This window comes from Pseudomonas sp. BF-R-26 (assembly GCF_019947395.1).
Lineage (GTDB): Bacteria > Pseudomonadota > Gammaproteobacteria > Pseudomonadales > Pseudomonadaceae > Aquipseudomonas > Aquipseudomonas farris.
Window position 1 is genome coordinate 57,672 of sequence record NZ_JAGYGK010000002.1, and the last position, 56,217, is coordinate 113,888.

General features: G+C 58.5%; 54 protein-coding genes (2 of these 54 running past the window's edge). 28 read left to right on the forward strand and 26 right to left on the reverse strand.

The genetic code is table 11. The features are described 5' to 3' along the window. The 8 genes from KGB18_RS02440 to KGB18_RS02475 all read left to right on the forward strand — a co-directional run. Positions 1–140 carry the end of a copper resistance protein B gene (locus KGB18_RS02440; RefSeq protein WP_123720958.1) on the forward strand. It extends 751 nt beyond the left edge of the window, so only the last 140 of its 891 coding nucleotides appear in the window; the start codon falls outside the window, past its left edge; the stop codon is at positions 138–140. Between the two features lie 55 nt (positions 141–195). Further along, a complete protein-coding gene (gene copC, locus KGB18_RS02445; protein WP_123720957.1) occupies positions 196–579 on the forward strand; it encodes a copper homeostasis periplasmic binding protein CopC in 384 nt (127 codons plus the stop codon). Positions 580–582: 3 nt separating this feature from the next. After that, a complete protein-coding gene (copD, locus tag KGB18_RS02450; RefSeq protein ID WP_123720956.1) occupies positions 583–1,506 on the forward strand; it encodes a copper homeostasis membrane protein CopD in 924 nt (307 codons plus the stop codon). Between the two features lie 173 nt (positions 1,507–1,679). Further along, entirely contained in the window at positions 1,680–2,021 is a 342-nt protein-coding gene (locus KGB18_RS02455) for a hypothetical protein (RefSeq protein WP_123720955.1), read from the forward strand. Positions 2,022–2,387: 366 nt separating this feature from the next. Then, positions 2,388–2,810 (forward strand): hypothetical protein, encoded by a 423-nt coding sequence (locus KGB18_RS02460; RefSeq protein WP_123720954.1) that lies wholly within the window; start codon positions 2,388–2,390, stop codon positions 2,808–2,810. Between the two features lie 74 nt (positions 2,811–2,884). After that, positions 2,885–3,091, forward strand: coding sequence for a DUF2933 domain-containing protein (locus KGB18_RS02465; RefSeq protein ID WP_223569339.1), 207 nt, complete (start codon positions 2,885–2,887; stop codon positions 3,089–3,091). 141 nt (positions 3,092–3,232) lie between these two features. Then, the gene (locus KGB18_RS02470) at positions 3,233–3,502 is read left to right on the forward strand and encodes a heavy-metal-associated domain-containing protein (protein ID WP_123720952.1); all 270 of its coding nucleotides are present in this window, start codon (positions 3,233–3,235) and stop codon (positions 3,500–3,502) included. 143 nt (positions 3,503–3,645) lie between these two features. Next, positions 3,646–4,437, forward strand: a complete 792-nt coding sequence (locus KGB18_RS02475; protein WP_123720951.1) for a transporter substrate-binding domain-containing protein — start codon at positions 3,646–3,648, stop codon at positions 4,435–4,437. A gap of 132 nt (positions 4,438–4,569) precedes the next feature. On the opposite strand, the gene KGB18_RS02480 is transcribed toward KGB18_RS02475, so the two are convergent. Further along, the gene (locus KGB18_RS02480; RefSeq protein ID WP_048395179.1) at positions 4,570–4,767 is read right to left on the reverse strand and encodes a hypothetical protein; all 198 of its coding nucleotides are present in this window, start codon (positions 4,765–4,767) and stop codon (positions 4,570–4,572) included. 155 nt (positions 4,768–4,922) lie between these two features. Next, positions 4,923–5,414, reverse strand: coding sequence for a type VI secretion system amidase immunity protein Tai4 (locus tag KGB18_RS02485; protein ID WP_123720950.1), 492 nt, complete (start codon positions 5,412–5,414; stop codon positions 4,923–4,925). Between the two features lie 884 nt (positions 5,415–6,298). Between KGB18_RS02485 and KGB18_RS02490 the strand changes: the two genes are divergently transcribed. The 4 genes from KGB18_RS02490 (at position 6,299) to tal (ending at position 9,949) form a co-directional block, all read left to right on the forward strand. Further along, positions 6,299–6,661 (forward strand): DUF6124 family protein, encoded by a 363-nt coding sequence (locus tag KGB18_RS02490; protein ID WP_123720948.1) that lies wholly within the window; start codon positions 6,299–6,301, stop codon positions 6,659–6,661. Positions 6,662–7,019: 358 nt separating this feature from the next. Further along, positions 7,020–7,478, forward strand: coding sequence for a hemerythrin domain-containing protein (locus tag KGB18_RS02495; RefSeq protein ID WP_123720947.1), 459 nt, complete (start codon positions 7,020–7,022; stop codon positions 7,476–7,478). Positions 7,479–7,848: 370 nt separating this feature from the next. Continuing rightward, positions 7,849–8,844, forward strand: coding sequence for a tRNA dihydrouridine(20/20a) synthase DusA (gene dusA, locus KGB18_RS02500; protein ID WP_223569340.1), 996 nt, complete (start codon positions 7,849–7,851; stop codon positions 8,842–8,844). Positions 8,845–9,022: 178 nt separating this feature from the next. Continuing rightward, positions 9,023–9,949 (forward strand): transaldolase, encoded by a 927-nt coding sequence (gene tal / locus KGB18_RS02505; RefSeq protein ID WP_123720897.1) that lies wholly within the window; start codon positions 9,023–9,025, stop codon positions 9,947–9,949. 226 nt (positions 9,950–10,175) lie between these two features. Here tal and rssC read toward each other — a convergent pair whose 3' ends face one another. Together rssC and rssB are read right to left on the reverse strand one after the other, a co-directional pair. Beyond that, a complete protein-coding gene (gene rssC, locus KGB18_RS02510) occupies positions 10,176–10,658 on the reverse strand; it encodes an anti-sigma factor antagonist RssC (protein ID WP_007935262.1) in 483 nt (160 codons plus the stop codon). Next, the gene (gene rssB / locus KGB18_RS02515) at positions 10,658–11,839 is read right to left on the reverse strand and encodes a two-component system response regulator RssB (RefSeq protein ID WP_038979995.1); all 1,182 of its coding nucleotides are present in this window, start codon (positions 11,837–11,839) and stop codon (positions 10,658–10,660) included. The genes rssC and rssB overlap by 1 nt, the downstream gene beginning before the upstream one ends. 277 nt (positions 11,840–12,116) lie before the next feature. Between rssB and KGB18_RS02520 the strand changes: the two genes are divergently transcribed. Next, on the forward strand, positions 12,117–12,416 hold the full coding sequence (locus tag KGB18_RS02520; RefSeq protein ID WP_123720896.1) for a PilZ domain-containing protein: 300 nt from the start codon (positions 12,117–12,119) through the stop codon (positions 12,414–12,416). A gap of 68 nt (positions 12,417–12,484) precedes the next feature. Here the strand turns inward: KGB18_RS02520 and KGB18_RS02525 are convergent, their stop codons facing one another. Continuing rightward, positions 12,485–13,174, reverse strand: a complete 690-nt coding sequence (locus KGB18_RS02525; protein WP_123720895.1) for a VacJ family lipoprotein — start codon at positions 13,172–13,174, stop codon at positions 12,485–12,487. A 200-nt stretch (positions 13,175–13,374) separates the two neighbouring features. Between KGB18_RS02525 and KGB18_RS02530 the strand changes: the two genes are divergently transcribed. Continuing rightward, positions 13,375–13,995 (forward strand): HAD family phosphatase, encoded by a 621-nt coding sequence (locus KGB18_RS02530; RefSeq protein WP_123720894.1) that lies wholly within the window; start codon positions 13,375–13,377, stop codon positions 13,993–13,995. A 126-nt stretch (positions 13,996–14,121) separates the two neighbouring features. Beyond that, on the forward strand, positions 14,122–14,385 hold the full coding sequence (locus KGB18_RS02535; RefSeq protein ID WP_123720893.1) for a DUF4404 family protein: 264 nt from the start codon (positions 14,122–14,124) through the stop codon (positions 14,383–14,385). 83 nt (positions 14,386–14,468) lie between these two features. On the opposite strand, the gene queF is transcribed toward KGB18_RS02535, so the two are convergent. Both queF and KGB18_RS02545 read right to left on the reverse strand, forming a co-directional pair. Then, a complete protein-coding gene (gene queF, locus KGB18_RS02540) occupies positions 14,469–15,299 on the reverse strand; it encodes an NADPH-dependent 7-cyano-7-deazaguanine reductase QueF (RefSeq protein ID WP_052965477.1) in 831 nt (276 codons plus the stop codon). 61 nt (positions 15,300–15,360) lie between these two features. Next, positions 15,361–15,888, reverse strand: coding sequence for a plastocyanin/azurin family copper-binding protein (locus tag KGB18_RS02545; protein WP_123720891.1), 528 nt, complete (start codon positions 15,886–15,888; stop codon positions 15,361–15,363). A 154-nt stretch (positions 15,889–16,042) separates the two neighbouring features. On the opposite strand from KGB18_RS02545, the gene KGB18_RS02550 reads away from it, so the two are divergent. Further along, the gene (locus KGB18_RS02550; protein WP_123720890.1) at positions 16,043–16,723 is read left to right on the forward strand and encodes a heavy metal response regulator transcription factor; all 681 of its coding nucleotides are present in this window, start codon (positions 16,043–16,045) and stop codon (positions 16,721–16,723) included. Beyond that, the gene (locus KGB18_RS02555; protein WP_123720889.1) at positions 16,723–18,072 is read left to right on the forward strand and encodes a heavy metal sensor histidine kinase; all 1,350 of its coding nucleotides are present in this window, start codon (positions 16,723–16,725) and stop codon (positions 18,070–18,072) included. Before KGB18_RS02550 ends, KGB18_RS02555 begins: the two co-directional genes overlap by 1 nt. A gap of 119 nt (positions 18,073–18,191) precedes the next feature. Here KGB18_RS02555 and KGB18_RS02560 read toward each other — a convergent pair whose 3' ends face one another. The 3 genes from KGB18_RS02560 to KGB18_RS02570 form a co-directional block, all read right to left on the reverse strand. Further along, on the reverse strand, positions 18,192–19,436 hold the full coding sequence (locus KGB18_RS02560; protein WP_123720888.1) for a lipoprotein-releasing ABC transporter permease subunit: 1,245 nt from the start codon (positions 19,434–19,436) through the stop codon (positions 18,192–18,194). 65 nt (positions 19,437–19,501) lie between these two features. Further along, the gene (gene lolD / locus KGB18_RS02565) at positions 19,502–20,185 is read right to left on the reverse strand and encodes a lipoprotein-releasing ABC transporter ATP-binding protein LolD (protein ID WP_020700644.1); all 684 of its coding nucleotides are present in this window, start codon (positions 20,183–20,185) and stop codon (positions 19,502–19,504) included. A 7-nt stretch (positions 20,186–20,192) separates the two neighbouring features. Further along, complete coding sequence (locus KGB18_RS02570) at positions 20,193–21,443, reverse strand: lipoprotein-releasing ABC transporter permease subunit (protein WP_223569341.1); 1,251 nt, start codon at positions 21,441–21,443, stop codon at positions 20,193–20,195. A 94-nt stretch (positions 21,444–21,537) separates the two neighbouring features. Between KGB18_RS02570 and KGB18_RS02575 the strand changes: the two genes are divergently transcribed. Beyond that, complete coding sequence (locus tag KGB18_RS02575) at positions 21,538–22,119, forward strand: PilZ domain-containing protein (protein WP_123720886.1); 582 nt, start codon at positions 21,538–21,540, stop codon at positions 22,117–22,119. A gap of 14 nt (positions 22,120–22,133) precedes the next feature. Then, positions 22,134–22,856, forward strand: a complete 723-nt coding sequence (locus KGB18_RS02580) for a glycerophosphodiester phosphodiesterase (RefSeq protein WP_223569342.1) — start codon at positions 22,134–22,136, stop codon at positions 22,854–22,856. Positions 22,857–22,898: 42 nt separating this feature from the next. Here the strand turns inward: KGB18_RS02580 and sthA are convergent, their stop codons facing one another. Together sthA and KGB18_RS02590 are read right to left on the reverse strand one after the other, a co-directional pair. Next, positions 22,899–24,293: a Si-specific NAD(P)(+) transhydrogenase gene (gene sthA, locus KGB18_RS02585; protein ID WP_030128406.1), complete on the reverse strand. Its 1,395-nt coding sequence runs from the start codon at positions 24,291–24,293 to the stop codon at positions 22,899–22,901. Positions 24,294–24,499: 206 nt separating this feature from the next. Beyond that, on the reverse strand, positions 24,500–25,549 hold the full coding sequence (locus KGB18_RS02590) for an FAD:protein FMN transferase (protein WP_223569436.1): 1,050 nt from the start codon (positions 25,547–25,549) through the stop codon (positions 24,500–24,502). Between the two features lie 134 nt (positions 25,550–25,683). Here KGB18_RS02590 and KGB18_RS02595 point away from each other — a divergent pair, with 134 nt between their 5' ends. Then, positions 25,684–26,982, forward strand: coding sequence for an MFS transporter (locus KGB18_RS02595; RefSeq protein WP_223569343.1), 1,299 nt, complete (start codon positions 25,684–25,686; stop codon positions 26,980–26,982). A 195-nt stretch (positions 26,983–27,177) separates the two neighbouring features. On the opposite strand, the gene KGB18_RS02600 is transcribed toward KGB18_RS02595, so the two are convergent. Continuing rightward, on the reverse strand, positions 27,178–28,641 hold the full coding sequence (locus KGB18_RS02600; protein ID WP_223569344.1) for a glyceraldehyde-3-phosphate dehydrogenase: 1,464 nt from the start codon (positions 28,639–28,641) through the stop codon (positions 27,178–27,180). A 362-nt stretch (positions 28,642–29,003) separates the two neighbouring features. Here KGB18_RS02600 and mfd point away from each other — a divergent pair, with 362 nt between their 5' ends. The 3 genes from mfd to KGB18_RS02615 are packed head-to-tail and all read left to right on the forward strand — an operon-like array spanning position 29,004 to position 35,742. Next, positions 29,004–32,453: a transcription-repair coupling factor gene (gene mfd, locus KGB18_RS02605; protein WP_123720882.1), complete on the forward strand. Its 3,450-nt coding sequence runs from the start codon at positions 29,004–29,006 to the stop codon at positions 32,451–32,453. A 9-nt stretch (positions 32,454–32,462) separates the two neighbouring features. Then, positions 32,463–33,041: a CsiV family protein gene (locus KGB18_RS02610; RefSeq protein WP_123720881.1), complete on the forward strand. Its 579-nt coding sequence runs from the start codon at positions 32,463–32,465 to the stop codon at positions 33,039–33,041. Between the two features lie 10 nt (positions 33,042–33,051). Further along, entirely contained in the window at positions 33,052–35,742 is a 2,691-nt protein-coding gene (locus tag KGB18_RS02615; protein ID WP_223569345.1) for a DEAD/DEAH box helicase, read from the forward strand. A gap of 109 nt (positions 35,743–35,851) precedes the next feature. Here the strand turns inward: KGB18_RS02615 and KGB18_RS02620 are convergent, their stop codons facing one another. The 3 genes from KGB18_RS02620 to KGB18_RS02630 all read right to left on the reverse strand — a co-directional run bounded on the left by KGB18_RS02620 (position 35,852) and on the right by KGB18_RS02630 (position 38,476). Continuing rightward, entirely contained in the window at positions 35,852–36,589 is a 738-nt protein-coding gene (locus KGB18_RS02620) for an S-methyl-5'-thioinosine phosphorylase (protein WP_223569346.1), read from the reverse strand. Positions 36,590–36,600: 11 nt separating this feature from the next. Next, complete coding sequence (nagZ, locus tag KGB18_RS02625; RefSeq protein ID WP_177318835.1) at positions 36,601–37,599, reverse strand: beta-N-acetylhexosaminidase; 999 nt, start codon at positions 37,597–37,599, stop codon at positions 36,601–36,603. A gap of 169 nt (positions 37,600–37,768) precedes the next feature. Then, a complete protein-coding gene (locus KGB18_RS02630; protein ID WP_007933170.1) occupies positions 37,769–38,476 on the reverse strand; it encodes a TetR/AcrR family transcriptional regulator in 708 nt (235 codons plus the stop codon). 229 nt (positions 38,477–38,705) lie between these two features. Between KGB18_RS02630 and lexA the strand changes: the two genes are divergently transcribed. Together lexA and sulA are read left to right on the forward strand one after the other, a co-directional pair. Next, the gene (gene lexA / locus KGB18_RS02635) at positions 38,706–39,314 is read left to right on the forward strand and encodes a transcriptional repressor LexA (RefSeq protein WP_007907770.1); all 609 of its coding nucleotides are present in this window, start codon (positions 38,706–38,708) and stop codon (positions 39,312–39,314) included. A 10-nt stretch (positions 39,315–39,324) separates the two neighbouring features. Further along, positions 39,325–39,798 carry an SOS-induced cell division inhibitor SulA gene (gene sulA / locus KGB18_RS02640; RefSeq protein ID WP_123720878.1) on the forward strand — a complete coding sequence of 158 codons (474 nt, stop codon included), beginning with the start codon at positions 39,325–39,327 and terminating at the stop codon, positions 39,796–39,798. A 93-nt stretch (positions 39,799–39,891) separates the two neighbouring features. Here the strand turns inward: sulA and KGB18_RS02645 are convergent, their stop codons facing one another. The 7 genes from KGB18_RS02645 to KGB18_RS02675 form a co-directional block, all read right to left on the reverse strand. Beyond that, on the reverse strand, positions 39,892–40,125 hold the full coding sequence (locus KGB18_RS02645; RefSeq protein WP_007907774.1) for a hypothetical protein: 234 nt from the start codon (positions 40,123–40,125) through the stop codon (positions 39,892–39,894). A gap of 141 nt (positions 40,126–40,266) precedes the next feature. Further along, a complete protein-coding gene (locus KGB18_RS02650) occupies positions 40,267–40,791 on the reverse strand; it encodes a DUF6586 family protein (RefSeq protein ID WP_123720877.1) in 525 nt (174 codons plus the stop codon). A gap of 138 nt (positions 40,792–40,929) precedes the next feature. Further along, positions 40,930–43,557: a type I DNA topoisomerase gene (gene topA, locus KGB18_RS02655; RefSeq protein WP_052965460.1), complete on the reverse strand. Its 2,628-nt coding sequence runs from the start codon at positions 43,555–43,557 to the stop codon at positions 40,930–40,932. A 114-nt stretch (positions 43,558–43,671) separates the two neighbouring features. Then, complete coding sequence (locus KGB18_RS02660) at positions 43,672–43,908, reverse strand: DUF1653 domain-containing protein (RefSeq protein ID WP_008007078.1); 237 nt, start codon at positions 43,906–43,908, stop codon at positions 43,672–43,674. A 98-nt stretch (positions 43,909–44,006) separates the two neighbouring features. Then, on the reverse strand, positions 44,007–45,182 hold the full coding sequence (gene fadA / locus KGB18_RS02665) for an acetyl-CoA C-acyltransferase FadA (RefSeq protein ID WP_123720876.1): 1,176 nt from the start codon (positions 45,180–45,182) through the stop codon (positions 44,007–44,009). Between the two features lie 30 nt (positions 45,183–45,212). Continuing rightward, a complete protein-coding gene (gene fadB / locus KGB18_RS02670) occupies positions 45,213–47,360 on the reverse strand; it encodes a fatty acid oxidation complex subunit alpha FadB (protein WP_123720875.1) in 2,148 nt (715 codons plus the stop codon). A gap of 528 nt (positions 47,361–47,888) precedes the next feature. Further along, positions 47,889–48,326, reverse strand: coding sequence for a hypothetical protein (locus tag KGB18_RS02675; protein WP_008007072.1), 438 nt, complete (start codon positions 48,324–48,326; stop codon positions 47,889–47,891). 104 nt (positions 48,327–48,430) lie between these two features. On the opposite strand from KGB18_RS02675, the gene KGB18_RS02680 reads away from it, so the two are divergent. Next, on the forward strand, positions 48,431–48,868 hold the full coding sequence (locus KGB18_RS02680; protein ID WP_030128421.1) for a universal stress protein: 438 nt from the start codon (positions 48,431–48,433) through the stop codon (positions 48,866–48,868). Positions 48,869–48,942: 74 nt separating this feature from the next. Here KGB18_RS02680 and KGB18_RS02685 read toward each other — a convergent pair whose 3' ends face one another. Beyond that, a complete protein-coding gene (locus tag KGB18_RS02685; RefSeq protein ID WP_223569347.1) occupies positions 48,943–50,862 on the reverse strand; it encodes an ATP-binding cassette domain-containing protein in 1,920 nt (639 codons plus the stop codon). Between the two features lie 212 nt (positions 50,863–51,074). Between KGB18_RS02685 and KGB18_RS02690 the strand changes: the two genes are divergently transcribed. Next, positions 51,075–53,003 carry a transglycosylase SLT domain-containing protein gene (locus tag KGB18_RS02690; protein ID WP_201059252.1) on the forward strand — a complete coding sequence of 643 codons (1,929 nt, stop codon included), beginning with the start codon at positions 51,075–51,077 and terminating at the stop codon, positions 53,001–53,003. A gap of 79 nt (positions 53,004–53,082) precedes the next feature. Here the strand turns inward: KGB18_RS02690 and KGB18_RS02695 are convergent, their stop codons facing one another. Continuing rightward, positions 53,083–54,867 carry an ABC transporter transmembrane domain-containing protein gene (locus tag KGB18_RS02695; protein ID WP_411736810.1) on the reverse strand — a complete coding sequence of 595 codons (1,785 nt, stop codon included), beginning with the start codon at positions 54,865–54,867 and terminating at the stop codon, positions 53,083–53,085. A 265-nt stretch (positions 54,868–55,132) separates the two neighbouring features. Here KGB18_RS02695 and KGB18_RS02700 point away from each other — a divergent pair, with 265 nt between their 5' ends. Then, a complete protein-coding gene (locus KGB18_RS02700; RefSeq protein ID WP_007907798.1) occupies positions 55,133–55,312 on the forward strand; it encodes a PA1571 family protein in 180 nt (59 codons plus the stop codon). Positions 55,313–55,486: 174 nt separating this feature from the next. Here the strand turns inward: KGB18_RS02700 and pdxB are convergent, their stop codons facing one another. Then, positions 55,487–56,217 carry the 3' portion of a 4-phosphoerythronate dehydrogenase PdxB gene (gene pdxB, locus KGB18_RS02705; RefSeq protein WP_123720872.1) on the reverse strand. 412 nt of this gene lie beyond the right edge of the window, so only the last 731 of its 1,143 coding nucleotides appear in the window; the start codon falls outside the window, past its right edge — the gene reads right to left on this strand; it ends in the stop codon at positions 55,487–55,489.

The window sequence follows — 56,217 nt, forward strand, 5'->3', positions numbered from 1 at the left end:
ATGAAATCCGCCGGGAATTCGCGCCCTATATCGGCGTGACCTGGAACCGCACCTACGGCAAAACCGCCGACTACGCCAGGGACGAAGGCGAGGACCGCAGCGAAGCCCGCCTCGTGCTTGGCGTTCGGTTGTGGTTCTAAATGTATTAACTCAAAAACCTAAAAACCAACCGCTTAAAGCGGTAAGAGGCCTTGCATGCGCACAATCAAAACCACCGCTGTTGCCATCGCACTTTCCACCGGGCTGCTCATGAGCGCACTGGCTCAAGCCCACCCGAAACTGCTCTCCTCCACTCCGGCGGAAGGCGCGGACGGTGCCGCACCCAGCAACATCGAACTGCGCTTCTCCGAGAACCTCATGACCCAATTCTCCGGCGCCAAACTGGTCATGACCGCCATGCCCGGCATGGCCCACTCGCCCATGCCGATGAAGGCCAAAGTTTCCGGCGGCAGCGACCCGAAAACCATGGTCATCACCCCGCTCTCGCCATTGCCCACCGGCAGCTACAAAGTCGAATGGCGCGCCGTGTCTTCGGACACTCACCCGATCACCGGCAACGTTACGTTCAAAGTGAAGTGATGGATGAGCGACTCAATCAGCATTGCCCTGCGCTTTGCGTTGTATGTGGATTTGATGCTGTTGTTTGGCGTGGCGCTTTTTGGGCTGTACAGCCTTAAAGGGCGGGAGCGGATGTCGGGCGCAGTGTTGCCGTTCCGGTCGATGTTGGCGGGGACGGCAGTGCTGGGTGCGGTGTTGTCCGCTGCCAGCATGTTGATGATGGCGAGTGCAATGAGCGGGGAATCGGACTTCGCCGAACTTCGTCCACACATCGAGATGATGGTGTTTGAGACGGACGTGGGTCTGGCTTGGGTGGTTCGCATCGTTGCGCTACTGACTGCCGGTTTGGCGGTGATGCTCCGTGCGCCTGGTTTCAGCTTGTTAATCGCAGCTTTTGCCGGCGGTATCGCCCTCTCCAGCCTGGCCTGGAACGGACATGGGGCGATGGATGAAGGCAGTCGTCGTGATTGGCATTTCGCGGTAGACATTCTGCATCTGCTAGTGGCGGGGGCATGGCTGGGCGCGTTGGTGGCGTTTGCGCTAATGGCGAAAATCAATGCTCTGCAAACCGAAGCGCGCATCCGGTTGTTGGCCCGCGCGGTTAATCGATTTGAGGTGATTGGCGCAGTCATCGTGGTGGTCATCACGATAACGGGGGTTGTGAATTATCTGTTCATCGTCGGGCCAAAACTGGATGAAGTTTTTCTCAGTACTTATGGAATTTTGCTGTTCATCAAAGTGGCGCTGTTTGCCGGGATGCTCGTGCTCGCCGCATTGAACCGGTTTCACCTTGGGCCGTTTCTGGAGCGTTCATTGCGGGACGGCCAGCATCGGGAGGCGGCCAATGCATTGCGGCGCAGCGTGGTAGTGGAATTGGTGGCGGCGGTGTTGATTGTGGGGTTGGTGGCTTGGTTGGGGACGTTGAGTCCGGAGATGGACGCTCTGTAGAGCATGTAAGCAGGGAAACACGCTTTACAGCATCCGATGACCGGCCATAGCAGTCAGTGGACAGGATCAGGAGCCTTTACTAGCGTCTAACCACACCAGATTTCAAGCCAGAGGGTTCAACACCCAAGCGCCAAGGTGAAAAAGCGGCGCACTTATCGAAAAGGAGATCGAAAATGGCTGAAGTAATGAAGGTAGTGGATGTCGACTTAAAAATACTTAAATCAAACCCACCGCAGCTACACATATCGGCAATTGGCCTCGTGAGTTCCGCTGGATGGACAAACCCGAGACTGGAGCCACGGGTTTATATTCAGTTCCCACCTGACGGCATTCAAGACTTCGATTTTGTCGCTGATCCGCCCCAAGGAACTGTTATACAGGTCGTCCTTCCCATCGACGCATCAAAGCTTTGGAAAGAGCCGCCACTCGATAAACTCAAGGGCGTAAGAGTCCACTCTGCCAGCAACTCGATTGAAGCGCATCTTAAGAGTTCGAAGTCCTTGGCTTGTGGATAAACAACTAATGTGAAGGGATACGTGTCGGGCCTGCCTGGCACGTATCACGCATTGGAATGAATGGGGTATTGGGACACTGGAGGACAGTCGAGAAGCGCTTTCACTACACTGACTCCCGCTTGAACCCCACTCCATCACAAAAGCCCGATAACAATGAAAACCATAAAAAGCACAATGATGCTCTGTGGCCCGCTGGATCTATCCTGCGCAGCACAATAAGCCTCTGTGGACGTAGTTTGATATGGATCAACAACGCCCTCCGGTCGTAGCGTAAGTTCGGGATTATTCCCTTCTATCGGGAACACGACATGCTCTGATCCGCAGCTGCTTAGCGCTGCCGATCCCCCTAATATTGTGGAGATTGTCATGCACACCTACGTCAAATCGCTCATAGCCGCTCTGCTCATCAGCAGCCCATTGCTGGTGCTGGCCGCCGACGAACATCACCCCGAAACAGCGCCTGCCGCCCCCACAACCGACTCCACCCAAACCACGCCCATGCAAGACAAGGCCATGAGCGAACAGATGCAGAAAATGCAGGCGGCCCACGACAAAATGATCGCCGCCAAAACCCCGGCCGAACGCCAGGCGGCGATGCAGGAAGCCATGACCACGATGAAAAACAGCATGGGCATGATGCACGACCAATGCCCAGGCATGGGCAGGGGGATGGGGATGGGTAAAGGCATGTCCGGCGGCAAGGACGGTCAAGGCACGGCGATGATGGACATGATGATGAAAATGATGGATCAGCAATCCAGCATGATGAAGATGCCGATGGGCCAATAGCCCCCGTCGCTGAGGTTCGCATTAGCTGGCATGGCAGCCCCCCAGGACACTTTCGTCAGAACGGAGTTCGCCACATGAACCACTCACCTCCCTCGACGCCTCCAGCCCCCTCCTTCTGGCGCAGCAAACCCGGCATCGCGCTGGGCATGCTGCTGGTGATCGGTCTGTTTTACCTGGCCCGCGAGCATTACGGCCACATCTCCCCGATTCTGCCCTACCTGATTCTATTGCTGTGCCCGCTGATGCACCTGTTTGGCCATCACCACGGCGGCAGGCGCTGACCCATGCATCGCATAACGAACTATCTGGATGACCTCGACCGCAAAAGAGGAGCACGAAACAAGCGCTTGACCTTGCCATCGTGACAAGGTCAACGATGACTTCAAGCGCTGATGGGCGCCGCCACCAAAAGAGGTTTACTGATGAACAGCATTGAACTGCAAGTCGAAGGCATGAGCTGCAGCAGCTGCGTCAAACATGTCAACGCGGCGCTGCAACCGCTGGCGGGGGTTGGCGAGGTGACGGTCGATCTGGCGCATGGCCGGGTCAAGGTGACGGGCGATGTACAAAGCAACACTCTAATCTCTGCGCTGACGGAGGCTGGTTATCCGGCCAGCCTGCTGGCCGCAGACAGTCACGAGCAGGTCAGGAAAACGTCCGGGTGTGGGGGCTCCAGTTGTTGCTGTCATTGAGCCGGGCCATCGGTGGATGTCGTGGCATCGTCACCCAGCGGGTGGCCGCTGCGACATCTTTATTGTGATGGATGACAGTCAAGAAGTGGTTTCACTACACTGAGCCCACCTTGCCCCTACTCCATCACAAAAGCCCAATAACAATGAAAACCATAAAAAGCACAATGATGCTCTGTGGCCTGCTGGCTCTATCTTACGGCGCTCAAGCACAGGAAAACCCTTCGCATCTGGACACCGTCCTGCAACAAGGACAACTGCGCGTTTGCACGACCGGCGACTACAAACCCTATACCTTCAAAGGTGAAGACGGCGAATACTCGGGGATCGACATCGCCATGGCCCGCTCACTGGCCGACAGCCTGGGCGTGAAGGTTGAGTGGGTCCAGACCACCTGGAAAACCCTGATGCCCGACATGCTCGCGGGCAAATGCGACATCGGCGTCGGCGGCATCTCCGTCACGCTGGAACGCCAGAAAAAAGCCTTCTTCAGCACCACGCTGGACGTCGACGGCAAAATCCCGCTGGTGCGCTGCGAAAATCAGGCGCAATACCAGACCATCGACCAAATCAACCAACCTTCGGTTCGCCTGGTCGAACCGGCCGGCGGCACCAACGAAGCCTTCGTCCACGCCTTCCTGCCCAAGGCGCAATTGCGGCTGCACGACAACGTGACCATCTTCCAGGAACTGCTGGATAAGAAGGCTGACGTGATGATTACCGATGCGTCGGAAGCGCTGTATCAGCAGAAACTTAAACCGGGGTTGTGTGCGGTTAACCCGACGCAATTTATGCAGTATGGGGAGAAGGCTTATCTGCTGCCGCGGGATGATATTAGTTGGAAGTTGTATGTCGATCAGTGGCTGCACCTGGCCAAGGTGACGGGGAACTACCAGAAAATTCTGGGGCAGTGGATCGCGGTGCCGGAGGCGAAATAGCCCGCTAGTCGCCGCTGCCATGTAGCAGCTGGCGAAGCCTGCGTTCGATTGCGCAGCACTCGCAAAAACAGAACTCGCGATGCATCAGGCAGATCACGCAACGGCGGAAGCATTTCAGCCGTTGCGTCACCTTTAATCGTGCAGCAAGCCTGAGCTGTATTCATTGAAGCTGTTCCCGATCGCGCTCCCACCAAAGTTCACCTTGTTGGGGCTATGGCCATCAAACTGTTGGCAGGCTTCTGAGAAGCACGTGCTGGTGCTCATACCCGAACAGGCGCTCAACAGTAATGCGCCGGCGATCATCACGACTTTGAACAGGTTCGAGATCATTTTCAGTTTCCTGTGGGCTAAAAGCGTGGCAACACCATCTTAGGTGTTCATCCTATGCCGCAAGCCCGTCAAACTTGATGAAACATTGCTGAGCGACAGCGTTGGTTCAGCTGCCATCATTGTTACGGCTGCTCATCGTCAATCTCGGTGCAGGGTCAATCCTTTTTGGGTCGTGACGGGTTGTCCTGACGATAGGTATGCTGGGGATTGATGACCAATTGTTTGACCTGGCTGTCCAACTCTTTGCTGTGATACAGGTCCAGGCATTTGAGCAGCTCAAAGCGAACGCCTTGACGCTCTGATTCGACCAGTGGATTGTGATAATCACGAGCCAGAAACTGGTCAACCAGAGGTCTACCGGCTTGAGGTGCTTGCTCCAGATCGAAATAGGTCCAGTCCATAAGCGCACTGGCACTGCTTCCGGCGTCCTGGGCGGCTTCAGGTTCGCTCTTGTAGGCTGTAGCGATGCAGTCTGCCAGCACCATATCCTTGTAATTTTGCGCGTAGGAGCGCTCGCCTGCCTGTGGGGAGTTGGTCGAATCATCCTTGGACCAACTGTTGGAAGGTGCGGCTGCCAAAGCCAGTACCAAGACCGCAGTCAAATTGTTGACCCACCTTAGGGCCGGATAACGGCTGTTAATGTTCATTGCAACATTGCCGCCGATGACTGCCGCAACTTTTCCAGATGGATTGAGGGTGTCGTAAATCCGTTGAGAAGCCGCCCACGCGCTAGAAAATGAGGGTCGAATCATGTTTCATCCTTGATTTTAGGAAGCAGAAAACCGCAGCAGTTTAATCCTTCATGCTTGGTGTGACATAGACGACGGGTTCATGAAGGTGTGTTGCCCGGAAAGCTCCAGAAGATGAAGCAAATGGGCGACCTCTTCAGGTCGCCTATCTTCATTAGGGCGACTACACCTGCGCCTGCAAGCGCCGCCCACCACATCCATCAAATCGCAGCCATCGCGCAGCGGAATCGCCAACACCTGCGCGAAGTCCCTTAACAGCAACGCATCACGACTGATGCCCTCGCCCACAGAAAGGATGTCTAGCAGCTCCGTCACGGAGCTGATGCGATAACGCCCTGCAGCTTATTCGGTACATCAACGCCACATTCACGACGACTCACCATAAAAAAGACGTCAGATATTTCCTTGTTTTCTTCGGAGAAACCCGCTCGTTTAAATGGGTGTTTAAAGACACTCGCGGTTACTTCACAAAGGCTACAACGCCTTGCGTCGTTGCCTACGACTACGCCAGAATCCACCGGCTTGTGCGCTTAAGGTCTGGGCTTTATCGTTTTCCCGTCGCTGAAAAAACAGCGATCGGGTTTGGTAGCCCGTACATGAGATTTGCACAGCATCACCATTCGCGGCGTTTTTCGTCTCGGCTTTATGGTGGTCATGCACAGGGCACCTTCGGGTGCGCCGGCTTCCTCATGTCCCGGTCTACCAACCTGCGCATGGCCGCCACCTTCGTTTGGTAGCGAGGTTGGATGGCTCCTTTATTTACGGCATGAGGAGTTTTATCTATGTTCAAACCAACACCCAATCCGCCGATCACAGACCCGGCATCCCCATACGAATCACTTGATTCCAAAAAACTCAACGAAGCCGCCGAACGCGCCCTCGACTACCATCTCAAACCGGCCGCTCAAATCATGGCCACGACCAACGAATCCGAGCGCATGTTCCTAGCCAACCCGGCATACAACACCGAATCCTTGCTGGCCAACGCCTGCGAGTCACTGGGATCGGCCACGGTTATGCTCAGTGATTTTGCAGCGCTGCTGGAGGGGACACACCGCAAAACCCTGCTGGGCATCGCCCAAGTCGTCATGCTGGGTGAGCTGGCGGTGAACCAGGCGCTGGATAACGTCGAGCCATCCAAGTAATCAATGCTGCACATCGGCGTGGGGAGGCGTAAGCCCCTCGCGCCACAGAACACCACTCCAAATGCGAGTGCATAGCCGTGAGTCACCTTTCAAAGCAAGCCTGATACAGTCGTCCCCGATCCGACAGATCAAATAGTGTATATAAACATACACTTAATATTTCAATTTCTTCCAAGGTCGGAAAATCTTCTGAGGTGAGAGCTTTGTGCTCGCCTATACTAAAAAAGTAAAATAGTGCTAACGAGTGCGTTTGGCAAAATATTGAAAATATTGAAATTTAAAAGTGCAGGCACCCTTGGAGGTTGCTGGTTAAAAAAATATTTTCCGTGATGATTTGGTGTCGTGACGAGGATTTGATATGAACGTTTTGTTGAAAGAACTTCAGACCTATCATCATGAAGTGGCTATGAAAATTACTCAGATCAAAGAGTTGCTGAGGAAGATTAGGCATGAACCCGATGGGGCTGATGACTGCAAGCTGTTGTTCAAGATGCTGGAAGCCTTGCATGGTGATGCAGAGCGACACCACCATGAAAATGAAGAACTTATTCGGCTGGCCTTGCTAGAGACTGAGGCGCCGATCCACCAACGGGTCAAGGATATCGAGCGAGATCATCAGGCATTTGGGCGCATTGCTGGACAGCTGAAGATGTTGGAGGACACAACTCAGGAAACGAGAGTAATTGCTGACACTATCGATGACTTCATCAAAAAATATTACGACCATATGGACGCTGAGGAAAATATTTTCTTTCCGGCGTCAGATAAGTGGCTGTCAGACGACCAGTGGCAGGAAATCAAACGTCAATGGCATTAATTGGAACTCGCCGTATACCTTCAAAATTTAGCTACTACTTAGTACTGACCTCACTAAGTAATTACGCGGACACCACGTATTAACTTACAGGGGTGTCCGTATATCGACGGCTCCTCGTTGCAAGTCCCTTCGCTTTGGCGCCTGTGCCGACTATACAAAGATCCAAAGCTATTTACCAATGACCATACGGGGAAAGAGGAATGGAAAGAAAAATCGGGGCACACAGTTAGCCGGTCTCGTGCCAAGTCGCTCAATCCCTCCCGTTCCTGTGCTCACTCTCTCAACTACCTCAGCAAGACTCACCTGAGCTCCGCAAGCCCAATCCTGATAAACTCCCCACCTCCCAGCCTCACCCATTCCAGAAACGCCAATGCCCTTAATCACCGCCACACCCGCCCCGCTCTCCCGCCGCTTCTCCGTCGCCCCGATGATGGATTGGACAGACCGCCACTGCCGTTTCTTCCTACGCCTACTATCCAAGCACGCCCTCCTCTACACCGAAATGGTCACCACCGGCGCGCTCCTTAACGGCGACCACGACCGCTTCCTGCGTCACAACGAAGCCGAGCACCCAATCGCCCTGCAACTCGGCGGCAGTGTCCCGCTGGACCTGGCCGCCTGCGCACGCATGGCCCAGGAGCACGGTTACGACGAGGTGAATTTGAATGTCGGCTGCCCGAGTGATCGGGTGCAGAACAATATGATCGGCGCGTGCCTGATGGGGCATCCGCAGTTGGTGGCTGATTGTGTGAAGGCGATGCGAGACGCGGTGTCGATTCCGGTGACAGTGAAGCATCGGATCGGGATTAATGGGCGGGACAGTTACGAGCAGTTGTGTGATTTCGTCGGAACGGTTCGGGATGCCGGGTGCACGAGTTTTACGGTGCATGCGCGGATTGCGATTCTGGAGGGGTTGTCGCCGAAGGAGAACCGCGACATTCCGCCTCTGCGCTATGACGTGGCGGCGCGGTTGAAGACGGATTTTCCGGAGCTGGAGATTATTCTCAACGGCGGGATAAAGACGTTGGAGGCTTGTCACGAGCATTTGCAGACGTTCGACGGCGTGATGCTGGGCCGTGAGGCGTATCACAATCCTTATGTGATGGCTGAGGTGGATCAGCAGCTGTTCGGCAGCAAGGCACCGGTGATCAGCCGGGCCGAGGCGCTGGCGCAGTTGCGGCCTTATATTGCCGAGCATCTGCTGGCGGGTGGATCGATGCACCATATCACCCGGCATGTGCTGGGGCTGGGCACCGGGTTTCCGGGGGCGCGGAAATTTCGGCAGTTATTGTCGGTGGATATTCATAAGGCCAAAGAGCCTTTGGCGTTGCTGGATCAGGCCGCGGAGTTGTTGGAGGGGCGTTAACGGTCACCTGCGTTGAACCTGTCCCCCATTTCAGCATCGTATCTACCGATACCACGCCCCGCCTTTCAAACATCCGTTTTCAGGTTGTTGCCGCTGGGGCCATCGATACACGTACGCGCCCTTGAGTGGCTGCAAGCGCTCGGGTAATGTCATTAGACCCATAGGACAGAGCACGCCCATGACTTCCAAGCTGGAACAACTCAAACAAATGACCACCGTGGTTGCCGACACCGGCGACTTCGAAGCAATCGCTCGCGTTAAACCCGTGGACGCTACCACCAACCCTTCCCTGCTGCTCAAAGCGGCGGCCATTCCCGCTTATGCCGAGTTGCTGAACGCTTGCGTTCACGACTGCAAGGGCGATGTGGGCCTGGCCAGCGATCGTTTCGGCGTTGCGGTAGGGCAAGAAATTCTGAAGGTTGTACCGGGTCGTATTTCCACCGAAGTGGATGCGCGCCTGTCGTTCGACACTGACGCCGTATTGAAGCGTGCGCACCGTCTGATCGACCTGTACGACAAGGCCGGCGTTGGCCGTGATCGTGTGCTGATCAAGATCGCTTCGACCTGGGAAGGCATTCGCGCTGCCGAGAAGCTGGAAAAGGAAGGCATTCAGTGCAACCTGACACTGCTGTTCTCCTTCGCTCAGGCTGCCGCTTGTGCCGATGCCGGGGTGTTTCTGATTTCGCCGTTCGTGGGCCGCATCTACGACTGGTACAAGAAAGCCACCGGTAACGACTACACCGGCGCGGATGATCCGGGCGTGCAGTCGGTGACGCGTATCTACAACTACTACAAGGCCAATGACTACAAGACTGTGGTGATGGGCGCGAGCTTCCGTAATCTGAATCAGATTGAGCAGTTGGCTGGGTGTGATCGTCTGACCATCAGCCCGGATCTGCTGGAGAAGCTGGCGGTGGACACTGGCAAGCTGGAGCGCAAATTGGCGCCCGGGCATGCTGGTGAAGCGCGCCTGAGCTTGAATGAAGCGCAGTTCCGTTGGTTGTCCAACGAGGATGCGATGGCGACCGAGAAGCTGGCTGAGGGGATTCGGCAGTTTGCTCGGGATCAGGAGAAGCTTGAGGCGTTGTTGCAGGCCAAGCTGTGATCTAGCTCGCAGCGATGCAAAAAGGGCGAACCTTAGCGGGTTCGCCCTTTTTTGTGTGCGTTTGGTAGTGGGGATTGGGTTGGCTTCGCGCTGGTGCCCGCGGTGGATGTGCGGACGCCTTCGCGGGCAAGCCCGCTCCCAAAGGGATTTATGGTATGGCTGAGATCAGTGTGGGAGCGAGCCTGCTCGCGATGGGGCCAGAGCGGCCCTCCATCACTTCAAAGGATCAATGCCGCTCCAGCGCATTCACCAGGTCATGGAACGCTTCACGGTTGGAGTCGTTCAGACCCATGAGGATTTTGTGCGCTTCGAGGACTTTGATTCGTACCACTTCTTCGGACTGGTCCTGGTCTGGCAGGTCGGTCAGGCATTCAGGGCATGGGATCGGGCGGTCAACGATGTTGAACACTTGCTCGAAGCCCATGGACTGCAGCAGACGGGTGATGTCTTCGTGGGTGGTGACGACGGTCGGCAGCAGGCCGACCTTTTGCCGAGACAGGATCGACAGTTTGGCCAGCAGGCCCAAGGTGGTGCTGTCGATGCTGCGGGTTTCGGTCAGGTCGATCACGATGGCGTTGAAATTCAACGCAGTGAAGATCCGCTCAATAGTCGCATCCAACGCCGAACACAGGGTCAGGCGAACTTCACCGACGAACTTCAGGACGAAGGTGCCGTCCTGCTCGGCGAACTGGATTCTACCGGTACTCATTAAAGATTCCTGCTCAACACCAACAGGGCGATATCATCCGGCATCTCCCCTAGCGTGGCCAATCCAAAAACCTGGCGCAGACCATCCAGGCTGCCGCCCGCTGCCTTCACCCGTTGAGGCAAAGCAGCTTCTTTATCTTTGAGTGTGGGTTCTGGCAAAAGGTCCAAAATGCCATCAGACATCAGCGTCAAGCTGAACACTGGCGGCAATTCCAGTACGTGGTCTTCGTAGGTGGCTTCATTGAAGAGGCCCACCGGCAGACCGCGCCCTTCCAGGTAACGAACACTGTCTGGCGTGTACAACACAGGCAACGGCAGATGACCGCCGATGCTATAGGTCAACAAACCGGTCTCCTCGTCGATGACTCCACCGACCATTGTGACGTGTTTACCCAGCTTACAACTGATCAGGCCCCGGTTGATATGACCAAGAACCTCTGAAGGCTTGAACTCCGGCAATGTGCCGTTGCGCTTGGATTCGAACAGCAAGCGCGTGGTCATGAACTTCAGCAACACGGTAACGAAGGCTGAAGAGGCGCCATGACCGGAAACGTCCGCCAGGTAAAACGCTACCCGACGCTCATCGACCCGAAAGTAATCGACGAAATCGCCCGAAAGGTACAGCGACGGAATGATCTGGTGCGCAAACTGGAACTCGTCGATGCTCCAGGGGCTGACCGGCAGCATGTTCATCTGCACCTGGCGACCGGCGTTCTGGTCTTCCTGGAGCAGGTTCAGGCTGGCTTCGAGCTCGCGGTTGGCCTTTTCCAGCTTCTCGCGGTAGCGCTGGTTTTCCAGCAGCAGGCGCGCACGATCCAGGGCCCGGCGCACGGAGTGCTCGAGCACGGCCAGATCTTCGAGAGGCTTGATCAGGTAGTCCGCCGCGCCCAGGCGCAGGGCCTCGACCGCGTCGTTCATCACGCCGGCGCCCGACACCACGATTACCGGTGTTTGCGGCGACAGCTCGGTGACCTGGCGAATGAGTTCGAGTCCGCCCATCTGCGGCATGCGCAGATCGCAGATGACCAAATCGGGCTTGTCTTGCTCGAATACCTGAAGACCCTGCTGGCCATTGCTGGCCTGCAGGACACTGAAACCACTGTCTTCCAAGTAGGCCGCGAGGCTCGCGCGCACTACTTCGTCATCATCGATTATCAGCAGCGTGGCACTGGTTTTTGGCATGTGGGCAAACGGCGCCAGAATTAGGTTGGCGTAGCAGGCTGGGCATTTGGCCCTGCTCACACTACTGGATTCGCTTTCTAGCCTCTCTGGCTGCACTGTTTTCGAGCGTTTGCCCTACTCACAAGTCCACCAAAGGTGCCCTTCTAAGGCGCAGACGGTACTCCCATCCGCGAGGCGTTTCAAGCTCACGCCGATGGTCGCTTGACGTCTTTACTTGTCAAATCACCGAGAGTTATAAGAACAGGCAAAACCGTAACCCAAAGGAAGGATCGAGCCCATGAGCCAAACTGATCGGGACTACAGCGAAAAGCGCGATTTCATCCGCATGCGGGTCGATGCCGATGTGGCGCTGATTCATGAGGGCGATGAGGTGCCAGCCGTCTGCATCGACCTTTCCAGCAGCGGTATGCAGGTTGAGGCGCCCCGCTTATTCAAGGTCGGTGACCGGCTCAGTGTGCGGATTGATTCCGATCACGCGGCGCTAAAAGGCCTTGAGGCCGATACCGAAGTGGTGTGGGTGAAAGCACAGGACGGTGGCAGTCAGAAACTCGGGCTTACAATCCTGAAGATGAAATAACCCGATTTAACCCGTAAGCCAAACGAAAGAAGGCGGCCAAATGGCCGCCTTCGTTTTACCGGTCGAGATTAAAAATCGTCTTCGACCTGGCCGTCCTTGACCTTGAATTCGCGGTTCTGCAGGTATGCATTGCGAATGAAGGTGTATTTGTCGCCGCTGATCAACTTCTCGGCCGACAACAGGCTGGCGCGGGCGTCGACGATGTTCAGGCCAAAGATCGAGTTACGCACCGGCACGTCGTGAATGTAGCGGTATGGGCCGGTATAGCCGTCGACATATTTGGAAGGCGCATCACGCAAGGTGCTTGGGCCCAGGAACGGCAGCATTACGTATGGACCGCTGCCCACGCCCCAGTAACCGAGGGTCTGGCCGAAGTCTTCATCGTTGCGATGCAGGCCCATCTGAGTGCCCACGTCGAAGAAGCCCAGCAGGCCGAAGGTGGTGTTGAAGATCAAGCGCGCGGTGTCGACGCCTGCCGCGGCGGGTTTGACCTGCAACACGTCGTTGGCGAGGTTGGTCACGTCGCCGACATTGCGGAACATGTTGTGGATGCCATCTTCCAGAAACTGCGGCGTGACGAATTGATAGCCCTGAGCCAATGGCTTCAGTGCGTAAGTGTCGACAAAATCGTTGAACTTGTAGATCGGGCGGTTAATGCTTTCCCAAGGATCTTCTTCCGTGGCAGCCTGAGCCGCAAACGGAACCAGCAATACACTGGCACACATACAAAGCTGAGCGAGTCGATTGCTCCAGCGCATAGAGAAACTCCTTGGATTGTACTGACGCGGGCGCTTGGCCCAGTCGCAAAGACCGCTAGTATATGATGGATAACACGGTTTAGGCAGCATCGTGCGCGATGGCCTGCGACTGACTGTTCCTGGCTGGGAGCGATTCACATCAGTGTCACTCAACTGTCACCGTCCACGAATAGCCTTGTTACTATTTCAAGGATGTTGACATGCCACGCGCCGAAACCTCGCCTCTCATCGCACCCAGCCTGACCGCTGTACTGTTCGGCCTCAGTGGATGTCTGGTGGATTTCGGCGCACGCACTCGCCAAGCCGGCACACTGACTGCCGAGCATGCCGAAGTCACGCTCGGCGCTCTGGATAGCCTGTCCAGCTTGCAGCGCCAACAGATTCCTTGCGCCTGGCTCGATGAACTGTCCCCCGCCCTCAGCCACTCTCTGGCCGCGGCACTCCCGGACTGGATCAAACCTTCGCAACACCCGGCAACAATCAATCCATGGCCGGCCCCGAACGCCTGCTGGCAAGCGTTGATGGCGTTGAATGTCGAACGTCTGGACGGTTGCGTGCTGGTCAGCGGCGAACCGCGTCTTCTGCAATCGGGCCTGAATGCCGGTTTGTGGACCATTGGCCTGGCGTCCTGCGGCTCGCTGTGCGGGCTGGCCCCCAGCGAATGGCAGGCCTTGAGTCAAAAGGAACGGGAACACTTGCGCGGCAAGGCGACAATGCAGTTGTTCGGCCTGGGCGTGCATTCGGTGATCGATCATCTGGGCGAACTCGACACCTGCCTGGCCGATATCAGCCTGCGCCGGCTCAAGGGCGAAAAGCCCTGATCGCCGCCTCACACCTATGAAGGCATGCAGGTTGCGCGCGAGTGGATTAATCTAAAGGTCAAGCCATAGACCTTTGGCATGCTGCTGCGGTCTATGCCAGTGCCTATCGATAAAAGGAAGAACGCCATGCCTGCCCGCGAACTGCAAGAACAGCTCAACAAACTGCGCGAGCAATTGGAACAGAATCCACCGCTGACCGAAGCCGAGCGCGAAGACCTGCACACGCTGATGCAACAGATCGAACTTGAGCTTGAACTCGAAACCAAAACCCAGGACACCAACCTCGCCGACAATGTGAACCTGGCCGTCGAGCGCTTCGAACTTGAACACCCAACCCTTGCTGGCACCTTGCGCAACATCGTGCAAGCCTTGGGCAACATGGGGATCTGAACCCGCCAGATGCAAAAAGCCCCGCTATCGATAGCGGGGCTTTTTAATGTCTGCGACCTGAAATGCAATCCCTTGTGGAAGCTTTACTGACGGACCAAGCGATGGTTCGGCAGTTGCACGTCTTCGGTGCTGCGATACGGGTTGATGTCCAACCCGCCGCGACGCACATACCGTGCATACACCGTCAGTTTCTCTGGTTTCAGCAACCGTTGCAGGTCGAGGAAAATCCGCTCCACACACTGCTCATGGAAGTCCGAGTGCTGGCGGAAGCTCACGATGTATTCCAGCAAACTCGCATGGTCCAGCGCCGCGCCACGATATTCCACCGCTACGCTGCCCCAATCCGGCTGGCTGGTGACCGGGCAGTTGGATTTGAGCAAATGGCTGTGCACGCTCTCTTCAATAATGAGCGACTCATCGCACCGCAGCAGTTCCGGGCGCGGGTGCTCATAGTTGCTGACGCTGATGTCCAGGTCATCGATGCACACACCCGGCAACGCCACGACGCCTTCTGCCTCAACATCTTTCAAGCTGCGAATCCGCACGCCCACCGGTTTGCCGGCAGCGGCCGAGAGGTCTTTCGCCAGTGTCGCCTCAAGGCTTGCGGTATCGGCAAACGCTGTTTGGTTCAGCGAGTTGAGGTACAGCTTGAACGACTTCGATTCGATGATATTCGGCGAATCCGCCGGAATGCTGAATTCGCCAATCGCCACCACAGGCTTGCCGGATGGCAACAGCCACGACAGTTCGAAGCAGTTCCAGAAGTCCACGCCCTTGTACGGCAAGGTTTCAGCCGTCAGGCCCAGCTCCGCCCATTTCGCGGTACGCGGGATCGGGAACAGCAAGGACGGAGTGTAGGTGGCGATGTATTCGCTGGATTTGCCCAGCGGCGAATGTTCGGCTGCGGGATGCATGGCGGAAACCTGACTAAAGAATCAGCGGATTCTACCAGCCTTTGCTCCCGCCTTTGAGTGCTTACTGACTGACTGTCAGTTTGCCGACCATACCGGCCTGATAGTGGCCGGGGATATTGCAGGCAAATTCCAGATTGGTGGCCTTGGTGAAGGTCCAGGTCAGCTCGGCGGTTTTACCCGGTTCCACCAGCACGCTGTTCGGGTCATCGTGTTTCATCCCATGCCCTTCGGAAGAATGGCCCATGGAGCCGTGGTCCATTGCCTTCAGCCCTGTAGGCATCAGCATGCCGCTTTGCTGCATCTGGAGCATTTCCTGCTGGTGCCGGGCATGCATCGCCATGTCGCCGAGGTTGAATTCGTGCAGCAACTGGCCTTTATTCACCAGTACAAAACGCACGGTTTCCCCGGCCTTGATATCGATTGCCTTGGAAGTGAAGGACATGTCGCCCATCACCACTTCAATGCTGCGGGTAGCCTTGGTCGCCGCCGCCGGTTGACCGAAGTCATAGGAATGCGCGGGTGAAGCCTCAAGCCCCAGGCTCAGAGTCAGCAAGCAAGCAGCCAGTACCAGACGATTTTGCAAAAACATAGTCGCGCTCCAACAAGATAAGGTTCAGCTTGTGGGAAACTCTAAGCTGCGGGTACTGCCAACCACCTGACAGACAAATTACAACTTTGTCAGGTTGGCCTGCATCGCCGCCGCCCACGGTATAACGCACCCGTTCCAACTGCCCGAGTCGCCCATGAAACTGCTGATTGTCGAAGACCAACCGAAAACTGGCCATTACCTGCGTCAGGGCCTGACCGAGGCCGGGTTCACCACCGAACTGGCGGCAGACGGCAACACCGGCCAGCAACTGGCGTTGAGCGGCGATTACGCCTTGTTGATTCTCGATGTGATGCTGCCTGGTCGCGATGGCTGGCAGATTCTGCAAGCGGTGCGCGGCGCTGGCCTGGACACTCCGGTACTGTTTCTTACAGCCCGAGACGCAGTGGAGGACAGAGTGCACGGCCTGGAGCTGGGTGCCGACGACTATCTGGTCAAACCGTTCGCCTTCTCCGAACTGCTGGCGCGGGTTCGCAGTCTGCTGCGTCGCGGCAACGCCACGCCTCAGGAAACCAGCCTGCAACTTGCCGATTTGCGCCTGGATCTGATCCGCCGCCGGGTCGAGCGCAACGGTCAGCGCATCGACCTGACCGCCAAGGAGTTCGCCCTGCTGGAAATGCTCCTGCGGCGACAAGGCGAAGTTCTGCCCAAGTCGCTGATCGCTTCCCAGGTGTGGGACATGAATTTCGACAGCGACACCAATGTTATCGAAGTGGCGATCCGCCGCTTGCGCCTGAAGATCGACGATGACTTCCCGAACAAGTTGATCCACACCGTGCGCGGCATGGGTTATGTCCTTGAAGAGCGCCCTGCCTGATGCGCCGACTCTCACTAAGCAATCGTCTGGCGCTGCTGTTCGCAGCTTGCACTGCCGTGGTGTCGTTGTTCGCCGGGGTGTTGTTCAGCCGCGCCAGCGAGGCGCACTTTATCGAGTTGGACCAGCAGTTGCTGGATGGCAAACTGATTGGTTTGCGCCGGGCGCTGGATGACATTCAGTCCAGCGAAAGCGAGACCAGGCTGGCCGATGAATTGAGCCGACAAGCCGATCTTTCGCTGCGCATCATCGGCAGTGACGGCCAACGGTTGTACGACAGCTCGGAGCGTTTACCCAAAGACTTGCCGCGCCAGTTGGGCCTATCGACGGTAAGCGATGACGGCACCGACTATCGCGTCCTGAATGCACCGCTGTTCCTCGACAAACCCGATTCACCGCAACTGACCCTGCTGCTGGACATCACCCATCACCAGCACTTTCTGCAGCGCATGCAGCACCTGATTTGGCTGACGGTCGGTTTGTCGGCGCTGGCCACCGCCCTACTCGGTGCCTGGGCCGCGCGCAGTGGTTTGCGCCCGCTGCGACGCATGAGTGCGGTCGCCAGCGGTGTTTCGGCGCAATCGCTCAACGCGCGCCTGCCGGAAGCAGACATGCCGCCAGAACTCGCGGAAATGGCCCACAGTTTCAACGCCATGCTCGGACGCCTCGACGACTCTTTTCAGCGGCTTTCGGCGTTCTCCGCCGACATCGCCCATGAACTGCGCACACCGCTGTCGAACCTGCTGACCCACACCCAGGTCACCCTCACCCGCCCTCGCCCAATCGAGGATTACCGCGAAGCGCTGCACAGCAACCTCGAAGAACTGCAATGGATGGCGCAACTGGTCAACGACATGTTGTACCTGGCCAAGGCTGACCACGGCTTGCTGATGCCCAAGCGCGAAGCGCTGGAACTGGCGGAAGAAGCCGATGTGCTGCTGGAGTTTTTTGCGCCGCTGGCCGAGGACGCTCAGGTGAAGTTGAGTCGTGACGGCAGCGCGAGCATGCAGGGCGACCGCAGCATGTTGCGTCGGGCGCTGTCCAATTTGCTGGACAATGCGTTGCGGTTTACCCCGGTCGGTGGCCAGGTGCGGGTGAAGATTGTCGAGCAGCCGACAGGCTTGAGCCTGACTGTCGAAAACAGTGGTGAAGGGATTTCTGAAGATTTGTTGCCGCGTTTGTTTGACCGCTTCTACCGGGCAGACCCGGCGCGTCGTGAAGGCAGCAGCGAGCATGCGGGGTTGGGATTGGCGATTACCCAGTCAATCATCCGCGCCCATGGCGGGCAGATTCGTTGCGAATCGGATAAGGGGTGGACGCGGTTTGTGATTGAGTTGCCAAAGGGGGATTGAGGGCAGCAGGTCTGGCCCCATCGCGGGCAAGCCCGCTCCCACAGTGACCGAGTTGAATCACAATGATGTGAACGACTCGAAACCCAGTGGGGGCTTGCCCGCGATAGCGATCTACAGGCTTACGAATACCGCAACGCAGTAGCTGGCTCGACTTTCGCCGCCCGCCACGCCGGATACACCGTCGCCAAAAAGCTCATGATGAAACCGGCGGAACAGATCAACAACACATCCGCGCCCTGCAGCTCCGACGGCAAGTTACTGACAAAGTACACATCGGAACTGAAGATGTGCTGCCCACTGACCCGCTCCATCCAGCCCACCAGTTCACTGACGTTCAGCGCTGCGATCACGCCCAGCACGCCGCCAATCAAGGTGCCGACAACCCCGATCACCGTGCCCTGCACCATGAAGATCGCCATGATCTGCCGAGGCGTCGCGCCGATGGTGCGCAGGATCGCGATGTCCGCGCCCTTGTCGTTCACCACCATGATCAGGGTGGCGATGATGTTGAACGCCGCCACCGCGACGATCATCAGCAATAGCAAGCCGATCATGGTTTTTTCCATCTTCATCGCGCTGAACAGACTGCCTTGGGTGTGGGTCCAGTCGTCAGCCTTGTAGGCGGCGCCCAAGCCGGTCGCGATGTCGCTCGACACTTGCGGCGCTGCGTACAGATCCTTCACCGCCAGGCGCACGCTCTGCACCTGATTCGGCTGCCAGTGCTGCATCTGCGCGGCATCGGCGAGGTGGATCAGCGCCATCGAGCCGTCCAGCTCGGCGCCAACCTTGAACACACCGACCACGTTCAGGCGCTGCATGCGCGGGGTAATCCCACCCGGTGCGCTGCTGATTTCCGGCACGATCAGGGTGATCTTGTCGCCGACATTCAAGCGAAAACGTCGCGCGGTGATCTCACCGACCACTACGCCGAACTCGCCCGGCTTCAAGGCATCGAGACGTCCCTGAACAATGTGCTTGGCAACGATCGAGACCTTGCCTTCCAGCGCCGGGTCGACACCGCTGACCTGGATCGGCTGCATCGTGCCCTTGTAGGACAGCATGCCTTCCATCTCGGTGAACGGCACCGCCGCCGTCACTTCAGGATTCTTCATCGCGGCGGCGGCCACCGGCTGCCAATCGTCGATAGGGTTCACGCCGACGATGGTCGCGTGGGGCACCATGCCGAGGATGCGCGAGCTCATTTCGCGCTGGAAGCCGTTCATCACCGACAACACCACGATCATCGCCAGCACGCCCAGGGCGAGGCCGATCATCGAGGTCATCGAGATGAAGGAAACAAAGCGATTGCGGCGCTTGGCGCGGGTATAGCGCGTGCCGATAAAGATCGATAACGGTCTGAACATTCGCTGGGGCACCGTATAAAAATAAAAGACCCGACGCACTGTTCAGTACGCCGGGTTTCGGTCAATCAGATGGGTGTCAGGTAACCTTCCTGCAAATGCAGGACGCGATCCATCTGGCGAGCCAGGTTCATATCGTGGGTCACCACCAGGAACGCGGTGCGCATCGAGGTGCTGAGTTCCAGCATCAAATCCTGAATGCCTTGGGCAGTATGGGAGTCGAGGTTGCCGGTCGGCTCGTCGAGCATCACCAGGCCTGGCTTGTTCACCAGGGCGCGGGCGATGGCCACACGCTGGCGTTCGCCACCGGACAATTCCGCCGGTTTGTGCTCCAGACGATGGCCCAGCCCTACCCGCTCCAGCAACGCCGTCGCACGCTGACGCGCTTCCGGGATCGCGGTTTTACCGATCAGCAACGGCATGCAGACGTTTTCCAGCGCGGTGAACTCAGGCAGCAAGTGGTGGAACTGGTAAACGAAACCCAGCGACCGATTGCGCAGCAGGCCACGGGCCTTTTCGTTCAGTGCCGAGAGCTCTTCACCGGCCAGCCAGACGCTGCCCTTGGTCGGCGTATCGAGGCCGCCCAGCAGGTTGAGCAAGGTACTTTTGCCCGAACCCGAGGTACCGACGATCGCCACGCGCTCACCTGGGTGCAACTCCAGTTGCAGTCCCGCCAGAACCTCTACCGATTCCGGGCCTTCCACGTAGGATTTGCCCAGGTTGCGGCAGCTCAAGATTGCTTTATCACTCATGCCCGACTCACTCATAACGTAGCGCCTCCGCAGGCTGGGTGCGCGCGGCACGCCAGGCTGGATACAGGGTGGCGAGGAAACTCAGAACCAACGCGGCGGCGCAGACCATCAATACGTCCTGACTCTGCACTTGCGACGGCAGGTAATCGATGAAATACACGTCGGCGTTCAGGAATTTATGGCCGATCAGCCCTTCAAGGGCCGAAATCGCGGCGCTGACGTTCAGCGCGGCGAAGATACCGACCACAGCGCCGATCAACGTACCGACCACGCCAATGACCGTGCCCTGGACCATGAAGATCGCCATGATTGAACCCGGCGTGGCGCCAAGGGTGCGCAGGATCGCGATGTCGCCCTTCTTGTCGTTCACCACCATCACCAGCGTGGAGATGATGTTGAACGCTGCAACAGCGACGATCAGCAGCAAGAGCAGGCCGATCATGGCTTTTTCCATGCGGATCGCTTGATACAGATTGCCGTGGGTGCGGGTCCAGTCGCGGGCGTAATACTTGTCTTCGCCAAGTTGCTGAGCGATGGTCCACGCCATGCGCGGTGCCTGGAACAGATCGTCGAACTTCAAGCGCAAGCCCTGGACCTGATCCGGCTTCCAGCGGTGCAGCTTCGCCAGATCCTGCAGATTGGTGATGCCCAGGTACCCGTCGATCTCACCGGCACCGACGTGGAAGATGCCGACCACGGTAAAGCGTTTCATCCGTGGGAACATCCCGGCCGGAGTCACGGTGACTTCCGGCGCAACAAATGTCAGCTTGTCGCCGACCGCCACGCCGAGTTTGGCCGCGGCCTTGTCGCCGATGACGATGCCGAAACTGCCCGGCGCCAGGTCGTCGAGTTTGCCCTGCTGCATGAAGTTATCAATGATCGACACCTGCCGTTCCTGCACAGGGTCGATGGCATTGAGCAGCACTTTGGAGACCTTGCCGTTGTTGGTCAGCAGGCCCTGCATCTGGACGAAGGGCGCAACCGCCGCCACCTGCGGGTTCTGCTTGACCTTGGCGGCCAGGCTTTGCCAGTCGCTGATCGGCTCACCGGACTCGATGGTCGCGTGGGGCACCATGCCCAGCACGCGGGTGCGCATCTCATGATCGAAGCCGTTCATGACCGACAGCACGACGATCATCACGACCACGCCAAGGGCAAGTCCGATCATCGAGGTCAGGGAAATGAACGACACAAAATGATTGCGACGCTTTGCACGGGTATAACGCGTGCCAATAAATACGAAGAGAGGTCTGAACATGTCGGGGCTTGTTCGGAGGGAAAAGGAACGTCCTTGTGGCGGGGGTCGATAACCAGCTTTACACTCAGACCACCGCCGCTACCATGGGTTCGCCATGTCGACATTAGATGAAGAAGATCGCCGCGAATACTACCGTATCGAGGACACGATCGCACTGGAAATTCGGCCCCTGTCTGCTCCCGAAGCCGCAGGCCAGGAAGTGTTGCAGGATGCTTCCCCTCTATTCAACCTGCTCAGCGAACTGCACCTGAGCGAATTCGAGTCGCAACACCTGCTGCGACAGATCAGCGAACGCGACCGGACCATCGCCGCGTTCCTGAAATCCCAGAACAAACGCATCGATCTGCTGAGCCAGGTGGTCGCCCTGACCGTGCTCGGACAGATCGGCGAACCGCAGCCGGTGATTATCTCCGAAGGGGGCATCGACTTTCAGTATCCGACGTCCATCGCCACCGGCGCGCACCTGTCGGTGAAACTGGTGCTGATGCCGCAAGCCCTTGGCCTGTTGCTGCGGGCTCGTGTCACCCATTGCGACCGCAAGGGCGACGGCTATGACATCGGCACCGAGTTCGAATACCTGTCCGATGCCCAGCGGCAATTGCTGGCCCGTTACATCTTGCAGCGACAGGCACAAGAACGACGCCTGGCCCGCGAACAAAACGAATCAGGCATTTAATTTAAGGAAGAACCGTGACTCTCATCTACGGCCATCGCGGCGCCAAGGGCGAAGCACCGGAAAACACCCTGACCAGCTTTCAGGAATGCCTCAAGCACGGCGTACGCCGCTGCGAACTGGACTTGCACCTGTCCAAGGATGGCGAGTTGATGGTGATCCACGACCCGACCCTCAAACGCACCACCGAGCGTCGCGGCAAAGTAGTCGAACATACCGCCGCGGAGCTGGTGACCTACGACGCGCGCAAGGGTGGCCCGGGCTGGATCAAACCCTGCCCGATTCCAACGCTGGAAGAATTGTTCGAGAAATGCGATTTCGAGCACTGGCAGCTGGAAGTCAAAAGCGCTTCTCGCACCCGTGCCGCGAGCACCGTGCTGGCGATTCGGGAAATGGCGCAGCGTTTCGATATACGGGACAAGATCACAATTACGTCGAGTTCACGCGAAGTATTGAAAGCCGCGCTGGACCTGGTGCCGGACGTGTCTCGCGGATTGGTGGCCGAGTACGCTTGGCTCGACCCGTTGAAGGTCGCGCAAAACTATGGCTGTGAGATGCTGGCGCTGAACTGGACCCTGTGTACGCCGGAACGCCTGCAGAAGGCGCAGCGTCAGGGGCTGCATGTGTCGGTGTGGACAGTCAACGAGCCCGCGCTGATGCGCAGACTCGCCGACTTCGGCGTTGACAGCCTGATTACAGACTTTCCCGGTTTGGCCACTGCCACGCTCGAGAATTGCTGAAATCGGTCTCCCCGGCCGGCTCAGGCCACCGGCCGGAGCCGCTCAAAAAAGCCGGTTGAGGCCATCGTACGCCGCTACCCGATAGGCTTCAGCCATGGTCGGGTAGTTGAACGTCGTGTTGACGAAGTACTTCAGGGTGTTCAGTTCACCCGGCTGGCTCATGATCGCCTGACCGATGTGCACGATCTCCGACGCCTGATAACCGAAGCAGTGAACGCCCAGCACTTCCAGGGTATCGCGATGGAACAGGATCTTCAGCATGCCTTGCGGCTCGCCGGCGATTTGCGCACGCGCCATGCCCTTGAAGAACGCCTTGCCCACTTCGTACGGCACTTTGGCCTGAGTCAGCTCCTGCTCGTTCTTGCCGATCGAGCTGATCTCCGGAATGGTGTAGATGCCGGTTGGCACGTCGTTGACGAAGCGCCAGCTGCCATTGTCGACAATGCTGCCAGCGGCCGAACGACCCTGGTCGTGGGCGGCACTGGCCAGGCTCGGCCAGCCGATCACGTCACCGGCACCGTAAATATTCGGCACGCAGGTGCGGTAGTTTTCATCGACTTCGATCTGGCCACGGCTGTTGACCTTCACGCCGATATTTTCCAGACCCAGCTGATCAGTGTTGCCGGTACGGCCGTTGCACCAGAGCAAGGCATCAGCCTTGATCTTCTTGCCGGACTTCAGGTGCAGGATCACGCCGTTGTCCACGCCTTCGACGCGGTCGTAGTCTTCGTTGTGGCGAACCGTGATGTTGTTGTTGCTAAAGTGGTAGCTCAGCGCCTGGGAAATTTCCGAGTCGAGGAAGCTCAGCAACTGGCCGCGGTTATCCACCAGCTCCACCAGCACACCCAGACCACTGAAGATCGAGGCGTATTCGCAACCGATCACGCCAGCGCCGTAAACGATGAGTTTGCGCGGGGTGTGGCCGAGGCTGAGGATGGTGTCGCTATCGTAGATACGCGGGTGATGGAAATCGATGTCCGCCGGGCGATAAGGACGCGAGCCGGTGGCGATGATGATGTGCTTGGCCACCAGTTTTTCAACCACGCCGTTAGCGCAGACCACTTCGATGGTTTGCTCGTCAGCGAAGCTGCCGGTGCCGAAGAACACGTCGACGCGGTTACGGGCGTAGTAGCCGGTGCGCGAGGCGACTTGTTTGGAGATGACTTTTTCGGCGCTTTTCAAAACGTCCGGGAACGAGAACCAGCGCGGCTCACCAATCGCCCGGAACATCGGGTTGGTGTTGAACTGCATGATCTGCCGGACCGAGTGACGCAAGGCCTTGGACGGGATGGTGCCCAGATGGGTGCAGTTGCCGCCGACCTGGCGACGACTATCGACCATCGCCACCTTGCGTCCTGCTTTGGCGGCATTCATTGCCGCGCCTTCTCCCGCCGGGCCGGAACCCAACACCACCACGTCGTAGTTGTAGACAGCCATGCATACTCCTCAGAACAGGCCGCGGCGCCCTCGGCACCTGCGGCTAAATCACGCCGATCTGCGGCGTGAAGGAACAATTTGGGGCCAGTGCAGAACCCGGACACAGTCTATAGAAGCGTCAACGCCGGGCACATTAACCCTTGGTCGCGTCGTAGGCTAGTTTTGCCTGCACTACAACGCCATCAAAAATGCTTTTGAGACCGCAATCACTTGGTTTTCTCACCCGCCAGGCGCTCAAAAGCCTGATTGGTGCGTGTGACGAAACCTGTATCAGCACGAATTACAAAGAATGCACCAATGTCATGGGTTTCGGCATAGTCCCAACCCCGTTCAGGACCGAGAATCAGCAACAGCGTCGATAGGCCATCGGCCATTAACGCTGAAGGATGAATCACTGTGACTGACGCCAGGGTGTGTAGGACCGGCGCGCCGGTGCGGGCATCGAAGGTGTGGGAATAGCGCTGACCGTTCTGCTGAAAATAATTGCGGTAGTCGCCGGACGTGGACACAGCGTAGCCGTCGACGGCGATGATTTTTTGCGCGATTTGCTGATCGTCCCGAGGCTCTTCTAACGCGATGCGCCAAGGTGAACCGTCGAGCTTTTTACCGGCAGCCTTGAGTTCACCGGTGACCTCCGCCAGGTAGTTGTGGATGCCCTGCTCTTCAAGCTTTGCGGCAATCGTGTCGACCGCGTAACCGGCAGCGATGCTGTTGAAGTCGATCTCAACCGCAGCGTCCTTGCACAACTGATCACCGTCGATGCGCAAGTGGCTGTGGCCGACGCGTTGCTGAATCTCGGCAAGCGCTTCGGCGCTCGGGACTTTTTCCTCACGCGCCTGCGGACCGAATCCCCATAGGTTGAGCAGCGGCTCCACCGTCAAGTCGAAGGAGCCGTCGCTTTGGGATGACAACTGCTCGCCCACACGGATCAATTCGAGCACAGGGCCAGGCATGACCTGACAGCGGCCGGCCGGCAGTGCATTGAAGCGCACGGTGTCCGAGTCGCTGCGATAGGTCGAGAATTGTCGATCCACTTCGGCGAGGATATTTTCTACTTCGGCCTGCACCGCTTTCGGCCCGAGCGCGGAGGAATGTCTTACGTATTGGATGGAATAACGACTGCCCATGGTCGGGCCGTCGAATCGTTCCAGGCTGTCGCCGTTGCCACAACCGGACAAGATGCCGGCCAGAACCACAAGTCCACTCCACCGTCCAGTTAACAAATCTTCATCTCCCCTCAAAACCGCGCCCGCCATTATGGGCCTCAGAGCGCATGAGAGCGAGGTCTGCCAGCGCCCGTCAGTCAAACGCAAAACCTGTGGGAGCGAGTCTGCTCGCTCCCACAGGCGCAGCGTTTTCAAACAAGATTTACCAGCGTGAGTACCTACAAATGTCTTCCAATACGAGCAACGGCAAAGCAATTTTTCGCGTCGTCAGCGGAAACTTCCTGGAGATGTTCGACTTCATGGTCTATGGCTTTTACGCCACGGCCATCGCTAAAACCTTCTTCCCTGCCGACAGCGCTTTCGCTTCCCTGATGCTGTCTTTGGCCACTTTCGGGGCCGGCTTCCTGATGCGTCCGTTGGGAGCGATTTTCCTCGGGGCTTACATCGACCGTCATGGCCGCCGCAAAGGCCTGATCATCACATTGGCAATGATGGCCGCCGGCACAATATTGATTGCCTGCGTGCCGGGTTACGCGACGCTGGGTGTCGCGGCACCGCTGATCGTATTGCTCGGTCGACTGTTGCAAGGCTTCTCGGCGGGCGTGGAACTGGGCGGTGTGTCGGTGTACCTCGCCGAGATCTCCACACCAGGCCGCAAAGGCTTCTTCGTAAGTTGGCAGTCCGCCAGCCAGCAAGCCGCGGTGGTATTCGCCGGCCTGCTCGGCGTGGGCCTGAACCATTGGCTCAGCCCGGAAGAAATGGGTGAATGGGGCTGGCGCGTGCCGTTCCTGATCGGCTGCATGATCGTGCCGGTGATCTTCGTGATCCGCCGCTCGCTGGAAGAAACCCCGGAATTCCAGGCGCGCAAGCACCGCCCTACCCTGCAAGACATTGTCCGCTCGATTGGTCAGAACTTCGGCATCGTCCTCGCCGGCATGGCGCTGGTGGTGATGACTACAGTGTCGTTCTACCTGATCACCGCCTACACCCCGACCTTCGGCAAAGCCGAACTGCATCTGTCGGATCTGGATACGTTGCTCGTGACCGTGTGCATTGGCCTGTCGAATTTCTTCTGGCTGCCGGTAATGGGTTCTGTGTCTGACAGGATCGGGCGCAAACCCCTGCTGTTGGCGGCGACGATTCTGGCGATCCTCACGGCCTATCCAGCGCTGTCATGGCTGGTGGCGAACCCGAGCTTCAGCCATCTGCTGATCGTCGAGTTGTGGCTGTCGTTCCTGTATGGCTCGTACAACGGCGCCATGGTGGTGGCCCTGACCGAGATCATGCCGGTGGAAGTTCGCACGACCGGTTTCTCCCTTGCCTACAGCCTGGCGACCGCGACCTTTGGTGGTTTCACACCGGCGGCCTGCACGTATCTGATCCATGTGCTGGACAACAAGGCGGCGCCGGGGATATGGCTCAGTGGTGCGGCGGTGCTAGGGTTAATCGCAACCCTCGTATTGTTCCGTGGCAATCGGCATGAATTGCGGACTGCGCAAGCCGCTGTGGTCGGCGGCGCCTGATAAATCGCCATCGCGGGCAAGCCCGCTCCCACAGGGTTCTGCGGCGCTCCCACCATTGCGAAACCACCACCAAAACATGTGGGAGCGGGCTTGCCCGCGATGAGGCCCGCATAAACAACACCCTCCAACCGGCCTATCACCCACAAACAAAAACGCCCCGACCAAAGTCGGGGCGTTTTCATGTGCGGCTAAGGCTTAGCGCGGGAACGCTGGCGGGTTTACACCGGCCATGTCTTCCATCACGCGGACTACCTGGCAGCTGTAACCGAACTCGTTGTCGTACCAGACGTACAGAACAACGCGGTTGTCCTGAACGATGGTCGCTTCAGCGTCCACAACGCCTGCGTGGCGCGAGCCAACGAAGTCGGTGGAAACCACTTCCTGCGAATTGACGTAGTCGATTTGCTTGTGCAGATCGGAGTGCAGCGCCATGTAGCGCAGGTACTCGTTCATCTCTTCACGGGTGGCGGCTTTCTCAAGGTTCAGGTTGAGAATGGCCATCGACACGTTCGGCGTCGGAACACGGATCGCGTTACCGGTCAGCTTGCCGGCCAGCTCAGGCAGCGCCTTGGCAGCAGCGGTGGCAGCACCAGTCTCGGTGATGACCATGTTCAGCGCGGCGCTACGGCCACGGCGATCACCCTTGTGGAAGTTGTCGATCAGGTTCTGGTCGTTGGTGTACGAGTGAACAGTTTCGACGTGACCGTTGATGATGCCGAACTTGTCATTCACAGCCTTCAGCACCGGCACAATGGCGTTGGTAGTGCAGGAAGCGGCGGACACGATCTTGTCGTCAGCAGTGATTTCACCGTGGTTGATGCCGTGAACGATGTTCTTCAGCTTGCCTTTGCCAGGCGCGGTCAGAACAACGCGATCGATACCCGGGCAGGCCAGGTGCTGGCCCAAGCCCTCGGCGTCACGCCATACACCGGTGTTGTCCACCAGCAGCGCATTTTTGATGCCGTACTGGGTGTAGTCCACTTCAGTCGGGTTCTTCGCGTAGATAACCTGGATCAGGTTGCCGTTGGCGGTGATGGTGTTGTTGGCTTCATCAATGGTGATGGTGCCATTGAACGAACCGTGCACCGAGTCGCGACGCAGCAGGCTGGCACGTTTGACCAGATCGTTCTCGGCGCCCTTGCGGACAACGATGGCGCGCAGACGCAGGCCGTCGCCACCACCGGTTTTCTCGATCAGGATGCGCGCCAGCAGACGACCGATACGACCGAAGCCATACAGGACAACGTCGGTGCCGGTACGGCCGGAACCATTCTGCTTGCCGACCACATCGGCCAGTTCGTCACGGACGAACGCTTCGGCGGTACGGCCATTACCTTCGGCTTTGAATTTGACAGCCAGCTTGCCCAGATCTACCGAAGCAGCGCCGAGCTTGAGCTCGCTCATTGCCTTGAGCAGCGGGAATGTTTCGTGGACGGACAATTCGCTGTCATCGGACTGGCGATGGCGAGCAAAGCGGTGAGCTTTGAGAATCGCGATGACAGACTGGTTGATCAGACTGCGGCCATAGATCGAGCTCACCACGTTGTTATTGCGGTAGAGCTGACCGATAAGCGGAATCATCGCTTCTGCGAGTGCTTCACGGTCGATCCATTCACCAAGACACTGGTCGGGCTTCTGAGTCACGGTAACCTTCCACATGTAGGGGCAGAAAAAAGGGGCTACATTATGCCGCCGAGTGCCTTCCGTAGCAATGCGCGCCTGTCGCACAGGCGGTAACAAAATCCTGTTCAAAAAAATTACGCCCCGCTCCAGCCCAGTAAAACCGGGGCTTTCAGCATCGTCAAATTTTTGGAGGCATCGCCACCTTGTCCGTAACCATCCGTAACACGCGTTCGTTTTGCCACTACATAATCAGTAATTTTCACTAAAAAACCGCTCGATTTTGTCATTACCACTACATTTTGCCCAACCCGCGTAATAGACATATCTGCAACTGACAGCCGGCACCTGAGGCCGTTACAATTGTCGACTTTGTCGCAACGCTTGGAGCTCAACCTTCCGTGCCCGTTCTGCGTCTACCGCTTCTCCCTGCCGCGGCAGGTAAACAGCACTGGGGCAACCTGCCCGGTGCCGCCCTGAGCCTGGCCATCGCCGAGGCCGCCAGCGCTGCCAAGCGCTTTACCCTGCTACTGACCGCCGACAGCCAGAGTGCCGAACGGCTGGAACAGGAGCTGAGTTTCTTCGCCCCGGATTTGCCTGTCCTGCATTTCCCCGACTGGGAAACCCTGCCCTACGACCTGTTCTCGCCACACCAGGACATCATCTCTCAGCGCATCTCGAGCCTGTATCGGTTGCCGGAGCTGGAGCATGGCGTGCTGGTCGTGCCGATCACCACAGCCCTGCACCGCTTGGCGCCGACCAAATTCTTGCTCGGCAGCAGCCTGGTGCTGGATGTCGGCCAGAAGCTTGATGTCGAGCAAATGCGCAGCCGGCTTGAGGCCAGCGGCTATCGTTACGTCGATACAGTCTATGAGCACGGCGAATTCACCGTACGCGGCTCGTTGATCGATCTGTTCCCGATGGGCAGCAAACTGCCCTTCCGCATCGACCTGTTCGACGACGAAATCGAAACCCTTCGTACCTTCGATCCGGAAAACCAGCGTTCCATCGACAAGGTGGACACCGTTCGCCTGCTGCCGGCGCGGGAGTTCCCGCTGCAAAAGGACGCGGTCACCCGTTTCAAGGCGCGCTTTCGCGAGCGTTTCGATGTCGACTTCCGTCGCTGCCCGATCTTTCAGGATTTGAGCAGCGGGATTACACCGGCGGGAATCGAGTACTACTTGCCGCTGTTCTTCGATGAAACCTCCACGCTGTTCGACTATCTGCCCCAGGACACACAAGTGTTCTCTTTGCCGGGCATCGAACAGGCGGCAGAGAATTTCTGGAACGATGTGCGCAATCGTTACGAAGAGCGTCGCGTCGATCCATCCCGTCCTTTATTGCCACCGGCCGAGCTGTTTTTGCCTGTGGAAGATTGCTTTGCCCGCCTGAAGAGCTGGCCCCGTGTGGTTGCCAGTCAACAGGACGTGGAAACCGGTGTCGGTCGCGAGCGCTTCCCGGCTCAGCCGCTGCCGAACCTGGCCATCGAAGCCAAGGCCACTCAGCCGTTGGCGGCGCTGGCCGGTTTCCTCGACGAATTCCCTGGCCGCGTGCTGTTTACCGCCGAGTCCGCGGGCCGCCGTGAAGTGCTGCTGGAATTGCTGGAACGCCTGAAGCTGCGACCGAAAACCGTCGACAGCTGGCCAGACTTTGTTGCGAGCAAGGAGCGTTTGGCGATCACCATCGCGCCGCTCGACGAAGGTCTGTTGCTGGACGATCCAGCGCTGGCCCTGGTCGCTGAAAGCCCGTTGTTCGGGCAGCGCGTGATGCAGCGCCGTCGTCGCGAGAAACGCGCCGATGCCAACAACGATGCAGTGATCAAAAACCTCACCGAGCTGCGCGAAAACGCACCGGTGGTGCACATCGATCATGGTGTCGGCCGCTATCTGGGGCTGACGATCCTGGAAATCGACAATCAAGCCGCCGAATTCCTGACCCTAGAATATGCCGAGAACGCCAAGCTGTACGTCCCGGTAGCCAACCTGCACTTGATCGCCCGCTACACCGGCAGCGACGATGCCCTGGCGCCGCTGCACCGCCTCGGCTCCGAGACCTGGCAGAAAGCCAAGCGCAAAGCCGCCGAACAGGTGCGCGACGTGGCCGCCGAGTTGCTCGACATCTATGCCCGCCGCGCCGCTCGCGAGGGTTATGCCTTCGCCGACCCGAAAGCCGATTACGCGACCTTCAGCGCCGGCTTCCCGTTCGAAGAAACCCCGGACCAGCAGACCACCATCGAAGCGGTGCGCGCCGACATGCTCGCGCCAAAACCGATGGATCGTCTGGTCTGCGGCGACGTTGGTTTCGGCAAGACCGAAGTGGCGATGCGCGCGGCGTTCATCGCGGTGCATGGCGGTCGTCAGGTGGCGATTCTGGTGCCGACAACCCTGCTCGCCCAGCAACACTACAACAGCTTCCGCGACCGCTTCGCCGACTGGCCGGTGAGCGTGGAAGTGATGAGCCGCTTCAAGTCGACCAAGGAAGTCAACGCCGCGGTCGCGGACCTGGCCGAAGGCAAGATCGACATCGTCATCGGCACACACAAGCTGCTGCAAGACGACGTCAAAATCAAAAACCTCGGGCTGGTGATCATCGACGAAGAGCACCGTTTCGGTGTCCGTCAGAAAGAACAGCTCAAAGCACTGCGCAGTGAAGTCGACATCCTGACGCTGACCGCTACGCCGATTCCGCGCACGCTGAACATGGCGGTGTCGGGCATGCGCGACCTGTCGATCATCGCCACGCCACCGGCCCGTCGCTTGTCGGTACGCACGTTCGTCATGGAGCAGAACAAGAGCACGGTCAAAGAAGCCCTGCTCCGTGAGCTGCTGCGTGGCGGTCAGGTCTATTACCTGCACAACGACGTGAAGACCATCGAGAAATGCGCCGCCGACCTCGCCGAACTGGTGCCGGAAGCACGGATCGGCATCGGCCACGGGCAGATGCGTGAACGCGATCTCGAACAAGTGATGAGCGACTTCTACCACAAGCGCTTCAACGTGCTGATCGCCTCGACCATCATCGAGACCGGCATCGACGTGCCGAGCGCCAACACCATCATCATCGAGCGTGCCGACAAGTTCGGCCTGGCGCAGTTGCACCAATTGCGTGGCCGAGTCGGTCGCAGTCACCACCAGGCGTATGCTTACCTGCTGACACCGCCGCGCCAACAAATCACTCCCGACGCAGAAAAGCGTCTGGAAGCGATCGCCAATACCCAGGACCTCGGCGCGGGCTTCGTACTCGCCACCAACGACCTGGAAATCCGTGGTGCCGGCGAACTGCTGGGCGACGGTCAGAGCGGGCAGATCCAGGCCGTTGGTTTCACGCTGTACATGGAAATGCTCGAGCGCGCGGTGAAGTCGATCCGCAAGGGCGAACAACCGAACCTCGACCAGCCGCTGGGCGGTGGTCCCGAAGTCAATCTGCGTGTACCGGCGTTGATTCCCGAGGACTATCTGCCAGATGTGCATGCTCGATTGATTCTCTACAAACGCATTGCCTCGGCCACCGATGAGGAAGGCCTCAAGGACCTGCAAGTGGAGATGATCGACCGCTTCGGTTTGCTGCCGGAGCCGACCAAGAATCTCGTGCGGATCACGGCGCTGAAATTGCAGGCCGAACAACTGGGCATCAAGAAAGTCGACGGCGGCCCGCAAGGCGGTCGTATCGAGTTCGCGGCGCAGACACCGGTCGACCCGCTGACACTGATCAAACTGATTCAGAGCCAGCCCAAACGCTACAAATTCGAAGGCGCCACGATGTTCAAATTCCAGGTGCCGATGGAGCGCCCAGAAGAGCGTTTTAATACTGTAGAGGCGCTGTTCGAGCGCCTCATTCCGACCACTGCTTAAGGACGCCGCATGCGCCTGTTTCGCTCACTGACCTTGTTGACGATGTTAATCACGACGCTGCTCGCCCCCACGGCGTTTGCGGATGATCTGTATCAGGTTGAAATGATTCTGGTGCGGCAAAACACCGTGCCCGCGATCGTCAGCCGCGCCGCGCCGGAAGACTGGGATGCCGGCGCTCAACGCGTCAGCCCCGACAGTTTTCGCACGCCGAGCCTTAATCCCGAAGTGGAAAAGCTCACCGCCAGCAATGAATACACAGTGCTGATGCACAAGGCCTGGCAACAAAAGCTCGGCGAAGAAGCCAGCAAAGTCGCGATCAGCGAAGGCACCGAGCAGTTCGGGCAGTTCCCGATCGAGGGCACGCTGAGCCTGAAATTGGGGCGTTTCACCGACGTCGATGCAGACTTCTGGGTCAATAAGATTGATGCCAACGGCCTGGTCACCGCCAGCGAACGCCTGAAACAGGAAAGCCACACCAAGAACGGCCAGCTGAACTTTCTCGACAACGGCCACTTGGGCCTGCTGATCAAGATCACCTCGCTGACCGCCCCTGCGCCTCGGCCAGTCCCCGATGTAATTCCGGACTGATTGATTCTTTATGCCTCCGACCCTGAGCAAACCCCTGGCAACATCCTGGGTCAGCCGATTCAAGGAACAGAGCCTGGAGCGTGGCCGCCGCTACGCGTTGGAAAATCGCGTCAGGATCGTCGAAGTCGGCGATGCCACCATCACCGCCAGTTGCGAAGGCTCTGGCGGTAACGTTTACCGTCAGACCATTCGCCTGCGCGAGTCGGCCAAAGGCACCTTGCTGATGATCGACGCCACGTGCACCTGCCCGGTTCATAGCAACTGCAAACATTGCGCGGCGGTGTTGCTGCAAGTGCAGGAAACCCTCGCCTACCCGGCGGCTGCCAAAGACACTGAACTGCTGGAAAAACTTCAGGCCGTACTGGAAAACCGTAGCCCGAAAGCGCCGCCGCAAGTGCTGGTGGACAATGTGCAACCGGTGCCGCGCCTGTGGCTGGCGAGCATCGAGTTCAGCGCCTTCGAACCGCGCAACGGCAAAATGCAGCGGTACATCCAGCATCGCGCGGCGCTGTCCTTCAGCTATCTGGATGAATACGTCAGTGGGCAGAAAAACACTGACATCCTGATCCGCCAGGAGACGCAGACACTGCGGATAAAACGTCACCCGGAAGTCGAACAAGCCTACAGGGAACAGCTGCGAATCCTCGGTTTCAAGATCGCCACCCGACAAAGCAAGGCTTTGCCGGAAAGTGCCGGCGAACTCTACGAGATGGTCAACGACAGCGCCTGGCTGACCTTCACCCTCAACGAACTGCCGAAGCTGCGCACCCAGGGGTGGGAGTTGCAGATCGACGAGGACTTCGGCTTCGACCTGACCGCCGTTGATGACTGGTACGCCACTGTCGAGCAAGCACCCGAGCGCGACTGGTTCGACCTGGAATTGGGGATCATCGTCAACGGCGAACGGCTGAGCCTGCTGCCGATCCTGTTGAACCTGATGCGTTCTCACACCGAGATCCTCAACCCGGAACGGCTCGCCCGACGTCGCGACGACGAACTGATTCTGGTGAATATCCCGCAGCGCCGCAGCACCGACCAAGGCCCGTTGCAGGTCGCCCTGCCCTTCGGCCGCTTGAAACCGGTGCTGGCCACCCTCGGCGAGTTTTATCTGCAGGAGCCCGGCGAAACCACGCTGCGCCTGAGCAAGGCCGACGCCACGCGACTGAATCCGCTGGAAGGCCTGCCGTTGCTCTGGGAAGGTGGCGAGCAGATCCGCACCTTTGCCCAACGCCTGCGCGACATCAAGGACCACACCGCGGCGGCACCCGAAGGCTTGAACGCCACCTTGCGCCCGTATCAGCTGGAAGGCCTGAGCTGGATGCAGTCGTTGCGGCAACTGGAAGTCGGAGGGATTCTCGCGGACGACATGGGCCTGGGCAAAACCCTACAGACCCTGGCGCACATTCTCAGCGAGAAGAACGCCGGGCGCCTCGATCGGCCGTGCATGGTGGTCATGCCCACCAGCCTGATCCCCAACTGGCTCGACGAAGCCGCGCATTTCACGCCGCAGCTCAAAGTGCTGGCGTTGTACGGTGCCAGTCGCAAAAAGCATTTCGACAACCTGGCCGATTACGACCTGATTCTGACCACCTATGCGCTGCTGCCCAAGGACGTCGAGCGCCTGGCCGCGCAACCGCTTCATGTACTGGTGCTGGATGAAGCGCAGTACATCAAGAACCCTAATAGCAAGGCCGCCCATGCAGCCCGTGAGCTGAATGCTCGCCAGCGCCTGTGTCTGAGCGGCACGCCGCTGGAAAACCATCTGGGCGAGTTGTGGTCGCTGTTCCACTTCCTGCTGCCCGGCTGGCTCGGTGACGTGAAAAGCTTCAACCGCGATTACCGCGTACCGATAGAAAAGCGTGCCAGCGAAGTAAGACTTCAGCACCTCAATGGTCGGATCAAACCGTTCCTGCTGCGCAGAACCAAGGAACAGGTAGCCACCGAACTGCCGCCGAAAACCGAGATCATCCATTGGGTCGAACTCAACGAAGCCCAGCGCGACGTGTACGAAACCATGCGACTAGCCATGGACAAGAAAGTCCGCGACGAAATCACCCGCAAGGGCGTGGCGCGTAGCCAGATTATCATTCTTGAAGCCCTGCTGAAGCTGCGTCAGGTGTGCTGTGATTTGCGCCTGGTCAACGATGCCGCCCTGCCCGCGCGGGGCAGCACTTCCGGCAAGCTCGATAGCCTGATGGAAATGCTGGAAGAGTTGTTTGAGGAAGGTCGGCGAATTCTGCTGTTTTCGCAGTTCACCTCAATGCTGTCGTTGATCGAGGACGAGCTGAAAAAGCGTAGCGTGGCGTATGCGATCCTGACCGGACAAACCCGCGACCGACGCACGCCAGTGAAGGAATTCCAGAGCGGCAATCGTCAGATCTTTCTGATCAGCCTGAAGGCTGGCGGCGTAGGACTGAACCTGACCGAAGCGGATACGGTGATTCACTATGACCCTTGGTGGAACCCGGCGACGGAAAATCAGGCGACCGATCGTGCGTATCGCATCGGTCAGGAGAAGCCGGTATTCGTCTACAAGATGATTGCCAGGGGCACGGTGGAAGAGAAAATTCAGCATCTGCAGAAGGAAAAATCCGATCTTGCCGCAGGCGTGCTGGATGGGCGCAAGACCGGGGACTGGAAATTGCAGAGCGATGATATCGAAGCGTTGTTTGCGCCGTTGCCGGAAAAAATTGATAGGTAGTGGCGATAGGTAGATCGCCTTCGCGGGCAAGCCTCGCTCCTACAGGAAATCACTGTACCTGTGGGAGCGTGGCTTGCCCGCGATGGGGTCGACTCGGTTTAACGATCTATCAACCTTTCAACACCCGCGCCAACGTCGACTTCACCTTACCCATCCCGTCATGCAATGCCCGCTCGATCTCGGCCATGGTGATCACCGCTGTCGACTTGCCCGCCGCCGGGTTCACCACCAGCGCCAGACAGGCGTAATCCAGTCCCAGCTCGCGCGCCAATGCTGCTTCAGGCATGCCGGTCATGCCGACGATGTCGCAACCATCGCGTTCCAGCCGCGCAATTTCAGCGACGGTTTCCAGACGTGGCCCCTGGGTGCAGGCGTACACGCCTTGGCTGCTGTAGCCAACGCCTTCAGCCGCCAACGCCGCGATCAATTGCTGACGCAGGGCTTCGCTGTATGGATAGCTGAAGTCGATGTGTGTGACCTGTTCCAGATCATCAGCGAAATAGGTGTGTTCGCGGCCGCTGCTGTAGTCGATCAATTGATGCGGCACGCAGAAATGCCCGGTGCCCATCGCAGTGTGAATCCCGCCCACGGCATTGACCGCGAGAATCGCTTCGGCACCAGCCTGCTTCAAGGCCCACAGGTTGGCGCGGTAGTTCACCTGATGTGGCGGGAAACGGTGTGGGTGCCCATGACGCGCGAGAAACAGCACTTCCTTGCCAGCATACTCACCGATCTGCACCTCGGCCGAAGGCGCGCCGTAAGGCGTGTCCACCGCCAATGACTGACGAATGCTCAGACCTTCGAGTTGTGTCAGGCCGGTGCCACCGATAATCGCGTAAACCGTCATAACGAAAGTCCTCAATCAATCAATTGAGCTTCTCTGAGCGCGCCGATGGCCGCCAGCCAGCGTGGATCTTGACGGTATTCTGTGCTGGCGTACGCCTGCCCGCGCATCCGCGCAATGCGCGCCGAAGGTTTGACCTTCAAACGCTGGGCGGCGCTCAAGGCCAGCTCGGCAGCTGCACGATCGTTGCACACCAGGCCCATGTCGCAACCGGCGGTCAATGCCGCTTCGATACGACTGGCGGCATCGCCAACCACGTGGGCACCGGCCATTGACAGGTCGTCGCTGAAGATCACGCCATCGAACTGCAGCTCGCCGCGCAGGATGTCCTGCAACCAGCGACGGGAGAAACCGGCGGGTTGTGAATCGACCTGTGGATAAATCACGTGGGCCGGCATGACGGCGGCCAGTTGCTTGCTCAATCGTGCGAACGGCACCAGGTCGTTGGCGCGGATTTCGTCGAGGCTGCGCTCGTCGTTGGGAATCGCGACGTGGGAATCGGCCTCGGCCCAGCCATGACCCGGAAAATGCTTGCCGGTGGCAGCCATTCCGGCACTGTTCATGCCACGGATGAATGCACCGGCGAGCAAGGCGGCGCGCTCTGGATCGCCTTCGAACGAACGAGTGCCGACCACCGCGCTGCGCTGGTAATCCAGGTCCAGCACCGGGGCGAAACTCAAGTCGAGACCGACCGCGAGCACTTCGGTCGCCATGATCCAGCCACACTGCTCGGCCAGCTCTTCGGCATTCGGGTTATCGGCGATGGCGCGCATGGCTGGCAGTCGCACGAAGCCCTGACGCAGCCGCTGAACCCGACCACCCTCTTGATCCACCGCCAGCAGCAGATCGGGACGAATGGCGCGGATCGAAGCGCTCAATTCGCGCACTTGACGCGGATGTTCGATGTTGCGGGCAAAAATGATCAGGCCGCCCACTTCTGGTTGGCGCAACAATTGGCGATCTTCAGCCGTCAGCCAGGTACCGGCGACGTCCACCATCAACGAGCCTTGCAGGCCAGCAGTCATAGAGATTCCTTGATTACGATAAACCCGGCTCGCGCGATTCGCCGCCATGGGCTGGGCCCGGCAGGTCGGCGATATCAATGAGGAGCGGGTTCAGAACGAGAGTCGACATGGGCGGCTAGCTTAGCGGATGTCAGCTGCCGCGCCCACCCGTGTGCGGTTAAACCTTGGCGGCGACCGGGGTCGATTTGCTGCGTGGACGCAACTGCGCGGTGGCCATGGCAGTGTCGGTGACGCCGGTTTCGGCCCGCATGCCAGCAGCCAGAAATGGCACCATCAGTCGCATTACTTGCTCGATGGAGGTGTTGACGCCGAAATCGGTCTCGGCAATCGCACGCAAGGCCTTGATCCCCGACATACTGAACGCCGCGGCACCCAGCATGAAGTGCACACGCCAGAACAGTTCGATCGGGGGAATGCGCGGAGCGGCCTCGTTGACCAGCATCATGTAGCGGCGGAACACCTTGCCGTACATATCTTCCAGATAACGACGCAAGTGCCCTTGGCTCTGACTGAACGCCAGCCCCAGCAAACGCATGAAAATGGACAGATCATTGCCGCTGCGTGGCTGCACCACCAGAGCTTGCTCGACAAGAATTTCCAGCAGCTCTTCAAGGGTCGGCTTGTTCTCGGGCTTGGCCTGACGGCGCTCCAGCTCTTTATCGAGACTGAGACAGAATGGCCCGAGAAAACGCGAGAAGACCGCCTGAATCAGCGCCTTCTTCGACCCGAAGTGATAATTCACCGCCGCCAGATTGACACCGGCCTTGCTGGTGATCAGACGCAATGAGGTTTCAGCAAAACCTTTTTCCGCGAACAACTGCTCGGCAGCATCGAGAATGCGTTCAACGGTTTCCGACTGGGCCATGGCTACTCCGCCTGACAAACACTTGTTTGAAACATACGTTTCAGCCCTGGCCTTGTCAAGTCTGGCGGTTCGTTTTGGGAATGGTCGGTCAGGTATTTAACCATACAACAGTGCCGCTTCAATCAGCGAGCGAAATGACCGTCTAGCGGCCGACAAAAAAAGGGGCATTGCCAAGACCAGTTCACTGTATATAATCCCAGTCACTGTATAAAAAGACAGAGCGATCAATATGCTAAAGCTGACGCCACGCCAAGCAGAGATTCTGGCCTTCATCAAACGTTGCCTCGAAGACAACGGCTACCCGCCGACCCGTGCGGAAATCGCTCAGGAACTGGGTTTCAAGTCGCCCAATGCGGCGGAAGAACACCTCAAGGCACTGGCTCGCAAGGGGGCGATCGAGATGACCCCGGGCGCCTCTCGCGGCATCCGCATCCCTGGCTTCGAAGCCAAGGCCGACGAGTCCAGCTTGCCGATCATTGGCCGGGTGGCTGCCGGTGCGCCGATCCTCGCCCAGCAGCACATCGAGGAATCCTGCAACATCAACCCTTCGTTCTTCCATCCTCGCGCCGACTATCTGCTGCGGGTCCATGGCATGAGCATGAAGGACGTCGGCATTTTCGACGGCGACCTGCTGGCCGTCCATACCACCCGCGAAGCCCGCAACGGTCAGATCGTGGTGGCGCGGATCGGCGACGAAGTGACCGTCAAGCGCTTCAAGCGCGACGGCAGCAAGGTTTGGTTGATTGCCGAAAACCCTGAATTCGCCCCTATCGAAGTCAACCTGAAAGATCAGGAACTGGTTATCGAAGGCTTGAGTGTCGGCGTGATTCGCCGCTAAAGGAGGCTTTATGCAGTTCCCACATACCTCACAGCAAGCCCAACTGCCGTTGTTTGAGGCGTTCATGGCACAGCCATTGGCGCCGATCCTGAAAGACGTGGTCGAATCGCCCTGGAGCGCCGAGCCCGAAGTCTTCAGCGAGCTATCACTGCGCGGCGCGGCCGGGAACTGCCTGAACCTTCTGGCACCGATTCTCAGGGAACTGAGTCAGGACCAGGATGCACGCTGGCTGACACTGATCGCCCCGCCCGCCAGCCTGACACAAGCCTGGTTACGCGACGCCGGTTTGAACCGTGAGCGCATTCTGCTCCTGCAACCGCGCGGCACGCAGAGCGCTCAGCAGTTGACCTGCGAAGCCTTGCGACTTGGCCGCAGCCATACGGTCGTCAGCTGGCTTAACCCGCTGAGCACAACGTTGCGGCAACAGTTGATCAGCGCCGCCCGTATCGGGGATGCGCAAAGTCTGAATATTCGACTGGGTTAACTGACAAACACTGTGCGCGCTGAACAGCGCGGGGCTTCTCCAGGGATAGAGAAGCCAATCTGTAGAGGCATCCGAAGAATCCGACGGGCGGGATCAATGAAGAACCCGCGGCCCCTCTTCCTTATCAAATTCGCCTTCAACCAGACGTCCTGCCATCTGAACACCGACGCTCAACATCGCCTTGGCGACTTCCACATGCTGGCCTTGCAGGAAAACCTTGGCATCCTCGGAGAAATCCAAAGTAACCAGAGAACCCTCGTCCTCGGCCCTGCGCAGCTCGATTCGGCCGTCTGGTAACTCGACAATTTCTAGAAAGGACGTTGGCATAAAGGTCTGTTCTCCACGAAAGGCGGGGATTATATAGGCATCAGCCAAGCTTCGCTCGGGATCTTGACCAAATGCCATCACGAAGAGAAATTTCTGACATCACTCTTCCTTGAGCGGACCCGTCCCTAAACACTCAATCTTTCAGCACTCGTTCAACCCTTCGCGAAACCGAATCGCCAGGCTTTTAAGGTTCTGACGCCAGCTCTCCAGCTCTTCCCGACTCAGCTCTTCCGGCGCCTCTTCTTCATCCAGATTAACGGCCAGAATAAGCGGTTGCGTCACATCGCCCTTGGGCTTGTGCGGAGTGCGAGGCGGCTGAAACAGTACTGCATGTGCCGACAGCAGCTTGGCTAGCCAGGTTTCAGGGTTTTGCGCCAGCTCAACCATCTCGGCCATTTCCGGAATAGCGATGGTTTCGAGCACTTCGCGGGTAAGCAGCATCTCTGCCCGCGGTGCATTGGCCTGAGGCAAACGATAGAAACCAGCGATTTCATGGCACAGCCCCAACAGCGCACCGTACAGGTGAAACAACGCCGATTCGCGTCCGGCCTGAATCAGCGCCAGGGAGTTCATCGCCCGCCCCTCTTCGGCTTTGGCCAGCGCTTCCAGCGACAGGCCGGCGAAATAAATCTTCTGGTTGGTACGGGTATAGAGTTCGTGGGCCATGACGGCAGCCTCCACAACGAAATAATTGCTTCACGCAGGTCAGACAGTGTCGTGGATCACCTGAGCTTCCCGCAAGCCCAAAACAAAAGGCCGCATGAAAACCCGAGAGTTGTCATGCGGCCTTTTGTGTACAGCCTTTTAAGCCTTGGCTGATGGACGCTTGTCTTCAACCGTCCACTTGCCGCCGTCGTAATACGCTTTCCAGCCAGTCGGCTTACCGTCGACCTCTGTCTGCACGTACTGCTCTTTGGTCTTGCGGCTGTAACGGATCACTGCTGGGAGACCGTCCGGATCTTTCTTCGGCGCTTCGCAGAGGAAGTGATACTTCGGATCGATCTCATCCTTGTGCGGCACGATCTCCATGACCAACGGAGCACGGGTCTCGCGATTTTTCGGGAACTGGCTGGCCGCCAGGAACAAGCCGGAAGCACCGTCGCGCAGGATGTAGGTGTCGTTGACCTTTTCGCATTTGAGCTCAGGCATCTTCACCGGATCCATCTTCGGCGGCGCCGCGTCACCGCTTTTCAGCAGCTTGCGGGTGTTCTTGCAGGTGGCGTTGGTGCAACCGAAGAACTTGCCGAAACGGCCGGTCTTGAGCTGCATCTCGCTGCCGCACTTGTCGCATTCCAGGCTCGGGCCTTCATAACCCTTGATGCGGTAGGTGCCCTCTTCGATTTCGTAGCCAGAGCAATCCGGGTTGTTACCGCAGATGTGCAGCTTGCGCTTCTCGTCGAGCAGGTAAGCGTCCATGGCCGTGCTGCAGATCGGGCAGCGATGCTTGCCACGCAGTACCAGCGACTCAGACTCACCCTCGTCGTCCGCGGCGATTTCATCGCCCGGCACCAGGTTGACGGTGGCTTTGCAGCGCTCTTTCGGCGGCAGGCTATAGCCCGAGCAACCGAGGAATACGCCCGTCGAAGCAGTACGGATCTGCATCGGACGACCGCACAACACGCACGGAATGTCAGTCATCACCGGCTGATTGGCGCGCATGCCGCCTTCGGCACTTTCGGCTACTTCGAGTTTCTTCTTGAAGTCGCCGTAGAACTCGTCGAGCACGTTTTTCCAGTCGCGTTCGCCCTGAGCCACGTCATCGAGGTTCTCTTCCATGCCGGCGGTGAAGCCGTAGTCCATGAGATTGGAGAAGCTCTCGGCCAGACGCTCGGTGACGATGTCGCCCATCTTTTCCGAATAGAAACGACGGTTGTGCAGCGCAACGTAGCCGCGGTCCTGGATGGTCGAAATGATCGCCGCGTAGGTCGAAGGACGACCGATGCCGCGTTTTTCCATTTCTTTAACCAGGCTCGCTTCCGAGTAACGCGCCGGCGGCTTGGTGAAGTGCTGGGTCGGATCAAGCTTGATCAGCTTCATCGCGTCGCCCTGGGCCATGTCCGGCAGCACGTCGTCATCGCCAGGCTTGGCAATTTGCGGCATGACGCGGGTGTAACCGTCGAACTTCAGGATGCGGCCCTTGGCACGCAGCTCGAAGTCGCCGGCACCAACGGTGACTGTGGTCGACAGGTATTGCGCCGGCAGCATCTGGCAGGCCAGGAACTGGCGCCAGATCAGCTCGTAAAGCCGCTCAGCATCACGCTCCATGCCCGATAGCTTGCTTGGCTCGGTATTGGCATCGGACGGACGAATCGCTTCGTGAGCCTCTTGTGCGCCTTCCTTGCTGCTATAGACGTTCGGGTTTTCCGGCAGGTACTTCTTGCCGAACTCACCTTCAATATAAGTACGCGCCATCGCCACGGCATCAACCGAGAGGTTGGTGGAGTCGGTACGCATATACGTGATGTAGCCGGCTTCGTACAAACGCTGGGCCATCATCATGGTTTTCTTCACACCGAAGCCCAGGCGGTTACTCGCGGCCTGTTGCAGGGTGGAGGTGATGAACGGTGCCGACGGCTTGCTGCTGGTCGGTTTGTCTTCGCGCTTGACGATGCTGTAGCTGGAAGCCTTGAGCTTTTCCAGCGCGGCCATGGCCTGGGCTTCGTTCAGCGGCTTGAAGGCTTCGCCTTTCTCGCGGGCCACGTCGAAACGCACGGTCGCGCCCTTGGCGGTGCCGAGGTCGGCATGAACTTCCCAGTACTCTTCCGGGTTGAACGCGCGAATTTCACGCTCACGCTCGACCACCAGCTTCACGGCAACCGATTGCACGCGACCGGCGGACAGGCCACGGGCGACCTTGGCCCACAGCAGCGGCGAAACCATGTAACCCACCACGCGGTCGAGGAAGCGACGCGCCTGCTGGGCGTTTACTCGATCGATGTCCAGCTCGCCCGGTTTGGAGAAGGCTTCCTGGATCGCTTTCTTGGTGATTTCGTTGAACACCACGCGCTTGTAGCGGCTGTCGTCACCACCGATGGCTTCGCGCAGGTGCCAGGCAATGGCTTCCCCCTCGCGATCCAAGTCGGTTGCGAGATAGATGGTGTCAGCATCTTTGGCGAGCCGGCGCAGCTCTTCGATGACTTTTTCCTTGCCCGGGAGGATCTCGTACTTGGCTTTCCAGCCATGATCGGGATCGACACCCATGCGAGAGACCAGCTGCTTGCGCGCTTTCTCTTTCGGCGTGAGCACCGGACCTTCACCTGCGGCGGCCTTGCCGCGCTTGGCGGCAGGCTCTTTGCTGGCGCTAGCCGAACCGCTGGTGGGCAGGTCTCGGATATGGCCGATACTCGACTTCACCACGTATTGGTTACCCAGATACTTGTTGATGGTCTTGGCCTTAGCCGGGGATTCCACAATGACCAGCGATTTGCCCATGGATCAGAAAATTCCTGAATTCTAGAAGTGAAAGGCGGTTGGCGCCTGACGCGGCACCGCTATATATAGTGGCTACAAGGTGAGGTCAAGCGCAGGGTTCTGCGCGCACTCCCCTTATGACTGCGGAAAAACGCTCGGTTCGGCTTGTACCAAAGCAAAGCGTGGCACCTGTTCGCCGTCAACCTCGACCGACTCCAGGAACATGCTCAAGGGGCGCACCCAAAAGCCGTAATCGCCATACAGGGCTTGGTAAAAGACCACTTCCTCTTCGGTTTCCGAATGCCGCGCAACCGCGAATACGCGGTACTGCGGACCTTTGTAATGTTCGTAGAGCCCAGGTTGTATCGGCATGCTTTGGCCCTCACTCAAATTTTTTCAAAATAAAAACAAAATAAATCCGGAAAAACAAAAACCGGGGCACTTGGCCCCGGCTTCCATCAGCGAAACGCTTAAACGCGTTCGAAGACGGTGGAGATGCCTTGGCCGAGACCAATGCACATGGTAGCTACCCCGAAGGTGCCGCCATTCTGCTTCATCACGTTCAGCAAAGTGCCGGAGATACGGGCACCGGAGCAACCGAACGGGTGACCCAGGGCGATCGCGCCGCCGTGCAGGTTAACCTTCTCGCTCATCTTGTCGAGCACTTTCAAATCTTTCAGCACTGGCAGCGCCTGTGCGGCGAAAGCTTCGTTGAGCTCGAAGAAGTCGATATCGTTGATACCAAGACCCGCGCGCTTCAGTGCTTTCTGCGTTGCCGGTACTGGACCATAGCCCATGATCGCCGGGTCCACACCTGCCACTGCCATCGAACGAATCACCGCCATCGGCTGGATGCCCAGGTCTTGGGCACGCTGCGCCGACATCACGATCATGCACGAAGCACCGTCGGTGATCTGCGACGAAGTACCGGCTGTCACGGTGCCGCCCTTCGGATTAAACGCTGGCTTCAGAGCTGCCAGGCTTTCCAGGGTGGTTTCCGGACGAATGGTTTCGTCGTAGTCGAACAGTTTCAGGAAACCGTTCTCGTCGTAGCCCTGCATCGGGATGATTTCGTCTTTGAACTTGCCTTCCAGAGTCGCCTTGTGGGCGAGCTGGTGGGAGCGCACGCCAAAAGCGTCCTGTTGTTCGCGAGTAATGCCGTGCATCTTGCCGAGCATTTCTGCGGTCAGGCCCATCATGCCCGAGGCTTTCGCCGCGTACAGGGACATGTGCGGGTTCGGATCGACACCGTGCATCATGCTCACGTGACCCATATGCTCGACGCCACCAACCACGAACACGTCACCGTTACCGGTCATGATCGCTTGCGCAGCGGTGTGCAGAGCACTCATCGACGAGCCACACAGACGGCTGACGGTCTGGCCGGCCGCGGTGTGCGGGATCTGCGTCATCAGGGACGCCATGCGGGCGATGTTCCAGCCCTGCTCCAGGGTCTGGTTCACACAGCCCCAGATCACGTCTTCAACTTCGCTCGGGTCGACCTTGACGTTGCGTTCCAGCAATTTGCTGATCAGGTGCGCCGACATGTCTTCGGCGCGGGTGTTGCGGTGCATGCCGCCCTTGGAGCGGCCCATCGGTGTACGACCGAAGTCGACAATCACGACGTCTCTAGGATTCAAGCTCATATACTTTCACTCTCGCTCTAGTGTGGGCGCTTAACCGAAGAAGCTCTGACCGTTTTTGGCCATTTCACGCAGCTTCGCGGTCGGGTGGTACAGCGCGCCCAAATCAGCGTACTGGTCAGCCAGGGCAACGAACTCTGCAACACCGATCGAGTCGATGTAGCGCAGCGCACCGCCACGGAATGGAGGGAAACCAATACCGTAGACCAGGCCCATGTCGGCTTCGGCGGCGGTTTCGACGATGCCGTCTTCCAGGCAACGCACGGTTTCCAGGCACAGCGGGATCATCATCCAGTTGATGATGTCTTCGTCAGTGACTTCGCGCTGTTCGAACACGATTGGCTTGAGCACTTCCAGTACCGAAGGATCGGCGACTTTCTTCTGCTTGCCGCGCTTGTCGGTCTCGTAGGCGTAGAAGCCCTTGCCATTCTTCTGGCCCAGACGCTTGGCTTCGTAGAGCACGTCGACGGCCGAACGGCGATCGTCCTTCATGCGATCCGGGAAGCCTTCAGCCATTACATCGCGACCGTGGTGACCGGTGTCGATGCCGACCACGTCCATCAGGTACGCCGGGCCCATCGGCCAGCCGAATTTTTCCATGACCTTGTCGATGCGGACGAAGTCCACGCCGGCGCTGACCAGTTTGGCGAAACCGCCGAAGTACGGGAACAGCACGCGGTTGACCAGGAAGCCTGGGCAGTCGTTGACGACGATCGGGTTCTTGCCCATTTTCTTGGCGTAGGCAACGGTGGTGGCAACGGCCACTTCGCTAGACTTCTCGCCACGGATCACTTCAACCAGCGGCATCATGTGCACCGGGTTGAAGAAGTGCATGCCGACGAAGTTTTCCGGACGCTTGAGGGCTTTGGCCAGCAAGGTGATGGAAATGGTCGAGGTGTTGGACGCGAGGATGGTGTCCTCTTTGACCTTGTCTTCGACTTCGGCCAGAACGGCTTGCTTGACCTTCGGGTTCTCGACAACGGCTTCGACGACCAGGTCGACGTGACCGAAATCACCGTAGGACAGGGTCGGACGAATGCCGTTGAGCACTTCAGCCATTTTCGCCGGGGTCATGCGACCTTTATCAACGCGGCCCACCAGCAGCTTGGCGGCTTCGGCCAGACCTTGCTCGATGCCGTGCTCGTTGATGTCTTTCATCAGGATCGGCGTACCTTTGGAGGCCGACTGATAAGCAATACCACCACCCATGATGCCAGCGCCCAATACGGCGGCCTGCTTCACGTCCTTGGCGATTTCATCGTAGGCCTTGGCCTTTTTCTTCAGCTCCTGATCGTTCAGGAACAGACCGATCAAGCTCTGCGCGGCAGAGGTCTTGGCCAGTTTGACGAAACCGGTGGCTTCGACTTCCAGCGCCTTGTCGCGACCGAAGTTCGCGGCTTTCTGGATGGTCTTGATCGCCTCAACCGGTGCCGGGTAGTTCGGGCCCGCTTGACCGGCCACGAAACCCTTGGCGGTTTCGAACGACATCATTTGTTCGATGGCGTTGAGCTTGAGCTTTTCGAGCTTCGGCTGACGCTTGGCCTTGTAGTCAAATTCACCGGAGATGGCGCCCTTGACCAGGTTCAGAGCCGCTTCCTGCAATTTCTCTGGTGCGACCACGGCGTCGACGGCACCGACTTTCAGCGCGTCTTCAGCGCGGTTTTCCTTACCGGCAGCAATCCACTCGATGGCGTTGTCAGCACCGATGATGCGCGGCAAACGCACAGTACCGCCGAAGCCCGGGTAGATGCCCAGTTTGACTTCTGGCAGACCGATTTTGGCGGTATTGGCCATGACGCGGAAATCTGCCGCCAGGCACATTTCCAGACCGCCACCCAGCGCGATGCCATTGATAGCGGCGACAGTCGGGACGTTGAGGTCTTCGAAATCGCTGAAAATCTTGTTGGCTTCGAGGTTACCAGCAACAAGCTCTGCATCCGGCAGCTTGAAGTTGTCGACGAATTCGGTGATGTCGGCGCCGACGATGAACACGTCCTTGCCACTGCTGACGATCACACCCTTGATCGAAGCATCTGCCTTGATGGTGTCTACAGCCTGACGCAGTTCGTTCAGGGTAAGACGGTTGAACTTGTTGACGGACTCACCCTTGAGGTCGAATTTCAATTCGACGATGCCACTTTCAAGAGCCTTAACCGTGATGGCTTTACCTTCGTAAATCATCAACTGATCTCCACGATATGGAAGCTGAACAGTACACGTCGGACGCAGGCGACTGGCTCGGCAAGGACGTTTATCGTCGATGCTACGCCAATTCACCCGGCACACCCGCCAACGCGATAGTCGGGATTCTGTAGGAGCGCTCTGTAATACAAACGCTCAATTCATACGCCCGTTTGATTTGGGTATGTCACCTTCACGGAATTTCCGGCAATTGTCAATCGCCCAAAATACTGGTTGAAACGCGACTTTCCGGTCACTTCCGTACCACGAAGCGCTGCAACACGCTGATGCATGTGAGGCCATTCATAGAATCAATAGTTAGAAAAGTCGCCCTAATTAGCGGCAGCCTGTGTTTAACAAGCTACGCTGGCGGGACCTTGAAGAAAAAATTTGAACGCTTTGACGAATGCCCAGCGTAAGATCAGCGCACAAAGAATTACCGGCCTGCCTGGCCAACCTCAGCCCGATGATGATGTCGGGCTTTTTATTGTCTGTCTGTCACGCGACGACGCACGACAGGGATCAGTCTCAGGCAAGTGCTTTCAGCGTGGCATCGATCTGTTGCAGAACCTCGGCCTCGCCCTTCTCACCCCAATAGAGGGCAATCATTTGCTTGTCTGCCTCGACCTTGTAGACGTTGGCAGGCAATTTTTCGAAATGATTCAGCAGCATCCCATCCTCACAGACCTCCTGCCACTGATTGACCCACACGCCCGGCGCCTTCTGCCAATAACTCCAGCACGCCGGTCGCGTGCCACGGCGCGGCCGATGGTACTGGGCACAAGGGCTCGGCGGCTCCTCGCTCAGCCAGTGCGGCCATTCCTGGGGCGCCAGCTGCATGGCCAGGCCAATGCGCCGCGCCTCCATGCGCAGGGCCATGCGCCCGCTCTGAGTACGAGACGGTCGCAACCATGCCAGCGGGCTCAAGACCACCAGCAGGATTGACACCACTATCCAGACCGTCATATCTGTACTCCCGATTCTTGATGAGCCCATTGAGTCACTTTGAAACCAATGCGCTTGAAACCAGCCATACTTACCAATATTGCAATCCCCAGGAGGAGCACCTCATGCCCTACCACCATATTCTGGTCGCTGTAGATCTAACCGAAGAGTGCGATCCTGTAATCCACCGAGCTCGCGAACTCTCGGTGAGCAATGGCGCGAAGCTGTCCCTGGTGCATATCGTCGAACCGATGGCCATGGCCTTTGGTGGCGACGTGCCGATGGACCTCTCCCAGTTGCAACAGCAACAGTTCGATCAAGCCAAAGAGCGCCTTGAGCGATTGATCGTGAAATACCCGGAACTCTCCAAGGAATACAGTCACTTGACCTACGGCCAGCCGCGTCAGGAGATTCACCACCTCGCCAAGGAGCAAACGTGCGACCTGATCGTGGTGGGCAGTCATGGCCGACATGGCCTGGCATTGCTGCTCGGCTCCACCGCCAATGACGTACTGCACGGCGCGCCTTGCGATGTGCTGGCGGTGCGCCTGATCAAAAGCTGACAACACAAAACCCCTGTAGGAAAAAAGCCCGACATTCGAGTTACCGAAGTCGGGCTTTTTTATCGCCGGATCAATCAGGCATCCAGCTCGGCCCAGCGCTCGACCATCACGTCGAGCTCAGCCTGCAACTGCTCCAGCTGAGCGATCACCGCAGCCGTTTCGGCAGCAGGACGCTGATAGAAGCCGGCATCCGCCATCTGCGCTTCAACCACTACGATCTGCTGCTCCATGGCTTCGATCTGACTCGGCAACATTTCCAGCTCACGCTGCAACTTGTAGCTGAGCTTCTTCTTTGCCACCGGCGTCTCTACCACCGCAGCGACTGGCACTGGTTCAGCAGTGACGACAGCCGAGTTCAGGTCGGCCTTGCCGGATTTGCTCTCGGTCACGCCCAACAGCCGCGGCGAGCCGCCCTGACGCAGCCAGTCCTGATAACCACCGACGTATTCGCGAACCTTGCCTTCGCCTTCGAAGACCAGGGTGCTGGTGACCACGTTGTCGAGGAATGCCCGGTCGTGGCTGACCATCAGCACGGTGCCGTTGAAGGTCAGCAAGACCTCTTCCAGCAGCTCGAGGGTTTCCACGTCCAGGTCGTTGGTCGGTTCGTCGAGTACCAGCAGGTTCGCCGGTTTGCTGAAAAGTTTGGCCAGCAACAGACGGGCACGCTCACCACCGGACAGCGCCTTGACCGGCGTGCGGGCACGCTGCGGGCTGAACAGGAAGTCGCCGAGGTAGCTCAGCACGTGGCGGCTCTGACCATCGATATCGATAAAGTCGCGACCTTCGGCCACGTTGTCGATCACGGTCTTTTCCAGGTCCAGCTGATGGCGCAACTGGTCGAAGTAGGCCACGTCGATGCGCGTCCCCTCTTCCACTGTGCCGCTGGTTGGCTGCAGGCCGCTGAGCATCAGCTTGAGCAGCGTGGTCTTGCCGGTACCGTTGGCGCCGAGCAGACCGATACGGTCGCCGCGCGTCAGGACCATCGAGAAATCCTTGATCAGGAACGGGCCACCCGGGTGAGCAAAGCTCACGTTCTCGAGGACCATGACCTGCTTGCCGGACTTGTCGGCGGTATCCAGCTGAATATTGGCCTTGCCGGTGCGCTCACGACGCTCGCTACGCTCAACGCGCAATGCTTTCAATGCGCGAACACGGCCTTCGTTACGGGTGCGACGCGCCTTGATGCCCTGGCGGATCCAGACTTCTTCCTGGGCCAGTTTCTTGTCGAACAGCGCGTTGGCGGTTTCTTCAGCAGCCAGAGTCGCCTCTTTGTGCACGAGGAAACTGGCGTAGTCGCCGTTCCAGTCGATCAGGCCGCCACGATCCAGTTCGAGGATGCGGGTCGCAAGGTTCTGCAGGAATGAACGGTCGTGCGTGATGAACAACACGGCGCCCTGGAAATCCTTCAGCGCTTCTTCGAGCCAGGCAATTGCACCGATGTCCAGGTGGTTGGTCGGTTCGTCGAGCAGCAGCAGATCCGGTTCGGAAACCAGGGCCTGAGCCAGCAGGACGCGGCGACGCCAGCCGCCGGACAATTCGGCGAGGGTCTTGTCGGCCGGCAGTTGCAAGCGGCTCAAGGTGCTGTCGACCAGTTGCTGCAAACGCCAGCCGTCGCGGGCTTCGAGGTCGTGCTGGACATGCATCAGCTTGTCCAGATCGGCGTCGGTGACGATGTTCTGGCTCAGGTGGTGATACTGCGCGAGCAGCTCGCCGACACCGTCCAGGCCTTCGGCAACCACGTCGAACACGGTCCGCTCGTCGGCTACCGGCAATTCTTGCGGCAATTCGCCAATTTTTAGGCCAGGTGCGCGCCAAACAGAGCCCTCATCAGGCTTCTGGTCGCCCTTGACGAGCTTCATCATGCTGGACTTGCCAGTGCCATTGCGGCCGATGATGCACACCCGCTCACCACGGGCGATCTGCCAGGACACCTTGTCCAACAACGGCATAGCGCCGAAAGCAAGGGACACATCGCTGAATTTGAGCAGGGTCATGAGCTTCTCCAAAAACCGGGCGCGCATTCTACCTGACTTGAGGCTTCAGAAGGCCGGCAATTTCGCTACGACAGCACTCTGACTAATAATTGTTGCGAACTTGTGCCGGCAGCCCGGCAAAGCTTTCGCCGGTTGGTGGCAAAAGGCTAAGCTACATATATTAGGTGCGGGCGTTGCCGGCACATGTCACGATTTCTCTGTCCGGATGCCTCATGCGCAGTCGCCTTTTCAGTCTTTTTTCATGCTTGCTTCTTACTGCCGCTGCCGCTCAATCCGCTCAGGCGGTGGACTTGTCTACCCAACGCCAATATTACGATGAAGCCAAGCGTGCCTTGGCCAAGGGCGATTCCGGCCCTTATTTCCGTTATAGCCAGGCGCTTGCCGATTATCCGCTGGAACCCTACCTGGCCTATGACGAGCTGACCGCGCGACTGAAAACCGCGAGCAACGCCGAAATCGAGAAATTCCTCGCCGAGCACGGTGACCTGCCGCAAGCCAACTGGATGAAGTTGCGCTGGCTACGCTGGCTGACCGAACGCGGCGATTGGGCAACCTTCGTTAAATATTATGACCCCAAACTCAATTTCACCGAACTGGACTGCCTGAACGCGCAGTATCAGATCAGCAATAACCGCAAGGCCGAAGGCTACGCCAACGCCGATAAACTCTGGCTGACCGGCAAAACCCAACCCGACGCTTGCGATGGTGTGTTCGGCATGTGGGCCGCCGATGGCCAACTGACTGAACAGAAACGCTGGGAACGCACCAAGCTCGCCGCCCAGGCGCGCAACTATCCGCTGGCCAACAGCCTGATCAATGGCCTGACGACACTCGCCCCGCGCGGTCGCCTGCTGGTGGATGTGGCGCAAAAACCCGAGTTGCTCGATCAGCCGTCGCGCTTCACCCCGGCCGATGAACCGATGTCCGACATCGTCAGCCTCGGCCTGCGCCGCCTGGCTCGTCAGGATCCGGACAAGGCCATGGCCCTGCTCGACGGCTACGCCAGCAGCATGCACTTCTCCCGTGACGAAAAAGTCGCGATTGCCCGGGAAATCGGGCTGACCCTCGCTCGTCGTTTCGACAGCCGCGCGCTGGACGTGATGACCAAATACGACCCGGAGCTGCGGGACAACACCGTTTCCGAATGGCGCTTGCGCCTGCTATTGCGTCTGGCCCGCTGGGACGACGCCTATCAGCTGACCCGCCGCCTGCCTCAGGAGCTGGCCACCACCAACCGCTGGCGTTACTGGCAGGCTCGTAGCCTGGAGCTGGCGCAGCCGCAGAATCCGGAAGCACAGACGCTTTACAAGGGCCTGGCTCGCGAGCGCGACTTCTACGGTTTCCTGGCGGCCGATCGCTCGCAATCCCCCTATTCGCTGAACAACAAACCGCTGCTGCTCAGTCAGGCGCTGATCAACAAGGTGCGTAACACCCCCGGCATACGACGCGCCCTGGAATTCCATGCACGCGGGCAGATCGTCGACGGTCGTCGCGAGTGGTACCACGTCAGCCGGCACTTCAGCCGTGACGAAATGGTCGCCCAGGCGAAACTGGCTTACGACCTGAAATGGTATTTCCCGGCGATCCGCACCATCAGTCAGGCGAAGTACTGGGACGACCTGGATATTCGCTTCCCGATGGCCCACCGCGAAACCCTGGTCCGTGAAGCCAAGGTCCGTGGCCTGCACTCGAGCTGGGTATTCGCCATCACCCGGCAAGAAAGCGCCTTCATGGCCGATGCACGCTCCGGCGTCGGAGCCAGCGGCCTGATGCAACTAATGCCCGGCACCGCCAAGGAAACTGCGCGCAAGTTCAGCATTCCCCTCGCTTCGCCGCAGCAAGTGTTCGATCCGGACAAGAACATCCAGCTCGGTGCCGCTTACCTGAGCCAGGTCCACAGCCAGTTCAACGGCAACCGCGTCCTCGCCTCCGCCGCCTACAACGCCGGTCCCGGCCGCGTACGTCAATGGCTGCGTGGCGCCGATCACCTGAGCTTCGATGTGTGGGTGGAAAGCATCCCGTTCGACGAAACCCGGCAATACGTGCAAAACGTGCTGTCGTACTCGGTGATTTACGGCCAGAAGCTCAACTCACCACAACCGCTGGTGGATTGGCATGAACGGTATTTCGACGATCAATGAGCCTGCTTTAAAACGCTGACAAAAATGCCCGCATCGATTGATGCGGGCATTTTTTATGGTGCTCTACTGGGTCGGTTACTTAGTCGGTTACTTGATCGGTTGGGGCATGGCGCCCATCACTAAACTGCAACGCCGCCAGCCGTGCATACAGCGCATTACTCGCAATCAACTCCTGATGCGTCCCCACCGCCACCAGTTTCCCTTGGTCCATCACTGCGATCCTGTCGGCGTTTTTCACTGTGGCCAATCGGTGGGCGATGACCAGTGTGGTGCGATTTTTCATCAGGCTGGGCAGGGCTTGCTGGATCAGGTGCTCGCTCTGGGCGTCGAGGGCACTGGTGGCTTCGTCCAGCAGCAGGATCGGCGCGTCCACCAGCAGCGCCCGGGCGATAGCCAGGCGCTGGCGTTGCCCGCCGGACAAACCGAGGCCAGCGTCGCCGAGATGAGTCTGGTAGCCGTTGGGCATTTGCTCGATGAAGTCGTGGGCATAGGCGATTTTCGCGGCTTCCTGGACCTGGGCCAAAGTCGCCGTCGGGCGGCCGTAGCGAATGTTCTCTTCGATGCTGCCGAAGAACAGCGCCGGGGACTGCGAGACGAGGGCGAAGCAGCGACGCAGATCCAGAGGGTCGAGTTGGGTCAGCGGCACGCCGTCCAACAGGATGTGTCCTTCGATGGGGTCGTAAAAGCGCAATAGCAGGTCATACACCGTCGACTTGCCGGCACCGGACGGCCCGACCAATGCGAGCGTTTCGCCGGCGTTGATCGTCAGACTCAGACCATCGACGGCATAGCTTTGCGGACGCGACGGGTAGGAAAAGCGCACATCTTGCAGCACCAGATCGCCCTTCACCCGTTCAGGCAACGTCACCAGGCCCTGGGTCGGTGGCTGGATGATGTTTTCCGAACGCAATAACTCGGCAATCCGCTCCGCCGCCCCTGCTGCACGCTGCAGTTCGCCGATCACCTCACTCAACGTGCCGAAGGCACCGCCGACGATCAGGCTGTAAAAAACGAATGCTGCCAGCTCACCCGCAGAAATCCGCCCGGCGATGACATCCATGCCACCGACCCAGAGCATTACCCCGACCGCGCCCAACACCAACAAGATCACCAGGGTAATCAGCCAGGCCCGCTGGAAAATGCGCTTGCGGGCGGTATTGAAAGCCTCTTCCACGGTTGTGGCAAAACGCTGCTCGTCCTGAACCTGATGGTTGTAGGCCTGCACGGTTTTGATCTGACTCAGGGTTTCGGAGACATAGCTGCCGATATCGGCAATCCGGTCCTGGCTCAGACGTGACAGAGTGCGCACCCGGCGACCAAAAATCAGGATCGGCGCGACCACCAGCGGCAACGCGACTACCACGATGCTGGTGAGTTTGGGGTTGGTGATGAACAGCAAGACAATCCCGCCGATCACCATCAGCCCATTACGCAGGAACAGCGACAGCGAAGAGCCGATTACCGATTGCAGCAGCGTGGTGTCTGCGGTCAGCCGCGACTGGATCTCGGAGCTGCGGTTGTCTTCATAGAACCCCGGATGCAGGTAGACCAGATGGTTGAACACCCGACGGCGGATGTCGGCGACAACGCGCTCGCCGATCCACGACACCAGGTAAAACCGTGCAAAAGTGCCAATCGCCAGACCGACCACCAGCAGCATGAACACGCCGATGGATCGGTTGAGCAAATGCGGCGACCGGGTCATGAAACCCTGATCCACCAACAGACGAATCCCCTGCCCCATGGACAAGGTGATGCCGGCAGTGACGATCAACGCCAGCAAGGCACCCAAAGCCGGCCAGCGATAAGGTGCGAGGAAACGACTGGCCAGACGAATGGCGCGGCGGTGACGGGAAGAGAGCATGAAGATCATCCGATGGCGCAACCAATGGTTTTAACTCGACCAAGCCTACACCGGTCATGGGATTGAACGCTGTAAATCATAATGAGTCAGGTTAATTATGACCGCCAAGACTAGTGGCTAGAGATTATTGGTCTAAAGTCCGGGTGGAAACGTCAGGGTATTTCTGATGGACTGAGGATGCCGACCTGAAGATCGCAGGGAGTTGTCACAGCCCGGTCACCTGGCGGTTCTACAGTAAGCACACAACCTGATGAGGAGACAGGCCATGTCCTTGCAAAACAGCAGCGATGACAAGATTCCAGTGATCCGCACGCAGCCAGACCAGTCTCTGGGTTGCTCGATTATTGATAAGGATGGGCACGAAGTACCGATCACTGAAAACATGATCCAGGACGCTTGCCGCGAACTGGAAAAGCGATTGGTCAAGCCTGCCGAACAAGAGTGATATAGCCACCGTCTTCTTGGCCCGGCTCTTTTAGCCGGGTTTTTTATGGGCGCCTTTTGAGGGTGCTGCGCACCCTATCGCGGGCAAGCCCGCTCCCACAGGATTACCGCGATTTCAAAATTGACGCATGACCTGTGGGAGCGTGGCTTGCCCGCGATAAGGCCAACGCGGCACTCAGACAGCCGAAGCACCCAACGCCGCCACAATCTGCTGCAATGCCGGCGAATCCCCCTCGATCCGCACCTTCAACCCATCGATCTCACGCCGCAGCGGGTAATGCTTGCGTAGCGCATCGAACGCCGCGCGCTGCTCGCTCACGTTGCCTACAAGGCTGCGACGGAAATCCGCGTCGTCACGGCGCGGGTCGTACACGCCACGGCACAACATCGCCAGTGCCCAGGCCGGATCGCTGTCAGCGTTCAGCGTCACTGCCGACAGCCAAGGGGCTGGCAGCAAGTCGCTCAGGTGGACCTGTTCCGGTTGCCCGAGGAATTCGCAAAACGCCTGATAGATCTGCGCCGTCCCGCGCTGTTTGCCGTCGAGGCTGTAACCGGCAATGTGCGGCGTCGCCAACACACACAACTCAGCCAGTGCCACATCGACCTCAGGCTCAGCCTCCCAGACATCCAGCACCGCTTGCAGATCTTCACGCTGCAACAGCACCTGGCGCAGGGCGGCGTTGTCGATGACCGGGCCACGACTGGCGTTGATCAGCCAGGTGCCAGGCTTGAGCTGGTTCAAGCGGGTTTTATCGAACAGATGCCAGGTCGCCTGAAGGCCTTGCTTGTCCAGCGGGGTGTGCAGACTGATGACGTCGCATTGTTCGATGATCTGCTCAAGGCTGACGTAATCGCCCCCTTCAGCGGCTTGCCGGGGGGGATCGCAGACCAGCACGTTCCAGCCCA

Excerpts from the sequence above, each read along its gene's own strand:
- KGB18_RS02610 (WP_123720881.1), top strand. The coding sequence starts at position 32,463 with ATGCGCCTGTTTCGCTCACTGACCTTGTTGACGATGTTAATCACGACG.
- fadA (WP_123720876.1), bottom strand. The coding sequence starts at position 45,182 with ATGAGCTTGAATCCTAGAGACGTCGTGATTGTCGACTTCGGTCGTACA.
- KGB18_RS02680 (WP_030128421.1), top strand. The coding sequence starts at position 48,431 with ATGCCCTACCACCATATTCTGGTCGCTGTAGATCTAACCGAAGAGTGC.
- KGB18_RS02590 (WP_223569436.1), bottom strand. The coding sequence starts at position 25,549 with ATGGCGGGCGCGGTTTTGAGGGGAGATGAAGATTTGTTAACTGGACGG.
- lolD (WP_020700644.1), bottom strand. The coding sequence starts at position 20,185 with ATGAGTGATAAAGCAATCTTGAGCTGCCGCAACCTGGGCAAATCCTAC.
- KGB18_RS02460 (WP_123720954.1), top strand. The coding sequence starts at position 2,388 with ATGCACACCTACGTCAAATCGCTCATAGCCGCTCTGCTCATCAGCAGC.
- KGB18_RS02525 (WP_123720895.1), bottom strand. The coding sequence starts at position 13,174 with ATGCGCTGGAGCAATCGACTCGCTCAGCTTTGTATGTGTGCCAGTGTA.
- rssC (WP_007935262.1), bottom strand. The coding sequence starts at position 10,658 with ATGAGTACCGGTAGAATCCAGTTCGCCGAGCAGGACGGCACCTTCGTC.
- KGB18_RS02485 (WP_123720950.1), bottom strand. The coding sequence starts at position 5,414 with ATGAACATTAACAGCCGTTATCCGGCCCTAAGGTGGGTCAACAATTTG.
- KGB18_RS02660 (WP_008007078.1), bottom strand. The coding sequence starts at position 43,908 with ATGCCGATACAACCTGGGCTCTACGAACATTACAAAGGTCCGCAGTAC.
- KGB18_RS02475 (WP_123720951.1), top strand. The coding sequence starts at position 3,646 with ATGAAAACCATAAAAAGCACAATGATGCTCTGTGGCCTGCTGGCTCTA.
- KGB18_RS02490 (WP_123720948.1), top strand. The coding sequence starts at position 6,299 with ATGTTCAAACCAACACCCAATCCGCCGATCACAGACCCGGCATCCCCA.
- KGB18_RS02620 (WP_223569346.1), bottom strand. The coding sequence starts at position 36,589 with ATGACGGTTTACGCGATTATCGGTGGCACCGGCCTGACACAACTCGAA.
- dusA (WP_223569340.1), top strand. The coding sequence starts at position 7,849 with ATGCCCTTAATCACCGCCACACCCGCCCCGCTCTCCCGCCGCTTCTCC.
- KGB18_RS02600 (WP_223569344.1), bottom strand. The coding sequence starts at position 28,641 with ATGTGGAAGGTTACCGTGACTCAGAAGCCCGACCAGTGTCTTGGTGAA.
- KGB18_RS02570 (WP_223569341.1), bottom strand. The coding sequence starts at position 21,443 with ATGTTCAGACCTCTCTTCGTATTTATTGGCACGCGTTATACCCGTGCA.
- sulA (WP_123720878.1), top strand. The coding sequence starts at position 39,325 with ATGCAGTTCCCACATACCTCACAGCAAGCCCAACTGCCGTTGTTTGAG.
- KGB18_RS02550 (WP_123720890.1), top strand. The coding sequence starts at position 16,043 with ATGAAACTGCTGATTGTCGAAGACCAACCGAAAACTGGCCATTACCTG.
- KGB18_RS02645 (WP_007907774.1), bottom strand. The coding sequence starts at position 40,125 with ATGCCAACGTCCTTTCTAGAAATTGTCGAGTTACCAGACGGCCGAATC.
- KGB18_RS02495 (WP_123720947.1), top strand. The coding sequence starts at position 7,020 with ATGAACGTTTTGTTGAAAGAACTTCAGACCTATCATCATGAAGTGGCT.
- queF (WP_052965477.1), bottom strand. The coding sequence starts at position 15,299 with ATGCATCCCGCAGCCGAACATTCGCCGCTGGGCAAATCCAGCGAATAC.
- KGB18_RS02575 (WP_123720886.1), top strand. The coding sequence starts at position 21,538 with ATGTCGACATTAGATGAAGAAGATCGCCGCGAATACTACCGTATCGAG.
- copC (WP_123720957.1), top strand. The coding sequence starts at position 196 with ATGCGCACAATCAAAACCACCGCTGTTGCCATCGCACTTTCCACCGGG.
- KGB18_RS02690 (WP_201059252.1), top strand. The coding sequence starts at position 51,075 with ATGCGCAGTCGCCTTTTCAGTCTTTTTTCATGCTTGCTTCTTACTGCC.
- KGB18_RS02700 (WP_007907798.1), top strand. The coding sequence starts at position 55,133 with ATGTCCTTGCAAAACAGCAGCGATGACAAGATTCCAGTGATCCGCACG.
- KGB18_RS02455 (WP_123720955.1), top strand. The coding sequence starts at position 1,680 with ATGGCTGAAGTAATGAAGGTAGTGGATGTCGACTTAAAAATACTTAAA.
- lexA (WP_007907770.1), top strand. The coding sequence starts at position 38,706 with ATGCTAAAGCTGACGCCACGCCAAGCAGAGATTCTGGCCTTCATCAAA.
- KGB18_RS02530 (WP_123720894.1), top strand. The coding sequence starts at position 13,375 with ATGCCACGCGCCGAAACCTCGCCTCTCATCGCACCCAGCCTGACCGCT.
- topA (WP_052965460.1), bottom strand. The coding sequence starts at position 43,557 with ATGGGCAAATCGCTGGTCATTGTGGAATCCCCGGCTAAGGCCAAGACC.
- KGB18_RS02535 (WP_123720893.1), top strand. The coding sequence starts at position 14,122 with ATGCCTGCCCGCGAACTGCAAGAACAGCTCAACAAACTGCGCGAGCAA.
- KGB18_RS02685 (WP_223569347.1), bottom strand. The coding sequence starts at position 50,862 with ATGACCCTGCTCAAATTCAGCGATGTGTCCCTTGCTTTCGGCGCTATG.
- KGB18_RS02595 (WP_223569343.1), top strand. The coding sequence starts at position 25,684 with ATGTCTTCCAATACGAGCAACGGCAAAGCAATTTTTCGCGTCGTCAGC.
- KGB18_RS02560 (WP_123720888.1), bottom strand. The coding sequence starts at position 19,436 with ATGTTCAGACCGTTATCGATCTTTATCGGCACGCGCTATACCCGCGCC.
- KGB18_RS02615 (WP_223569345.1), top strand. The coding sequence starts at position 33,052 with ATGCCTCCGACCCTGAGCAAACCCCTGGCAACATCCTGGGTCAGCCGA.
- rssB (WP_038979995.1), bottom strand. The coding sequence starts at position 11,839 with ATGCCAAAAACCAGTGCCACGCTGCTGATAATCGATGATGACGAAGTA.
- KGB18_RS02480 (WP_048395179.1), bottom strand. The coding sequence starts at position 4,767 with ATGATCTCGAACCTGTTCAAAGTCGTGATGATCGCCGGCGCATTACTG.
- KGB18_RS02695 (WP_411736810.1), bottom strand. The coding sequence starts at position 54,867 with ATGCTCTCTTCCCGTCACCGCCGCGCCATTCGTCTGGCCAGTCGTTTC.
- tal (WP_123720897.1), top strand. The coding sequence starts at position 9,023 with ATGACTTCCAAGCTGGAACAACTCAAACAAATGACCACCGTGGTTGCC.
- KGB18_RS02545 (WP_123720891.1), bottom strand. The coding sequence starts at position 15,888 with ATGTTTTTGCAAAATCGTCTGGTACTGGCTGCTTGCTTGCTGACTCTG.
- KGB18_RS02470 (WP_123720952.1), top strand. The coding sequence starts at position 3,233 with ATGAACAGCATTGAACTGCAAGTCGAAGGCATGAGCTGCAGCAGCTGC.
- sthA (WP_030128406.1), bottom strand. The coding sequence starts at position 24,293 with ATGGCTGTCTACAACTACGACGTGGTGGTGTTGGGTTCCGGCCCGGCG.
- copD (WP_123720956.1), top strand. The coding sequence starts at position 583 with ATGAGCGACTCAATCAGCATTGCCCTGCGCTTTGCGTTGTATGTGGAT.
- KGB18_RS02630 (WP_007933170.1), bottom strand. The coding sequence starts at position 38,476 with ATGGCCCAGTCGGAAACCGTTGAACGCATTCTCGATGCTGCCGAGCAG.
- fadB (WP_123720875.1), bottom strand. The coding sequence starts at position 47,360 with ATGATTTACGAAGGTAAAGCCATCACGGTTAAGGCTCTTGAAAGTGGC.
- KGB18_RS02650 (WP_123720877.1), bottom strand. The coding sequence starts at position 40,791 with ATGGCCCACGAACTCTATACCCGTACCAACCAGAAGATTTATTTCGCC.
- KGB18_RS02675 (WP_008007072.1), bottom strand. The coding sequence starts at position 48,326 with ATGACGGTCTGGATAGTGGTGTCAATCCTGCTGGTGGTCTTGAGCCCG.
- KGB18_RS02465 (WP_223569339.1), top strand. The coding sequence starts at position 2,885 with ATGAACCACTCACCTCCCTCGACGCCTCCAGCCCCCTCCTTCTGGCGC.
- KGB18_RS02555 (WP_123720889.1), top strand. The coding sequence starts at position 16,723 with ATGCGCCGACTCTCACTAAGCAATCGTCTGGCGCTGCTGTTCGCAGCT.
- KGB18_RS02520 (WP_123720896.1), top strand. The coding sequence starts at position 12,117 with ATGAGCCAAACTGATCGGGACTACAGCGAAAAGCGCGATTTCATCCGC.